Raw genomic sequence first — 56,794 nt, forward strand, 5'->3', positions numbered from 1 at the left:
GCCGCGTGGTCAACTCCCGCGGATCCCGCCGCCCCGACGACGACAGACAATGCACACACGACAAATTGCACGCATACGTCAACTCCCACGTCAGACAGATCGGCGCGTCGAGACCACGCTCGAACTGGTCGACGAGCCGCGGTACGGGTTGAGCCAGGGTCATCGGTCCTCCTCGCGAACCAGCATGTGGGACTGCACCAGGACGCCCAGGGCGTGCGCGTAGGGACCCTGTTCGGCATCGTCGACACCCGCCGCGCGCATGGCCGAACGGGCATCGGGATGGTCGGCCAGTGCATCGAGCACGTCGACGATGGTGCGGTTCTTCAGAAACGAGAGTTTGCGCGTACCAAAGTGATACAGCAGCGCGCCGAAGGGTTCCGGACGCACCGCCACCTGGTGGTGCAGCCGCCACCGGCACCCGGGGTCGAACTGCTCCACCAGGCCAGCGGGCGCCGTCACGTCAGTAGACCCCGCACATGCCGTCGATCGAGACCTCTTCGACGAGGCTCTCGGTGACCAACTGCTCGGGGGCCTGGGTCTGCTGCTGGTCGGTGCTGGAGGTGTCCATCACTTTCACCCTTCGTCGTTACCTCGTACCGTCGGTCTCGACAGATGTGACCGACGTCGCAACAATATGGCATCGGGTGCCTAAACGAAAGGGGGTGCGGTGGCCGAATCCACCGGACGCGTGGGCAGACGGCGCTCCACGACCCAGGACCACATCACCAACGTCGCCCTCGACCTGTTCGCCGAACGCGGCTTCGAGGCCGTGAGCGTCGACGACGTGGCCCGCGCCGCGGGCATCTCGCGGCGCACGCTGTTCCGCTACTACCCGTCGAAGAACGCCATCCCCTGGGGAGACTTCGACGCACACCTCGACCACATGCGCGACCTGCTGGTCACCGTGCCGCACGACGTGTCCATCGACGTCGCACTGCGGTCGGCGCTGTTGGCGTTCAACAGCTTCGACGCGTCCGAGACCGACCGGCACCGGCAGCGCATGCGCGTCATCCTGCAGACCGACGCCCTGCAGGCGCACTCGATGACGATGTACGCCGGATGGCGCGACGTGGTCGCCGACTACGTCGGCCGTCGGCTCGGGAGGGACGCCACCCACCTCGTCGCCCAGACCGCCGCGTGGACCCTGCTCGGCGTGGCGCTGTCGGCGTACGGCCACTGGCTGGCCGACGAGCGGGCGTCACTGGAGCAGGCGCTGCGCGACGCGTTCGACATCGCCAGCGACGGACTGGCCCGCCTGCACCCCTGACGGCGCTAGAGCACGTCCCCGATCGGCGCGCCCGCGGCGATCTTCGCGCGGGTCTTCATGACCTTGCCAGGCATGCCCCCACCGACGACGCCGACGACGACGCCGGCCCGCTCGTAGTAGGCCAGGAACTTGCGGCCGTCGTCTTCCACCACGTGCACCACGTCGTCGGCCTCGGGTTCGCCGAGACATTGGATCTTCACGTCGTACTGGTCGCTCCAGAAGTACGGCACCACCACGACGTCGGGGGTCTCGCCGCCGAGCATGGCAGGCACGATGGCACGCGCCTGATCGGCGACGTTGCTCCAATGTTCCACGCGCACTTGATGTCCCGAACGGTCCTGCCACGACGCGACGTCGCCGATGGCCCACACGTTGGGCACCGACGTGCGGCCCTGCGCATCGCACACCACGCCGTTGTCCACGGCGACTCCGCTGCCCTCCAGCCAATCCGTGGCGGGCCGCGACCCGATGCCCACCACCACCACGTCGGCCTCGACCTCGGTGCCGTCGCCGAGGGTCACCCTCTCGACGTGACCGTCGCCGCTGATGCCCACCACCCCCACGCCGCAGCGCACGTCGACGCCCTCGCTGCGGTGCAGCCGCGCCACCAGCTCACCGATCCGGGGTCCGAGCACCGAGGTCAGCGGTGCGGGTTGCGGCTCGACGAGCGTGACCGCCGCACCCAGTGCGCGCAGGCTGGCCGCCACCTCGCATCCGATGAAACCCGCCCCGATCACCACGGCGTTGCGCACCGAACCCGCGTGTTCCCGCAGGGCCAGGCTCTCCTCGAGCGTCCGCAGCACCCGCACGCCCTCGAGATCGGGCAGCGTCGGGATCCGCTTGGGCACCAGACCCGTGGCGATCACCAGTTCGTCGTAGGCGATCACGTCGCCGTCGGCGAGCGTCACCGTCTGCGCCGCGGTGTCGAGCGCCGTCGCCGCCGCGCCCAGGCGCAGCGTGATGTCGTTGTCGGCGTAGAACTCCGCGGGCTTGAGCGTCGTGTCGTCCGCCTCCGAGCGCAGCACCTCCTTGGACAGCGGTGGCCGGTCGTACGGCAGATGCCGTTCGTCGCTGACCAGCGTGATGGGCCCTGCGTAGTCGGCGCGCCGAAGCTGTTCGGCCGTGCGAGCGGCCGCCAATCCCCCGCCCACGATGACGATGCCTGCGCTGTTGGTCACGTGGGTGTTCTTACACGATCGCACCGGCATGTCGTGCGCCACCCTGGGACCTGGGCTTGCGCTGGGCGGCACGTGGTGCTCTCGTTGACACACCCACGGTCGCACAGGGAGGCAGCATGACCTCACCGCCGGTGAGCCTCGCCCAACAGATGCTGCGCCGTAGGCCGGTGCTCGGCGCGCCGGTCGCACACGGAGCCTCCGTCCACCTCAAGCGCACCATCGGGGTGTTCCAGCTGACCATGTTCGGCGTCGGCTCGACCGTCGGCACCGGCATCTTCTTCGTGCTGTCCGAAGCGGTCCCCGAAGCCGGCCCCGCGGTCATCGTGTCGTTCGTCATCGCAGGCATCGCGGCCGGCTTGGCCGCCGTCTGCTACGCCGAGATGGCCTCTGCGGTACCGGTTTCGGGCTCCACCTACTCCTACGCGTACACCACCCTCGGCGAGTTCGTGGCGATGGGCGTGGCGGCCTGCCTGCTCCTGGAGTACGGCGTCTCGACCGCGGCCGTCGCCGTCGGGTGGAGCCAGTACCTGAACAAGTTGTTGGAGAACGTGTTCGGGGTGCGCCTGCCCCAAGCCATCACCGCCGCCCCGTGGGACGCCGACCCGGGGATCGTCAACCTGCCCGCCATCGTGCTGGTCTGCATGTGCATGGTGCTGCTGATCCGCGGGGCGTCGGAATCCGCCCGCGCCAACACGATCATGGTGATCATCAAGCTCACCGTGCTCGGCATGTTCGCCGTCATCGCGCTGACCGCCTTCCAGGCCGACCGCTTCGCCGAGTTCGCGCCCATGGGCACGGCCGCGGTCGGGTTGGCGGCGGGCACCATCTTCTTCTCCTACATCGGCCTCGACGCGGTGTCCACGGCCGGCGACGAGGTCAAGGATCCCCAGCGCACCATGCCGCGGGCGCTCATCGCGGCGCTGCTCGTCGTCACCGCCATCTACGTCCTGGTGGCCTTCGCCGCCCTCGGCAGCCAACCGTGGCAGGAGTTCGAGGGGCAGAGCGCGGGCCTGGCGGTGATCCTCGACCAGATCACCGGCAACATCGGGGCCAGCACCGTGCTGGCGGCCGGCGCGGTCATCTCGATCTTCTCGGTGACCTTGGTGACCATGTACGGCCAGACGCGCATCCTGTTCGCGATGGGCCGCGACGGACTGCTGCCGTCGCTGTTCGCCAAGGTGGATCCGCGATCGATGACACCGGTCAACAACACCGTGATCGTGGCCATCGTGGTGAGCCTGCTCGCCGGGTTCGTGCCGCTGGACAAGCTGGCCGACATGGTCTCGATCGGCACGCTGACGGCCTTCATCGTGGTCTCGCTCGGCGTCATCATCCTGCGCAGGCGCGAACCCGATCTCCCCCGCGGGTTCCGGGTGCCCTTCTACCCCGTGACGCCGGTGCTTTCGATCGCCGCGTGCGGCTACATCCTCTACAGCCTGCACTGGTACACGTGGATCGCGTTCGGCGCGTGGGTCGCCGTCGTACTGGCCTTCTACCTCGTCTGGGGCCGCCACCACAGCGCGCTCAACGACGGCGGCGACGGCGCGATCGCCACGGCCGCCGCGGGCGCCGCCGACGTCGAGATCGTCACCCCGCCGGGGGACGAACCATGACCGTCCTCGTCGGCTACCTGGCGGGCAAGGGTGGGCGGTCGGCACTGCACCTGGCGGCCGAGGCCGCCCGCACGCTGCAGACGCCGCTGGCGGTGGTCACCGTGGTACCCAAGCCGTGGACCACGCCGTCGCCCGCCCGCATCGACGCCGAATTCGCGCAGTATGCCGAGTCGTTGGCCGCCGACTCCGCGCGCCAGGCGCGGGAGTGCCTCGCCTCGCTCGACGGCGCCCTCGAGGTCACGTTCCACCGGTTCGCGCACCGCTCGACGGCGGGCGGCCTGCTGGACGCGGTGGCCGAACTCGACGCCGACGTGCTGGTGCTGGGCTCGGCATCGGACGGCCACCTGGGCCAGGTGGTGATCGGATCGACCGCCGACCGACTGCTGCACTCGGCGCCGGTGCCGCTGGCCATCAGCCCGCGCGGCTACCGCGGGTCGGCGACGCACGGGTTGACCCGCATCACGTGCGCCTACCCCGGCACCCCCGAGGCCGTCGACGTGGTGCGCCGCGTCGGCGAGTGGGCCGCGCGGCTGCGGATCCCGTTGCGCGTCATCACGTTCGCGGTACGCGGGCGCACCATGTATCCGCCCGAGGTGGGCCTGGACGCGGAGTCCTCGATCCTGCAGGCCTGGGCATCACACGCACGGAACCTGTTGGCGCAGCTGAAGAACGACGGCGTGGTCGACGACGATGCCCTGTTGCAGGTGGTCACCGGCAACGGGTGGGCCGAAGCGCTCGACGCCGCCGAGTGGCTCGACGGCGAGCTGTTGGCCCTCGGCACGTCGCCCCAAGGCGCCATTGCTCGCGTGTTCCTCGGTTCCAAGGGCGCGAAGATCCTGCGGCACAGCCCCGTTCCGGTGCTGGTGCTGCCGAACTGACCGGTGGCGTCAGTACTTCATGGTGCCGCGATCCACGGCGATCTGCGAACCCGAGATGGTGGCCGAGCCGTCACCGGCGAGCCACGCCACGACGTCCGAGACCTCTTCCGGCGTCATGAATTCCTGCAGCCCGGGCTTGCCGTCGTGATCGCGTGGCTTCAGCGGCATCGGCGCGAAACTGTGCAGGTACGTGGGGTACTTCTTGAACACCTCCATCATGGCCTCGGGTTCGACCATGGGGGTGTCGATGGAGTAGGGGTGGATCGAGTTCACCCGGATGCCGTACTCGCCCGCCTCCAACGCCAGCGCGTTGGTCATGGCGGTCAGGCCGAACTTCGATGCCGCGTAGTGCGAGTTGCCCGGGGTGGCCTTCAAGCCCGCCGACGAGCTGACGATGATGACGGACCCGCCGTTGTCCGCCTCGATCATCGCGGGCACGACGGCCCGGATGGTGCGCCACGTGCCGTTGAGGTTGACGTCGATCACGGTGTCCCACTGCTCGGGTGACATCTCGAACATGCGGCCCCAGCTGAGCACGCCCGCGTTGGCCACCAGCACGTCGAGCCGGCCGAACTGTTCCATGCCGTCGGCGACCACCTGCTGCTGGGCCGCCAGATCGCGGATGTCGACCTCGCGAGCCAGCACCTTGCGGCCGGTGGCTTCCACCGCGGCGACGGTCTCCGCCAGGTCCGCCGGCGTCGCGGGCGGGTAGGTGATGGTGTCCGACACCGGGGCGCACACGTCGATGGCGATGATGTCGGCACCCTCGGCCGCCAGCCGGACGGCGTGCGCACGCCCCTGGCCGCGGGCCGCTCCGGTGATGAACGCGACGCGCCCTTCGAGACTGCCCATTGCCCGTCCTTTCGTGGTGCCCGCGCTCAGGCTAGCAGCCGAATTGGAACGTGTTCTAGTAACGCCTGGTGGGCTACAGGTCGGCGATGATCTGGGCGCGCTTGGCGGTGTACTCGGCCTCGGTGACGGCTCCGGTGGCCCGCAGCGTCTCCAGCTCCTGCAGCCGCTGCGACGTGCTCACCGACGGCGGGGCCAGGTATCCGGGAGCCGCGGCCGGCGGCGACCCCGGCGCAGCCGACGGCGACACGGTCGCAGCCGGCGGTGAGACCGGCGCGGTCGGCGGCGCCTGCTCGGCGACCGCGCGACGCACCACGGCACGCACCTGATCGCGGACCACCGGGTTCGACCGGACGTCGATGGTGCCGTCTGCGGGAACCTGGTGGGCCTTGAGGATGCCGAAGATCTGCATCAGCGGCTCGACCCGCCCCGACAGATCGTAGGTACGGCCATCCTCGGCCAGCGTGAACCGTGCGGGCGCCAATCCCGCGATCATGGCGCTACGGTTCCAGTCGATCTGGTGGTCATTGGTCGCCGGATCGACCAGCACCACCAGCGTGCGCCCCGTGATCATCGGCAACCGACCCATCGAGGCGAGCACCGAGTCCTGCACCTCGAACGGCGCGATCCCCGGCCCCTCGACGTGCATCGTCAACGTCACCAGCGGCTGCTCGTTGATCCGCGTCCCGGTCTCGCGGATGCCCGTCACCCGCGCCACCGCCAACACCCCGTGGGCCTCGAGGTGCGCCGTCGCCGCCGCCTTCCTGGCACCGTAGGTCGCGAGCGCCAAAGCCGCCAGCACGTCGACGACGGTGACCAGCAGCCCGACCCAGAACATCCAGGCCAGCATCTCGTCGCGACCGAAGGCGAAGTACACCGCCAGGAAGATCGGACCCACCAGGCCGCCGCACAGCAGCACCATCAGCTGGGCCTTCAGGTAACGCCCCACCATCGCCGGTCCTCCTCGTCGGTCGATCTAGTGCGCGGTACTGCCGGCCCGCACGTCGACCAGCAGGAAGGTGAGGTTGTCGTGCGCTCCGTTCGCGCGCACCGCGGCCACGATCCGCTCACTGCACACCGCCGGATCGGCGTCGGCCAACGCCTCGCCCAGTTCGTCGTCGGACGTCATGCCGCTGACGCCGTCCGAGCACACCAGGAAGCGAGCCGGCCGCAACGGCACGCGCACCAGGTGCGGTCGCACCGGGATCGGCTGCCCCATCGATTGCGTGATGACGTTGGTGGGGCGGCCGAAGGTGTCGAACACCGAATCGTCGACCGACAGCTGCACCGGCCCCTCCGATGTCACCTCGTAGATGCGGCTGTCTCCGACGTTGAACGCGATCACCTGGTCGGACAGGAAGCACAAGCCGGCCACCGTGGTGCCCAACCCCTGCAGCTCCGCCTCGACGCCGACGGCCCGCACCTGCTGGTTGACGCTGAGCAGGTCGTCGATCACGTCCTCCTCGGTCTGCCAATCCGGATACGAGCCCGCGATCACGCTGAGCGCGGTGCGGCTGGCAAGGTCGCCGCCGGCATGTCCTCCCATGCCGTCGGCCACCGCGCACGCGAACGGCGGGGTCGGCGCGAAGTCCATGGACACCAACGTGCCCCGGTGGGTCTGGCACAGCCATCCGCCCACCATGACGGCGTCCTCGTTGCGACGGCGCCGTAACCCGACGTCGGTGTAGGCGTGCACGGTGATCCGCGCGGCGACCGATCCGTCCCGCCCGCCCGGACGGACCGATTCGGCGGTGTCGACGTCCGAGGACCCGTCGGTCGGTGCGTTCACCCTGGTCCCTTCGATCCTCGTGAGGCCGCGCACAGCGGTGTGCGCAGCGTATCCCGTCGCCGCACCGTGCGTCGGCACGACGAGATGCGAAAGTCCCCCACCTCCACGAGGGAGATGGGGGACCTTCTCGGTTCGACGAGCGAACTTACTTGATGATCTTGGTCACGCGGCCGGCGCCGACGGTGCGACCACCCTCACGGATGGCGAACCGCAGGCCCTCGTCCATGGCGACGGGCTGGATCAGCTTGACGGAGATGTCGGTGTTGTCACCGGGCATCACCATCTCGGTGCCCTCGGGGAGGGTCACGACGCCGGTCACGTCCGTGGTGCGGAAGTAGAACTGCGGACGGTAGTTGTTGAAGAACGGCGTGTGGCGGCCACCCTCGTCCTTGGACAGGATGTAGACGCTGCCCTCGAACTCGGTGTGCGGCGTGGTGGTGCCGGGCTTCACGACGACCTGGCCGCGCTCGACGTCCTCGCGCTTGATGCCACGCACCAGCAGACCGACGTTGTCACCGGCCTGGCCCTGGTCGAGCAGCTTGCGGAACATCTCCACACCGGTGACCGTGGTCTTGGTGGTGGTGGGGCGGATGCCGACGATCTCGACTTCCTCGTTCACGTTGATCACGCCACGCTCGACGCGACCGGTGACCACGGTGCCGCGGCCGGTGATCGTGAAGACGTCCTCGACGGGCATCAGGAACGGCTTGTCGGTCTCGCGGACCGGGTCCGGGATGGACTCGTCGACGGCCTCCATGAGTTCCTCGACCGACTTGACCCACTTCTCGTCGCCCTCGAGCGCCTTCAGCGCCGAGACCTTGACGACCGGGGCGTCCTCGTCGAAGTCCTGGGCGGCCAGCAGTTCGCGGACCTCCATCTCGACGAGTTCCAGCAGCTCCTCGTCGTCGACCATGTCCGACTTGTTCAGCGCGACCAGGATGTAGGGCACGCCGACCTGGCGGGCGAGCAGCACGTGCTCGCGGGTCTGCGGCATCGGGCCGTCGGTGGCGGCGACCACCAGGATCGCGCCGTCCATCTGGGCGGCACCGGTGATCATGTTCTTGATGTAGTCAGCGTGACCGGGGGCGTCCACGTGGGCGTAGTGCCGCTTGTCGGTCTGGTACTCCACGTGGGAGATGTTGATCGTGATGCCGCGCTGACGCTCCTCGGGCGCATTGTCGATCTGGTCGAATGCGCGCGACTCGTTCAAATCGGGGTACTTGTCGTGCAGAACCTTGGTGATTGCTGCAGTCAGCGTGGTCTTGCCGTGGTCAACGTGACCGATGGTCCCGATGTTGACGTGCGGCTTCGTCCGCTCGAACTTCGCCTTCGCCACTGTGGTGTCCTCCTGGACTGTGTTGGTGCTCTTACTTAAGCAGGGTTGATCTTTGCAGTTGTGGTTCCCCGCGGGGAGACCGGGCTACTGTCCGGTCGCCTTCGCGCCAGTCATGGCTCGGCTCCGCGTCAGCTCCGCGCCTCGGCCCTGGCGGGCCTCGACGCTCACTGACCCGTCGCCTTCGCGATGATCTCCTTCGACACGTTCGCGGGAACCTCCGCGTACGAGTCGAACACCATGGAGTAGTTGGCCCGGCCCTGGGTCTTCGACCGGAGGTCGCCGACGTAGCCGAACATCTCCGACAGCGGCACCTGCGCCTTGACGACGCGCGCGCCGCTGCGCTCCTCCATGGCCTGGATCTGACCACGGCGGGAGTTCAGGTCGCCGATCACGTCACCCATGTAGTCCTCGGGCGTCGTGACCTCGACGGCCATGATGGGCTCCAGGATGACCGGCTGCGCGGACTGCGCGGCCTTCTTCAGCACCTGCGAGCCGGCCACCTTGAACGCCATTTCCGACGAGTCCACGTCGTGGTAGGCGCCGTCGAGCAGCGTGACCTTCACGTTCACCAGCGGGTAGCCGGCGAGCACGCCGTACTGCATGGCGTCCTGCGCGCCCGCATCCACCGAGGGGATGTACTCACGCGGGATGCGGCCACCGGTGACCTTGTTCTCGAACTCGTAGGTCGCACCGTCCTCGCCGACGAACGGCTCCAGGTTGATGATGACCTTCGCGAACTGACCCGATCCACCCGTCTGCTTCTTGTGGGTGAACTCGACGTTCTGGACGGCCTTGCGGATCGTCTCGCGGTAGGCGACCTGCGGCTTGCCGACGTTGGCCTCGACCTTGAACTCACGACGCATCCGGTCGACCAGGATGTCCAGGTGCAACTCGCCCATGCCACCGATGACGGTCTGGCCGGTGTCCTGGTCGAGGTGCACCTTGAAGGTGGGATCCTCTTCGGCCAGCTTCTGGATCGCGGTGCCCAGCTTCTCCTGGTCGCTCTTGGTCTTGGGCTCGATGGCCACCTCGATCACGGGATCGGGGAATGTCATCGACTCCAGCACGATCTGGTGGTTCGGGTCGCTCAGGGTGTCACCGGTGGTGGTGTCCTTGAGGCCGATCACGGCGTAGATGTGACCCGCCGACGCGGTCTCCACCGGGTTCTCCTTGTTGGAGTGCATCTGGAACAGCTTGCCCAGCCGCTCCTTCTTGCCCTTCGTGGAGTTGACCACCTGCGAACCGGAGTCGACCTTGCCCGAGTACACGCGGACGTAGGTCAGCTTGCCGAAGAACGGGTGCGTGGCAACCTTGAACGCCAGACCCGAGAACGGCTCGTCGGTCGACGGCTTGCGCGAGATGATCTCGTCTTCCTTGCCCGGGACGTGACCCTCGGCAGCCGGGACGTCGAGCGGGTTCGGCAGGTAGTCGATGACCGCGTCGAGCATGGGCTGCACGCCCTTGTTCTTGAACGCCGAGCCGCACAGCACCAGGTAGGCCTGCGAGCTGATGGTCAGCTTGCGCAGCGCGCCCTTGATCTCGTCGATCGACAGCTCTTCGCCACCGAAGTACTTCTCCATGAGCGCGTCGTCGGTCTCGGCGACGGCCTCCAGCAGGCTGGTGCGGTACTCGTCGGCCTTCTCCTGCAAATCTGCAGGGATGTCGACGACGTCGTACTTCTCGCCGAGCTTGGTCTCGCCGCGCCAGACCTTGGCCTTCATCTCGACCAGGTCGACGACGCCCTCGAAGTCGCTCTCCGAGCCGATCGGCAGCTGGATCGGGATCACGTTCGCGCCGAGGCGGTCCTTCATGGTCTGCACCGAGAAGTAGAAGTCGGCGCCCAGCTTGTCCATCTTGTTGACGAAGCAGATCCGGGGCACGTCGTACTTGTCGGCCTGCCGCCACACCTGCTCGGACTGCGGCTCGACGCCTTCCTTGCCGTCGAACACGGCGACGGCGCCGTCGAGGACGCGCAGCGACCGCTCCACCTCGACGGTGAAGTCGACGTGACCGGGCGTGTCGATGATGTTGATCTGGTTGTCGTTCCAGAAGCACGTGGTGGCGGCGGAGGTGATGGTGATACCCCGCTCCTGCTCCTGTTCCATCCAGTCCATCGTCGCGGCACCGTCGTGCACTTCGCCGATCTTGTAGCTGATCCCCGTGTAGAAGAGGATGCGCTCGGTCGTCGTCGTCTTACCGGCGTCGATGTGCGCCATGATGCCGATGTTGCGGACCTTCGTGAGGTCGGTCAGCACGTCCTGTGCCACGGCTAGATTCCCACTCTTTCGCTTGCTCGGTTGGTTTGTCCGGTCGCCACGCTCGGCGTCTTCGCCGGCCGCGGCGCAGAAATCACCAGCGGTAGTGCGCGAAGGCGCGGTTGGCCTCAGCCATCTTGTGCGTGTCCTCGCGGCGCTTGACTGCAGCGCCCAGGCCGTTGCTGGCGTCGAGGATCTCGTTGGCGAGACGCTCGATCATGGTCTTCTCACGACGCTGCTTGGAGAAGCTCACCAGCCAGCGCAGGGCCAGCGTCACCGAGCGGTCCGGACGAACCTCGACCGGAACCTGGTAGGTGGCGCCACCCACGCGGCGGCTGCGAACCTCGAGAGCCGGCTTGACGTTGTCCATCGCACGCTTGAGCGTCACGACCGGATCGGTGCCGGTCTTCTCGCGGGCCTGTTCGAGCGCACCGTAGACGATGCGCTCGGCCAGCGACTTCTTCCCGTCCAGCAGCACCTTGTTGACCAGCTGGGTGACCAGCTGCGACCCGTAGACGGGGTCGTTGACCAACGGACGCTTGGGCGCCGGTCCCTTGCGCGGCATCAGCTCTTCTCCTTCTTGGCGCCGTAACGGCTGCGGGCCTGCTTGCGGTTCTTCACACCCTGGGTGTCGAGCGAACCGCGGATGATCTTGTAGCGCACGCCGGGGAGGTCCTTCACACGACCGCCGCGCACCAGCACCATCGAGTGCTCCTGCAGGTTGTGGCCCTCACCCGGAATGTAGGCGGTGACCTCGACCGCGCTGGTCAGACGCACGCGGGCGACCTTGCGAAGCGCCGAGTTCGGCTTCTTCGGGGTGGTGGTGTACACGCGTGTGCACACACCACGACGCTGCGGGCTGCCCTTGAGGGCCGCGGTCTTGACCTTGGCGATCTTGTCGCGGCGGCCCTTGCGGACCAGCTGCTGAATGGTTGGCATGTACCGGCTTTCTTCTTTGCGCTTCGCTACTTCAGGTGAATCTTTCGGTGCAACAAGTCTGTGTCCTGCGGTTATCGCCCCGCCGTGCACCCCGCGGCCGGGCGTGTCGCACGCACTCACGCACCGATGTCGATCGTTACGCAGTAGACATGCGAATTGGCCCGGCGTGCAGGCATGCTTGCAACGGATTCACGCACAAGCGCCTTGGCCAGGCACGAGCGACCACGATACCCGCCGCCGAGGGTTCGGGTCAAAGCGCGCCGAAGCGCCCGCCCCGACCGCGGTTCGATGCGCCATCATCGCAGATGAGCGACCCCGGTGCCGCCAGGCGCTCATCGGGCCCCATGCTCTTCGCGCAAGCGCTCATCGGGCCCATGCTCTTCGCGCAAGCGCTCATCGGGCCCATGCTCTTCGCGCAAGCGCTCATCGGCGCGTCATGCCCGCCGCCAACCGCATCACCATGTCGGTGAACACCGCATCGGTGTCGACGCCGTTCATCACCCCGGTCATCTCCAGCAGGACGAAACCGTGCATGGCCGACCAGAACTCCAGCGCCGCGTAGAAGGCGTCCTCCCCCTCCAGCCCGTAGGACGCCAGCACGTCGATGACCGGACCCGCCGCGGCCCGCGTCGCCTCCGTGTACTCCGGGTCGTCGCCACCCAGCGGCATCCGCGTGAACGCCGAATAGCGGCCCGGGTGGTGGTGCGCGTAGCTGCGGTATGCGCTGGCCATGCTGATCACGGCGTCGTCGCGCGTGCGGCCCTGGGCCACCGTGTTGAGCATGCCGATGATGTCGTCGACGACGCGCATGCGCACCGTGCGGCGCAGATCGTCGAGGCTCTGCACGTGGTTGTAGAGCGACGGACCCTTGGTCCCCAGCTGCATGGCCAGGGCGTTGATGGTCAGCGCGTCCCAGCCCTCCCGATCCAGGAACGTCAGCGCGGCGTTGACGACGGTCTCGCGGCTGAGCTTGGTGGTGCGCCCCGAGGTCTTGCCCCGGCCGCCCGCGGAGTCCGACTCCAACCGAGTTGCCATGGGGATGTCCTTCGATCGAGAGCGCTCGCGGCGTGCGTTGACGAATGACTCTAACCTTTGCGGCCGCCGGCGACGTAGGCTGCGATGATCGACGGGTGACCGGCGTCACGAACGACGAGGGGGCAGCATGGCAGGCAAGGCACTCGGCGGGTTGCTGATCGCCACCACCGTCACCGGCGCGGTGGTCCTCGCCCCCGGCGCCCCGACGGCGGTGGCCAAGAACGGTGACACCCACATCACCGGTGCCGGCATCACCCAGACCATCGACTGCAACGACGCCACGCTGATCGTCAACGGCAGCTGGAACAACATCGTCGCCAAGGGCTCGTGCTGGGCCGTCACCGTGCAGGGCTCCACCAACACCGTGGTGGCCGACAACGTCGTCAACGACATCACCGTCTACGGATCCGACCAGACGGTCTACTACAAGACCGGTGACCCCTTCGTCTGGGATCGCGGTCGCGAACTCGGCATGGTCAACCGGATCGACCGCGTTCCCGCGTAGGCTCTGAAGCCGTGCCAGTAGCCGGAAACGCCATGCTCGCGACGGGCCTCGTCATGACCGCGGTCGCGCTGGCCGGGTGCGGCGGCTCGGGCGGCGGGGGTACCCCGTCGATGACGGCAGGCGAGTCGGGTGCCCAGGTCGAGATCGGCAGCACCATCAACTACGGCTCGTTCGGCACCACGGCCGACATCGACTGCGCCGACGGCAAATCGCTCAACGTCGGCGGGTCCAACAACACGCTGACGGTGAAGGGCACGTGCGCCAGCGTCAACATCGGCGGCGCCGACAACAAGATCACCATCGAGACCGTCAACGACAGCCTCAGCGTGGTCGGATTGAACAACACCATCAGCTACGCCGGCGGCGATCCCAAGGTGGAAGACCGCGGTTCGGGCAACACCGTCTCCAAGGGCTGAGCGCCCGGGTTCGGCGCCGCCCTACGCGCGCTGCCCGTGCCGTCCCGCGCCATCGGCGAATCGCCTTGCACCGGACAGGGATTCGGCCGACACCCGCGACAGGCTGGCAAACTCCGCGTCCATGGCGTCGGCCTCTGCCAGACCCCACTGCCCCATGGCCGACGCCCGGTCGGCGCGCAGGCAACCCTGAGGCAGGGCGGCGAGTTCGGCGGCCAGGTCCTCCGCGGCGCGCCGCGCCTGACCCGGGGCGACGACGCGGTTCACCAGACCGATCGCCAACGCCTCCCCCGCATCCACCGCCCGGCCGGTGAGGATCATGTCCATCGCCCGACCGTGACCGACGATCCGTGGCAGCCGAACGGTGCCACCGTCGATCAGCGGCACCCCCCAGCGCCGACAGAACACCCCGAACGTCGCATCCTCCTCGGCGATGCGCAGGTCGCACCACAGCGCCAGTTCCAAGCCGCCCGCCACCGCGTAACCGGACACGGCCGCGATCACCGGCTTGGACAGCACCATGCGCGTCGGCCCCATCGGACCGGGCCCGCTGCGGTGCGCCTGGTTCATCTCGGGCGTGCCGAACGCCTTCAGATCCGCTCCCGCACAGAAGGTTCCACCGTCACCCCACAGCACCGCCACCGCCGCGGAGTCGTCGGCGTCGAATTCTTGGAAGGCCGCGAACAACTCGGCCGCGGCGGGTCCGTTGACGGCGTTGCGCGCGGCGGGACGGTTCATGATCACGGTCGTCACGGGCCCGGTGCGCTCGACGCGCACTCCGCCGGGGGTGGTACTCATCGCGTCTCCATCGTCGGTGTCGGCTCCAGGGTTCGGGTGGCGTCTCGTCGTGCCGCCAGCTCGGCGGCGAAGTCGTGATAGGCGGCGCGCAGCCGCGCACCCGGCCACGGATCGGGCAGCAGTTCCTCGGGCAGCATCGGATCGGTGAGCAGCTGGCGCACGATGGCCGCCGCGGCCACGAAGCGCGCGGGAACGTCGGGCGCCGAATCGATCTCGTCGATCAGCCGATCCCCGGCGACCACCCACCCCGGCAGGTCCCACAGCGTGCGGGCCAGGCCCGCCGGATCGGCGTCCCGCGCGCACAGCATCCGGACGCGCTCGCGCACGGCGTCGGGCAGCTCGACCTCGAGGTTGGCCGGGCGCATCCACACGCCTTCCCGCAGTTCGGCGAAACGGTTGTCGTACAACGTGTTCCGCACGCCGGCGCGGGTGCGGGCGGCGGTGCCGACGCTCGTCACCACCAGCGTGGTCCACGTGCCGTCCCAGGGCCGGGGCCGGGCCTGCAGCGCGGCGTCCTGGCGGCGCTGCCGGGCCAGCAACCGCTCGGAGAGCCGGTAGCCGTCGGCCGACCGCACGAGGTCCCCCGCACCCACCATGCGGGTCAACGCCACCCGCAGCGTCGACTCGCGGATGCCGAAGTCCTCGGTCAGCGTGATCAACTCCGCCGCCGACGCCCACGCCGGGTGGGCGCCCAGCAGCACGCTGAGCACCACCGACCGTGCGGTCATCCGGGTCAGCGACTTGGCCACGCCGTCACACGCCCGACGTCGCCCGGCCCGCGTCGCCGAACGGCTCGTCGCGCCGCGCCACCGCCGCGCGGAACCCGTGCTCGCGCGCCTGGGCCACGAACTCGTGCCCCTCGGGGGTGTGCCGCGCGACGCCGTCGAACACCGTGCTCACCATGCGGCTCGTCGCGACACCCTGTTGCAGCAGCGCGGTGTTCAGTGCCAGCTTGGCCATGATGAGCTGGTTGACGGGCATGGCGGCGATCCGTGCCACCAGCCGCTCGGTGCGGTCGTCCAGATCGCCGGGCTGCGGCGCCTCCACGGCCAGGCCCCACTCGGCAGCCTGAGCGCCGGTGATGCAATCGCCGGTGAACAGTAGGCGCTTGGCGCGCTGATCGCCGAGCCGGTGGGCCCACAGCCCGGCCGCCGGGACGCCCCACACCCGCATGGGCGGGTAGCCGATCTTGGCGTCGGCGGCCGCGATCACCTGGTCGGCGTGCAACGCGATGTCGGTGCCGCCCGCCACGCAGTACCCGTGGATCTTCACCACGGTGGGCTTGTCGCAGTGCATCAGGCTGGCGAAGCCGCGCACGAAGCGGCTCATCATCTGATAGTCGATCATCGGATCCCATGGCCGGTCGGGCAGATGGTTGACGCCCTGGGTCCGCCCGGACAGCACCGTGTCGCGGTACGGGCTGCCGCCGCCCGCCGACGACGACCCCTCGGCGTACGCCCCGAGATCGAAGCCCGCACAGAACCCCTCGCCGCGCCCCGACACCAGGATCACGTGCACGTTCGGATCCAGGTCTGCCCGCTCGACGAGCGCGGAGAGTTCCAGCGGGGTGTCGGCGACGATCGCGTTGCCCTTCTCGGGCCGATTGAAGGTGATGCGGGCGACGCGGTCGGTGACCTCGTAGGTCATGGTCTTCAGGTCGTCGAAGTCGACGGGCCGGATCGCATGCGTCACGGCCGGCTCAGCCCTTCACCAGCGCGCGCTCGATGATCGGGCTGAGATCCAGGCCGGAGGGCAGGGTGCCGAACGCGCCGCCCCACTGACCGCCCAGCCTGCTCGCCAGGAACGCCTCGGCCACGGCGGGGTGGCCGTGCCGCACCAGCAGCGCGCCCTGTAGCGCCATGGCGATGTCCTCGGCCGTCTGGCGCGCGCGGTACTGCACGGTCGCCGGGTCGGCCATGTCGCCGAGCGACCGTCGCAGTCGATCCACGTGCGCGTCGAGGCGGACGTCCTGACCCGCGGAGGCGGAGAGTTCGTCGAACAGCACCTCGACGCACTCCGGTCGAGTCACCATGGCGCGCAACGTGTCCAGTGCGCTGACGTTGCCGGAACCCTCCCAGATGCCCATCAGCGGCGCCTCCCGGTACAGCCGCGGCATGCCCGAATCCTCCACGTACCCGTTGCCGCCGAGGCACTCCATGGCCTCCGCGGCGTGCGGGGTGGCCCGCTTGCACACCCAGTACTTCGCGGCCGCCAGCCCGATGCGGCGCAGCAGCGCCTCGCGCTCGTCGCCGCGGACCGCACGATCGGTGGCGCCCGCCATCCGCATCGCGAGCATCGTGGCGGCCTCGGCCTCCACCGCCAGGTCGGCGAGCACGTTGCGCATCAGCGGCTGGTCGACCAGGTAGTCACCGAACGCCTTGCGGTGCTGCGCGTGATGCGCGGCCCGCGCCAACCCGGTGCGCATGCTGGTGGCGCTGCCGAGCGTGCAGTCCAGCCGCGTCAGGTTGACCATCTCGATGATGGTCGGCACACCGCGCCCCTCCTCGCCGACGAGCCACGCGACGGCCCCGTCGTACTCCACCTCGCTGGAGGCGTTGGCGTGGTTGCCCAGCTTGTCCTTCAGGCGCATCAGGTTCATCCGATTGCGGGTGCCGTCGGGCAGAACCCGCGGTAGGAAGAAACAGCTCAGCCCGCCCGACGTCCCCCCGTCGCTGCGCTCGCCCCCGCGCGTTTGCGCCAACACCAGGAACACGTCGCTCATCGGTGCCGACGTGAACCACTTGTGCCCCCGCAGCGAGTAGGTGCCGTCACCGTTGGGCGTGGCCTCGGTGGTGCCCGCGCGGACGTCGGAGCCGCCCTGCTTCTCGGTCATCGACATCCCGGCGGTAATGCCTGCCTTGGTGGCGGGCACCCGGAGTTCGGGGTCGTAGACCCGGCTGGTGAGCAGCGGCTCGTACTGTGCTGCCAGCTCGGGGTTGCACCGCAGGGCAGGCACCGCGGCGTAGGTCATCGAGATGGGGCAGACGTGACCCGGTTCGGGGGTCCACACCGACGTCTTCGCCGCACGCACGACGTGCGTGCCCGCGCGGTCGTCGGCCCACGGCGCGGCATGCAGGCCGTGCCCGACGGCGACCGTCATCAGCTCGTGGTAAGCGGGGTCGTACTCCACCTCGTCGACGCGGTGGCCGTAGCGGTCGTGGGTGTGCAGCACCGGTCGATTGCGGTCGGCGAGTTCGCCCCAGCGCTGCGCGCGGTCCGACCCGGACAGTGCCCCCAGCTCGGTGACCTCGTCCAGACCCCACTCGCCACCCTCGCGGACGAGGGCCTCGACGAGCACCGCCGACGTGGCGGGGTTGTAGTCCCGCAGCGGGGGGACCTGGTTGGTGACGACGTGCGTATCGGCCATGCCCCACTGTTACACCTTTACGACAGTCGCACAAGATGTGTAATACGGCGGCGGCTGACGATCGCGTCGAGCGCGGCGACGACCACCGCGGCGAAGGCCCACCCCAGCAGCACGTCGATGACGTAGTGCTCCGCGGTGTACACCAGCGTGAACGCCATCGCCAGCACGTAGGCCACCAGCACGGGGCGCCACCCCACCCGCACCCGGTGCCACAGGAACGCGGCCACCGCCGCCGACATCCCGGCGTGCAACGACGGGATGGCCGCAACCAGGTTGACACTCGCCTGCCCCTGGTCGATGAGCGCCGTGGCGCTCTGCAGGTGCAGGTTGCCCCACCCCCTGGTGACGATGCGCTCCACCCAGTCGTTGGCTCCGTCGCGCGCGGTCTGCATGGCGCCGAGGATGCCGCCGTCGGGCACGCCACGCGCCGAGGAGAACATGCACCCCGGGCTCGCCGGGCCGCCCGCGACGTCGACCGAGGTGCACCGGGCCGCCGCCCACGGCGGCGCCGCGGGCAGCAGCGCGTAGACCACCAGCGCCCCGAACGACAACACCACGAACAACCGCGCGAACGCCTTCCACTCGTCGCGATCGCGGAGCCACAGCACCGCCGCCACCACGTAGGGCACCACGAAGAACGACATGTAGACGGTGCTGATGACCACCTCCCACCACGGCGGGGTCGGCATCTTCAGCCGCTCCTGCAGCCACACCGTCGGCATGGTCCCGAAGAACATGGCGCGGTCGACGTCCGCCTGCCACTGCCACAGCGTGGGCCTGCCCACCAGCGTGGCGGCACCGCGACTCAGGTCGTAGGCCACCAGCACCAACGCGAACGGCAGCCAGTCGCGGATCACGTGGAGCATGCGGCGGCCCTGACCGATGCTCGCCGCCAACAGGCCCGTCGCGACGTAGACGAGCAACAGCTCGCGATTGAACGCGACACCGTCGGTGACGGTGCGATAGCCGATCACCACCGCCCACGCGGCCACCGCCGTCCAGCGCAGGATGCGCGGCCAGCGGGAGCCCGCCACCCGACCGTCGCAGGGTGGCCGAGGCGAGCCGCCGGCGGACACCCCGCCGAGGCTAGTTCACGACCTCAGCCGACGTGGTCGCGCAGGAACGCGATGTCGTCCCGACGTCCCTCGTCCGAGGTCTCGCAGATCACCGGCGCGCCCGCCGCGGTCACCACCGCCACCAGCAGCTGCGGATCGATCTGTCCGCTGCCGAAGTTGGCGTGCCGGTCGGCCCCCGAGCCCGCGGCGTCGCGCGAGTCGTTGCAGTGCACCAGGTCGATGCGGCCGGTGATGGCCTTGATGCGCTCCACCGCGTCGACGAGCGCCTCCCCCGCCGCCCACGCGTGGCACGTGTCCAGGCAGAACCCGATGCCCTTGTCGCCGATGCGATCCCACAGCCGCGCGATGGTGTCGAAGTGACGCGCCATCGCGTGATCACCACCCGCGGTGTTCTCCAGGTACACCGGCATGTCGGTCTGCAACGCGTCGAGCGCCTTCACCCAGCGCTCGAAGCCGGCGTCGAGATCCTTGTCGTCGGCGTGCCCGCCGTGCACGATGACCGCGGTCGCACCGACCTCGGTGGCCGCGTCGCAGGTGTCCTGCAGGATCTTGCGCGACGGGATCCGCACGCGGTTGTTCGCCGACGCCACGTTGATCAGGTACGGCGCGTGCACGTACAGCGGGAGCGGCGCGGCCTTGAGCGCCGCCGCATCCTCGCGCGGCTTGGGTTTCTTCCAGCTCTGCGGGTCGCCGAGGAAGAACTGCGCGACGTCGGCACCGTCGTCCGCCGCGGCCTTCAGGGGATCGTCTCCGTGGACGTGCGAGCCAATCAACACGCGCCCCAGTCTAGGACCGGCCCCGCGGTGAACGAATCGGCGACCACCGTCGTGACCAGTGTGAAGGAGGGATCAGATGAGCGTCATCGCAAGCGTCCGCGGCGAGTTGCCCCGCCACCGCCACACCCAGGACGAGGTCACCGAAGCATTGCTGGCACTCCCCGGTTACGCCGAGCACGCCGAGGCCATCCGCCGGTTCCATCGCAGCGCCAAGGTCGAGAGCAGGCACACCGTCCTGCCCCTGGCCGACTACGCCGCACTCACCGACTTCGGCGCCGCCAACGACGTCTTCATCGAGCACGCCGTCGACCTCGGCTGCGCCGCCGTCCTCGGCGCCCTCGACGACGCCGGCCTCACCCCCGCCGACGTCGACGTCGTCTACACCACCACGGTCACCGGGCTCGCCGTGCCCACCCTCGACGCCCGCATCGCCACCCTCATCGGCATGCGGCCCGACGTCCGGCGCGTCCCCATGTTCGGCCTCGGCTGCGTCGCCGGTGCGGCGGGCATCGCCCGCGTCCACGACCACCTGCGGGGCGCCCCCGACGCCGTCGCCGTGCTCCTGGCCGTCGAACTCTGCTCGCTGATCCCCAAGACCGAACCGTCGGTCGCCACCGTCGTCGGCTCCTCGCTGTTCGGCGACGGCGCCGCCGCGGTCGTCCTCGTCGGCGACGCGCGCGCCCACCGCCTCGCCGCCACCGGGCCCGAGGTGCTCGACTCCCGCAGCCACCTCTACCCCGACTCCCAACGCACCATGGGCTGGGACGTCGACTCCAGCGGCTTCCGGCTGGTGCTGTCCCCCGACGTGCCCGACGTGGTGCGCCGCTACCTCGGCGCCGACGTCACCGAGTTCCTCGGCGCCCACGGCCTCGACGTCGCCGACGTGGGCGCGTGGGTCAGCCATCCCGGCGGCCCCAAGGTCATCGAGGCCATCACCGAGACCCTCGGGTTGCCCGACGACGCCCTCGAACTCACGTGGCGCTCGCTGGCCGAGGTGGGCAACCTGTCGTCGGCGTCGGTACTGCACGTGCTTCGCGACACCATGGCCAAGCACCCACCCGTCGGCAGCCCGGGCCTGCTGCTGGCGATGGGTCCGGGCTTCTGCTCCGAACTGGTCCTGCTGCGGTGGCGGTGATCCGGTGACGGGGTACGCGGCATGGATCGCCCTGATCGCCGTCGTCGCCGTCGAACGCCTCGCCGAACTCGTCGTCTCCAAGCGCAACCTCGCGTGGTCGACGGCGCGCGGCGGCGTCGAGGTCGGCTTCGGCCACTACCCCGCCATGGTCGTACTGCACGTCGGGCTGTTGGTCGCGTGCGTCGTGGAGCCCGTGGTGGCGCACCGCCCGTTCCTGCCGTGGCTGGGATGGCCCATGCTCGCCGTCGTCGGGCTCGCCCAGGTGCTGCGCTGGTGGTGCATCACCACACTCGGCCCGCAATGGAACACGCGAGTGGTCGTGGTACCCGGCGCGGCGCGCATCACCGGCGGACCGTACCGGTGGCTCCGGCACCCCAACTACGTCGCCGTGATCGTGGAGGGCATCGCGCTGCCCCTGGTGCACACCGCCTGGGTCACCGCCGTCGGGTTCACCGTGCTCAACCTCGCGCTGCTGCGCGTCCGGCTGCGCGTCGAGAACGCCGCCCTGGCGCGTCTGGTCACAGCCCGATGATCGACCTGCTCGTCGTGGGAGGCGGCCCCGCCGGGCTGGCGACGGCCCTGTACGCCGCGCGCGCGGGACTGGACGCCACGGTGGTCGAACGCCGGCACGGCGTACTGGACAAGGCGTGCGGCGAGGGCCTGATGCCCCACACGCTGACCCACCTCGACCGCCTCGGCGTCGAGGCGGCAGGCCATCCGCTGCGCGGCATCGTCTACTGCGACGGTGAGCGGCGGGTCGACGCGGCATTCCGCGGCAGGGCCGGCCGCGGCGTCCGCCGCACCACGCTGCACGCGGCGATGCGGGAGGCGGCCGCCGATGCGGGGGTGACCTTCGTCGACGGTGCCGCCGGCGAGATCGTCCAGGACGCCACCGGCGTGCGCGCGCAGGGCATCCGCGCGCGCTACCTGGCGGCCGCCGACGGCCTGCACTCCCCCATCCGGCGCCGCCTCGGTCTGGACGTCGCGACGCCGGGCCCCCGCCGCTGGGGCATCCGGCGACACGTGCGGACCGCGCCGTGGACCGATCGCGTCGAAGTGCACTGGGCCGCCGACGCGGAGGCCTACGTGACCCCGGTCGCCGACGACTGCGTGGGCATCGCCGTCCTCTCGGCCGGCCGCGGCGACCTCGACACCAAGCTGGCCGCTTTCCCCGAACTGCGGCAACGGCTTTCGGGCCACGTCCACGGCCCCGACCGGGCGGCGGGCCCGCTGCGTCAGCACGCCTCGCGCCGCGTCGCCGGGCGCGTGCTGCTGGTCGGCGACGCCGCCGGGTACGTCGACGCCCTCACCGGCGAGGGTCTCGGGCTCGCCTTCGGTGCCGCGGAGGCGTTGGTGGCGTGCGTGGTCGCCGATCGGGTGGCCGACTACGACCGGCGGTGGGACGCGCTGACCCGTCGCTACCGCCTGCTCACCGAGGCACTGGTGCGCGCGACCGCCCGCCCGGCCGTCCGCTCGCGGCTGGTGCCCGCCGCCGCCACGATGCCACGGGTATTCGGCGCCGCGGTCAACCAGCTCGCCTACTAACCCCCGCGAGCAGACGCAAACGTCCGCCGAAACCTGCGGTTTCGCGGACGTTTGCGTCTGCTCGCGGGGTTGTCCACAGGCTCCGGGCGCACCTCTGGCGCCGACCCGGCCCGCCTGACACCGTCGACGTCATGGCGGGGGTCTTCGACGACGTGCACGGCTTGGCGACGGCGGCCCAGTTGGCGAAGCGCCTGTCGCGCAGGGAGATCACGCGCAAGCTGCGCACGGGCGAGCTGGTGCGGGTGTGTCACGGCGTCTACGCGCTGTCACCGCCGGACGTCCTCGGACGGTTGGCGGCGCTGGACCTCGTGATGGGGCAGCCCGCGGTGGCATGCCTGGCAACGGCGGCCTGGCTGCACGGCTTCGACACCGAACGCGACCCGCGCCTGCACGTGTTCGATCCCGGCGTGCGGATGCGTCCGACGGCGGACGTCATGGTGCATCAGCGTCTGGGTGCGCCGTTGCAGAGGGTTCAGGGGCGGCTCGCGACGACGCCGGGATGGACCGCGGTGGAGGTGGCCCGTGCCCTGCGGCGCCCCAGAGCACTCGCGGCGCTCGACGCCGCGGTGCGCGCCGGCGTTCCCATCGCCGACCTGGCGGCCGCGGCCGACGAGCAGAAGGGCCGCCGCGGCATCGTCGCCGTGCGGAACCTGCTCCCGCACGTCGACGGCCGCTCCGAGTCGCCCATGGAGAGCGAGGCACGGCTGGTGTTCCTGGACCACGGGATCACCCCGCCCGTCCTGCAACTGGAGATCCGCGACCTCTGCGGCAGCGTGTGGCGCCTCGACTTCGCCTGGCCCTCGGCCCAGGTCTACGCCGAGTACGACAGCATGGAATGGCACGCCAACCCGCAGGCGTGGAAACACGACCGGCTCAAGGTATCTCGACTCGGCGAGATGGGCTGGACGGGAGTGCCCATGGTGGTCGACGACATCCGGCGCACCCCCGTCGAGCTGGCGCTGCGCATCGACACCCTGCTGCGCACCCGCTGAGCAGACGCAAATGTCCGTCAAACACCTGTTCGTTGCGGACATTTGCGTCTGCTCGCGGAAGGGGAGGGGCCAGGTCGCGGGATGCGAAAGGGCCCCCGTGACGACGTCACGGGGGCCCTTCCATCACCAGCTATCCGCGGTAGTCGCTGAAGCCGTAGTCATCCAGCGGCACTGCGGCACCCGAGGCCTGGCCGAAGTCCGGGCTGTAGTACTGATCCTCGTAGGACGGGATCGTGTACGCCGCGGCACGCGCCTCCTCGGTGGGCTGAACCTGGATGTTGCGGTACCGGTCGATGCCGGTACCCGCCGGGATCAGCTTGCCGATGATCACGTTCTCCTTCAGACCCTGCAGCTTGTCGCTGCGGCAGTTGATCGCCGCATCGGTCAGCACGCGCGTGGTCTCCTGGAACGACGCCGCCGACAGCCACGAATCCGTGGCCAGCGACGCCTTCGTGATGCCCATCAGCACCGGGCGACCGGCGGCGGGCTCGCCACCCTCGGCCACCACGCGACGGTTCTCCGACTCGAACTCGGCACGCTCGGTCAGCGAACCGGGCAGGAACTCCGTCGCACCCGAGTCGATGATCGTGACGCGACGCAGCATCTGCCGGACGATGACCTCGATGTGCTTGTCGTGGATCGACACGCCCTGGGCCCGGTAGACCTCCTGCACCTCGTTGACGAGGTGCTGCTGGACGCTGCGCTGACCCTGGACGCGGAGCACCTCGTGCGGGTTGGCCGAGCCCTCCATGAGCTGCTGGCCCACCTCGACGTGGTCACCATCGGTGAGCAGTCGCTCGGTGCCGTCGTCGTGCTTGAACACCTTCAGGCGCTGGCGACGCGAGATCTTGTCGTACACGACCTCTTCGCTGCCGTCGTCGGGAACGATCGTGATCTTGTAGAACCGATCGCTCTCCTCCAGGCGCACGCGACCCGACAGGTCCGCGATGGGAGCGGTGTTGCGGGGCACGCGGGCCTCGAACAGCTCCTGCACGCGGGGCAGACCACCGACGATGTCGGCGCCACCGGTCACACCGCCCTGGTGGAAGGTACGCATCGTCAGCTGCGTGCCCGGCTCACCGATGGACTGCGCGGCCACGATGCCGACGGCCTCGCCGATGTCGACGAGCTTGCCCGTCGCCATCGAACGGCCGTAGCACATGGCGCACACGCCGGCGGCGCTGGCGCACGTCAGCACCGAACGCACCCGCACCGAGGTGATACCGGCGGCGAGCAACGCGTCGATCGCCGGATCGCCCAGGTCGTGACCACGCTCGACGACCACGTTGCCGTTCTCGTCGACCGCGTCGCTGGCCAGGGTGCGGGCGAACGCCGCCGTCTCGACGTGGGCGTCGCGGATCAGGGCGCCGGAGGCGTCCTTCTCGGCGAGCGTCACGGCGATGCCGCGCTCGGTGTCGCAGTCGTGCTCGCGCACGATCACGTCCTGCGACACGTCCACCAGACGACGAGTCAGGTAACCCGAGTCGGCGGTACGCAGCGCGGTGTCGGCCAGACCCTTGCGGGCACCGTGCGTGTTGATGAAGTACTCCAGCACCGTCAGGCCCTCGCGGAACGACGACTTGATGGGGCGCGGGATGAACTCACCCTTCGGGTTGGTCACCAGACCCTTCATGCCCGCGAGCGTGCGGGTCTGGGTCAGGTTGCCCGTGGCGCCGGACTTCACGATCGTGATGATCGGGTTGTCCGCCGGGTAGTACTCCTCCAGCGCCTTGCCGACCTCTTCGGTGGCCTGCTGCCAGATCTTCACCAGCTCGCCGTTGCGCTCCTCGTGGTTCAGGGCGCCACGCTGGTACTGCTTCTCGATGCGGTCGGCCTCGCGCTCGTGACGCTCGAGGATCTCCTGCTTCTCCGGCGGCACCAGCACGTCGGCCATCGACACCGTGACACCCGAACGGGTGGCCCAGTAGAAGCCGGCGTCCTTGAGCTTGTCGACGGTCTGCGCCACGACGATCATCGGGTAGCGCTCGGCCAGGTCGTTGATGATCCTGGCCTGGACCTTCTTGTGCATCTGCTCGTCGACGAACGGGTAGCCCTTGGGCAGCAGCTCGTTGAACAGCACGCGACCCAGCGTGGTGTGCGCCGTCCAGGCGTCGCCCGGCTTCCAACCCTCGGGGAACAGCTCCGCCTCGATCGCGGCCGGCGGACGCAGGTGCGTCAACCGGACCTTGATCTTCGCGCGCACCGACAGCGCCCGCAGGTCGACGGCCATCTGCGCCTCGGCGGCCGAGCTGTAGACGCCCTGCTCCGGCTGGTCGGTGGTGGCCGGCTGGTACTCGCCCAGATCGCCCTCGATGAGGGTGGTCAGGAAGTACAGGCCCGTCACCATGTCCAGACGCGGCATGGCGAGCGGCTTGCCCGACGCCGGCGACAGGATGTTGTTCGACGACAGCATCAGGATGCGGGCCTCGGCCTGCGCCTCCGCGGACAGCGGGAGGTGCACGGCCATCTGGTCACCGTCGAAGTCGGCGTTGAACGCCTCACACACCAGCGGGTGCAGCTGGATGGCCTTGCCCTCCACCAGCTGCGGCTCGAACGCCTGGATGCCCAGGCGGTGCAGCGTGGGTGCACGGTTCAGCAGCACCGGGTGCTCGGCGATGACCTCTTCGAGGACGTCCCACACCTGGGGGCGCTGACGCTCCACCATGCGCTTGGCGCTCTTGATGTTCTGCGCGTGGTTCAGGTCCACCAGACGCTTCATCACGAACGGCTTGAACAGCTCGAGGGCCATCAGCTTCGGCAGACCGCACTGGTGCAGCTTGAGCTGCGGGCCGACCACGATGACCGAACGGCCCGAGTAGTCGACGCGCTTGCCGAGCAGGTTCTGACGGAAGCGGCCCTGCTTGCCCTTGAGCAGATCGGACAGCGACTTCAGCGGACGGTTGCCCGGCCCGGTGACCGGACGGCCACGACGGCCGTTGTCGAACAGCGCGTCCACCGACTCCTGAAGCATGCGCTTCTCGTTGTTGACGATGATCTCGGGGGCGCCGAGGTCGATCAGTCGCTTGAGCCGGTTGTTGCGGTTGATGACGCGGCGGTACAGGTCGTTCAGGTCGGAGGTGGCGAAGCGGCCACCGTCGAGCTGGACCATCGGGCGCAGCTCCGGCGGGATCACCGGAACGGCGTCGAGCACCATGCCCATGGGCGAGTTGCCGGACTGCTGGAACGCCGCGACGACCTTGAGCCGCTTGAGCGCACGCAGCTTCTTCTGACCCTTGCCGTTCTTGATCGTGTCGCGCAGCGACTCGGCCTCGGCGGCGATGTCGAAGTTCTCCATGAGCTTCTTGATCGACTCCGCGCCCATCGCGCCGGTGAAGTACTCGCCGTAACGGTCCTGCAGCTCGCGGTAGAGCACCTCGTCGACGATCAGCTGCTTGGGAGCCAGCTTGGTGAACGTCGTCCAGATCTCGTCGAGCCGGTCCAGCTCACGCTGGGCCCGGTCGCGCAGCTGACGCATCTCGCGCTCGCCGCCGTCGCGCACCTTGCGGCGCACGTCGCTCTTGGCGCCCTCGCGCTCCAGCTCGGCCAGGTCGGCCTCGAGCTTCTGGCTGCGCTCGGCCAGGTCGAGGTCACGCTGATCCTCGACGGCCTTCTTCTCGACGACCATCTCGGCCTCGAGCGTCGACAGCTCGTTGTGCCGCATCTCGGTGTCCACGTCGGTGATGACGTAGGCCGCGAAGTAGATGATCTTCTCGAGATCCTTGGGCGCCAGGTCCAGCAGGTAGCCCAGACGCGACGGCACACCCTTGAAGTACCAGATGTGCGTGACCGGGGCGGCCAGCTCGATGTGGCCCATGCGCTCGCGACGCACCTTGGCGCGGGTCACCTCGACGCCGCAGCGCTCGCAGACGATGCCCTTGAAGCGCACGCGCTTGTACTTGCCGCAGTAGCACTCCCAGTCGCGAGTCGGTCCGAAGATCTTCTCGCAGAACAGGCCGTCCTTCTCCGGCTTCAGCGTGCGGTAGTTGATGGTCTCCGGCTTCTTGACCTCACCGTAGGACCAGTTGCGGATGTCGTCCGCGGTCGCGAGACCGATGCGGAGTTCATCGAAGAAGTTGACGTCTAGCACGTAACTTCCTTTCCCCTTGCGGGCTTTCGAGAAAAAATGGCTAGCGGACTATCGGGTTCAGGCGAGGTCTTCGACCGACGGAGACTCGTTGCGAGACAGGTTGATTCCCAGGTTCGCCGCAGCGCGCTCCAGGTCCTCGTCGTCGCTGTCGCGCATCTCGATCGCGGTGCCCTCACTGGAGAGCACCTCGACGTTGAGGCACAGCGACTGGAGTTCCTTGAGCAGCACCTTGAACGACTCGGGGATGCCCGGCTCGGGGATGTTCTCGCCCTTGACGATCGCCTCGTAGACCTTCACGCGGCCGACGGTGTCGTCCGACTTGATGGTCAACAGCTCCTGCAGCGTGTACGCCGCACCGTAGGCCTGCATGGCCCAGCACTCCATCTCACCGAAGCGCTGACCACCGAACTGCGCCTTACCACCGAGAGGCTGCTGCGTGATCATCGAGTACGGACCCGTCGAACGCGCGTGGATCTTGTCGTCCACCAGGTGGTGCAGCTTCAGGATGTACATGTAGCCGACCGTCACCGGGTACGGGAACGGTTCACCACTGCGGCCGTCGAACAGCTGCGACTTGCCGTCGGCGTTGACCATCACGTCACCGTCGCGGTTGGGCAGCGTGGACCCCAGCAGACCCTGCAGCTCGTTCTCGCGCGCACCGTCGAACACCGGCGTCGAGACGATGCTGTCGGCGGGCGCCGACAACATGTGCTCGGGCAGGGTCTCGGCCCACTCGGGGCGGCCGTCGGCGACGTCGATGTTCCAGCCGGCCTTCGCGACCCACCCCAGGTGGGTCTCGAGGATCTGGCCGATGTTCATACGACGCGGCACACCGTGCGTGTTGAGGATGATGTCGACCGGCGTGCCGTCGGGCATGAACGGCATGTCCTCGACCGGCAGGATCTTGCCGATGACGCCCTTGTTGCCGTGGCGTCCGGCGAGCTTGTCGCCGTCGGAGATCTTGCGCTTCTGGGCCACGTAGACGCGGACCAGCTCGTTGACGCCGGCGGGCAGCTCGTCGTCGTCCTCGCGGCTGAACATGCGGACGCCGATGACCTTGCCGGACTCGCCGTGCGGCACCTTGAGCGACGTGTCGCGGACCTCGCGGGCCTTCTCGCCGAAGATGGCACGCAGCAGGCGCTCCTCCGGGGTCAGCTCGGTCTCGCCCTTCGGGGTGACCTTGCCGACCAGGATGTCGCCGTCGCGGACCTCGGCACCGATGCGGACGATGCCGCGCTCGTCGAGATCGGCCAGCACCTCGTCGGAGACGTTCGGGATGTCCCGCGTGATCTCCTCGGCGCCCAGCTTGGTGTCGCGGGCATCGATCTCGTGCTCCTCGATGTGGATGGACGTCAGCACGTCCTCCTCCACCAGGCGCTGCGAGAGGATGATCGCGTCCTCGTAGTTGTGGCCCTCCCACGGCATGACGGCGACCAGCAGGTTCTTGCCGAGCGCCATCTCACCGTTCTCGGTGCACGGACCGTCGGCGATGACCTGACCGGCCTCGACGCGCTGCCCGGAGTCCACGATCGGGCGCTGGTTGGCGCACGTGCCGTGATTGGAGCGGGCGAACTTGCGCATCCGGTAGGTGTGCCGGGTGCCGTCGTCGGCCATCACGGTGACGTAGTCGGCCGAGACCTCCTCGACCACGCCCGCCTTGGCGGACACCACGACGTCACCGGCATCGATCGCGGCACGCAGCTCCATGCCGGTGCCGACGAGCGGGGCCTCGCTGCGCACCAGCGGAACCGCCTGACGCTGCATGTTGGCACCCATGAGCGCGCGGTTGGCGTCGTCGTGCTCCAGGAACGGGATCATCGCCGTCGCGACCGACACCATCTGGCGCGGCGAGACGTCCATGTAGTCCACGTCCATCGGCGAGACGTTCTCCACCTCGCCGCCCTTGCGGCGGACCAGGATCTTGTCCTCGGTGAAGCGACCGTCGGCGTCCAGCGGCGAGTTGGCCTGCGCCACGACGTGGCGGTCCTCCTCGTCGGCGGTGAGGTGCACGATCTCGTCGGTGACGACACCGTCGACGACCTTGCGGTACGGCGTCTCGATGAAGCCGAACGGGTTGACCCGCGCGTACACCGAGAGCGAGCCGATGAGGCCGATGTTCGGGCCTTCCGGGGTCTCGATGGGGCACATCCGGCCGTAGTGGCTGGCGTGCACGTCGCGGACCTCGAGGCCGGCGCGCTCACGGGACAGACCGCCGGGGCCCAGCGCCGACAGGCGGCGCTTGTGGGTCAGACCCGACAGCGGGTTGTTCTGGTCCATGAACTGCGACAGCTGGCTGGTGCCGAAGAACTCCTTGATCGCCGCCACGACGGGACGGATGTTGATCAGGGTCTGCGGCGTGATCGCCTCGACGTCCTGGGTCGTCATGCGCTCGCGCACGACGCGCTCCATGCGGGACAGGCCCACGCGGATCTGGTTCTGGATCAGCTCGCCCACGGTGCGCAGCCGGCGGTTGCCGAAGTGGTCGATGTCGTCGACGTCGACGGGCACCTCGATGCCGCCGGGCGCCGTCATGAACGTGGTCTGATCCGGCGGGGCCTCGTGCAGGCGCACCAGGTACTCGATGGTGGCCGCGATGTCCTCGGGCGTCAGCGTGGAGCTGGTGATCGGGACACCGGGGTTCAGCCCCAGCTTCTTGTTGACCTTGTAGCGGCCGACGCGGGCCAGGTCGTACCGCTTCTCCTTGAAGAACAGGTTCTCCAGCAGGGTCTGCGCCGACTCCTTGGTGGGCGGCTCGCCCGGGCGCAGCTTGCGGTAGATGTCGAGCAGCGCCTCGTCGGGACCGGCGGTGCTGTCCTTCTCGAGCGTGCTCATCATGATCTCGGAGAAGCCGAAGCGCTCCACGATCTGCTCGTTGGTCCAGCCGAGCGCCTTCAGCAGCACCGTGACGGGCTGGCGGCGCTTGCGGTCGATGCGCACGCCGACGGTGGCGCGCTTGTCGACGTCGAACTCGAGCCAGGCGCCACGGCCGGGGATGACCTTGACGCTGGTGAGGTCGTTGTCGGTGGCCTTGTCCTTCGTCTTGTCGAAGTACACGCCGGGCGAACGGACCAGCTGGGACACCACGACACGCTCGGTGCCGTTGATGATGAAGGTGCCCTTCTCGGTCATCATCGGGAAGTCGCCCATGAAGACCGTCTGGCTCTTGATCTCGCCGCTCTCGGCGTTCATGAACTCCGCGGTGACGAACAGCGGCGCCGCGTAGGTCTGGTCCTTTTCCTTGCAGTCGTCGACGGAGGCCTTGACCTCGTCGAAACGCGGATCGGAGAAGGTCAGCGACAGGTTGCCCGCGAAGTCCTCGATCGGCGACAACTCCTCGAGCACCTCTTCGAGACCACCCTTGGGGTTGGGCTCGCCACGCTCGATGGCCTTGGCACGCCACGCCTCCGAGCCGACCAGCCACTCGAACGAGTCGGTCTGAACGTCGAGAAGCCCCGGAACCACGAGGGGTTCGCGGAGCTTTGCGAAGGAGACTCGGTTGGGTGCACCCGGAACGGAGTTGATGGGATCTACTGACTTGCTCTGGCTAGAGACTGCCAAGATGCGTCCTTCCAGCACCTCATGCGACTATTCGGAGGCCCGGAAACCGGAGTCCGCGTTGCCGCTGTATCTGCGTCGGTTCGGCTGGCGTTCTCTCGGTCCGAACCTCGGATCCACACGGCACGCGCCTAGAGGGCTGAGCAGGGCTCAGGCTAGGTGGTGTGTCAGATGCGGGTGAGGGTGGGCAGGATGCAGCCAGCGCAACGTCCAACACTAGCGCAGTGCGGCGCATTCCTCAACCTACGCATGCGGCGGCCCGGGTGATGCTGGCTGGCGTCTGAAGACCAATCACACATGCTGCCCAACAGACTGGCCCCTCGAGGCCCTTCCGTCAAGGGTTGCCACGCGGTTTTGCGTGCGGTTCTTGCAGCCAGACGGGTCTGTACCCACTCCGGTCGCGTCTCATGCTCACCGATGCCCGGATCTGCCGTCGGGAGCCGGGGTGGACCGGCCCCAGCCCGAGTCCCGCGTCAGTGCCTGCAGCAGGGGCTCGATGCGGTACGGCAGCGGCGTGGTGAGCGCCAGCGTCGTGCTGGAGTGCACCACGCCGGGCAGCGCGACGATGTCCTCGACGAGGCGCTGCAACTCGGCCTGGCTGGAGGTGGCGACGCGCACCAGCAGGTCCTCGCGTCCGGTGGTCGCGTGCACCTCCAGCACCTCCGGGATGGCCGCCATCGAGCGCGCGATGGCGGTCAGCTCGCTCTGGCGCACCTCCAGTGCCACGAACGCCTGCACCCCGGCCCCCACCGCCTCCAGGTCGACGTCGGGGCGGAACCCGCGGAGCACCTTGGCCTCGGTGAGCCGGCGCAGCCGCGCCTGCACGGTGTTGCGGGCGACGCCGAGCGCCGCGGCCAGTTCACCCACCCCTTGGCGGGCGTCGCGCGAGAGCACGGCAAGCAGTCGCGCGTCGAGTCGGTCGATGTTGAGCAATGCGGTCACCTCGCAACGTGATGGCAATCACCATCTGACCACCTCGCTCAGTTGTGGCGCAAATAGTTGAACCGATCGGACCGCGAGTCGATGGTTGAGTCATCGAAATGGACAGCTGACCGCGCCTTGGAGGTCCACGTGAGCACCCTCGACGACATCACGCACGGGGTCGCGCACGCCCCCGCCGTGGTGGCCCACCCCGCCGATCGGTACCGCACCGATTCCGGCCCCGTCCTCCTCACCGGCGTCCAGGCCATCGCCCGTCTGCTCGTCGAAGCCCACGCCCGCGATCGCCGCCGGGGACGACACACCGCGACGTTCGTCTCCGGTTATCAGGGCAGCCCGCTCGCCGGCCTGGACACGTTGCTGGCAGGCATCCCGGCACTGCGCGCCGAGCACGACGTCCACCTGGTCCCCGGCCTCAACGAAGAACTCGCGGCTACGTCGGTGTGGGGCAGCCAGGTGGAGCTGCCCGCCGGTGCCCGCACGCACGACGGCGTCGTCGGCGTCTGGTACGGCAAGGGCCCCGGCCTCGACCGCGCCGGCGACGCCATCCGGCACATGACGACCTACGGCACCCACCCGCGCGGCGGCGTGCTGGCCATCGTCGGCGACGACCCGGCCGCCAAGTCGTCGACCGTCCCGGCCGCCAGCGAGCGGTCGCTGGCCGCGCTCAACCTGCCGATCGTGTTCCCCCGCAACGCCGAGGAGGTCGTCACGTTCGGCCTGCACGCCATCGAGCTGTCCCGCGCGTCCGGCTGCCCGGTGGCGATGAAGCTCGTCGCCGACGTCGCCGACGGGTCCTGGTCGGTCGACGGCGACTTCGGCGCGCTGTCGACCGCCGTGCCCGCCATCACGTGGCAGGGCACCCCGTGGACCTACCGGCAGCGCGTGATGGCCGCTCCCCCGGACAGCGTGCTGGCCGAGGCCGACCTCTACGGGCCGCGCTGGCAGATGGTGCGCGCGTTCGTCGCGGCGAACTCCGGCTCGGGGCCGGGGGCGCTCAACGCGATCGACGTCGATCCGCCGCGGGCGCGCCTCGGCATCGTCGGCGTCGGCACCGCCTACGACGCGCTGCGCGGGGCGCTGGCCGACCTGGGCCTGGACGCCGACGCGCTGGGCGGCGCGGGCATCCGGCTCGCGCGGGTGGGTGTGCCCTACCCGCTGGACGCCGACGTCGTGCGCCGGCTCGCCCGCGGCGTCGACGCCGTGCTGGTGGTCGAGGACAAGCTCGGCCTCGTCGAATCGCAGGTCCGCGACGTCCTGTACGGCACGGCCGACGCTCCGCGGGTGCTCGGCAAGCACGGCGCCGACGGCCCGGCGGGCACCGTCCTCGTCCCGGCCGACGGCGAGTTGACCGCGGCCCGGCTGGTCGCGCCGCTGCGCCGCGTGCTGCGCCACGTCCTGCCCGACGTGCTGCCCGACGCCGCGCTGCGCGCCCCCGCCCGCACGCCCCTACGACTCGACCTGCTGCCGGTCACCCGCAAGCCGTACTTCTGCTCGGGTTGCCCGCACAACCGCTCCACGGCCGTCCCCGCCGGCTCGCTGACAGGAGGCGGCATCGGCTGCCACACGTTGGTGACGATGTCCAGCCGCACCGACTCCCAGGTCACCGGTCTGACGCAGATGGGCGGCGAGGGCGCGCAGTGGATCGGCCAGGCCCCGTTCACCGACGTCGGACACGTCTTCCAGAACGTCGGTGACGGCACGTTCTTCCACTCGGGGCAACTCGCCGTGCAGGCGTGCATCGCGGCGGGCGTCAACGTCACCTACAAGCTGCTCTACAACGGTGCGGTGGCCATGACGGGCGCCCAGCACGCGGAGGGCAACCTCGCGATCCCGGCACTGACCCACAAGCTGGCCGCCGAGGGCGTCGCCCGCATCATCGTGTGCTCCGACGAGCCCGCACGCCTGGCCGGCGCCCGGCTGGCCGCGGGCGCGGCGGTGTGGCACCGCGACCGGCTCGACGAGGCACAGCGCGTGCTGCGCGACGTGCCCGGCGTCACCGTGTTGATCTACGACCAGCCGTGTGCGGCCGACGCACGCCGCAAGCGCAAGCGTGGCACGCTGCCCACCCGGTCGACCCGCGTCGTGATCAACGAGGCGGTGTGCGAGGGCTGCGGCGACTGCGGCGTCAAGTCCAACTGCCTGTCGGTGCAACCCGTCGACACCGAGTTCGGCCGCAAGACGCGCATCGACCAGACCGGCTGCAACACCGATTACTCCTGCCTGGACGGCGACTGCCCGTCGTTCGTCACCGTCGAGGTCGACGCGGACGCCGCGCCGGCCCGGCGCGAACCCCCGACGCCGCCGCGGACGCCCGAACCGGCGCTGCCCCACGTCGACGAGGTCTTCAACGTGTTCCTGGCCGGGGTCGGCGGCACCGGCATCGTCACCGTCAACCAGGTGCTGGCCACCGCGGCCCTGCGGGCCGGGTTCGCCGTGCAGGGCCTCGACCAGACCGGGCTGAGTCAGAAGGCCGGCCCCGTGACGTCGCACCTGCGGGTGCATCGCGAAGCGACGCCGACGTCGAACCGGATCGGCCCGGGCGCCGCGGACTGCGTCCTGGCCTTCGACCTGCTGACCGCCGCCGACGACACCCGGGCGGCGGTGGCCTCCGCCGAGCGCACCCTCACCGTCGCCTCGACGAGCCCGACCCCCACCGGCGACATGGTCTACGACGCATCGGTCTCCCACCCGGCCGCCGAGGACCTGCTGCAGCGGCTGCGCAGCCGGTCGCGCGACGTCGTCGCCCTGGACGCGCTGGCTGCCTCCGAGAGGCTGTTCGGCACCACGCTGGTGGCGAACTTCCTGCTCGTCGGCGCGGCGTATCAGGCCGGTGCCCTGCCGATTCCCGAACGCCACGTCCTGGACGCCATCGAGTTCAACGGCGTCGACGTGGCCGCCAACCGGGCCGCCTTCGCGTGGGGCCGGGTGGCCGTCGCCGACCCCGCGGCGTTCGCCGCGGCGGTGACGCGGCCGACGGTGCCGCCCCCGGTGCTGGCCGCCGACCATCCGCTGCTGCGGTCGACGTCGCTGGGCGGCGAGACGCTGGCGCTGGTGGCCAGGCGTGCCGCCGAACTCGTCGACTACCAGGGTGAGGCGACTGCCGCCGAGTACGTGCGGTGCGTGGAGGAGGCGTGGGCGGCCGAGCGGGCCGTCGGCGAGGAGACGGCGTTCAGCGCCGCCGTGGCCAGGGGATTGTTCACGCTGACCGCCTACAAGGACGAGTACGAGGTGGCGCGGCTGCTCACGGATCCGGGCTTCCTGGCGAGCGTCGCCGCCGAGGTCCCCGGCGCGCGGGACGTGGTGTTCCGGTTGCACCCCCCGGTGCTCAAGGCGCTCGGCCGCAGCCGCAAGGTCGGGTTCGGGCCGCGCACGCAGCCGGCGCTGCGCCTGCTGGCCCGGGGTCGCCGATTGCGCGGCACGCCGCTCGACCCGTTCGGCCACACCCGGATCCGCCGCCTCGAACGCGCGCTGCTGGCGCACTATCGGGCGACGATCGCCACGCTGTCGGCCGGTCTCGACGCCGACGGCTACGCGACGGCGACGGCCGTCGCCGAGGCCGCCGACCTGGTCCGCGGATACGAGGACGTCAAGCTGCGCAGCGTCGACCGCTATCGGGCGCGGCTGCACGAACTCGGCGTGACCACCGACGCGTTCTGACGGCTCAGACGGCGACCATTCCCACGGCCGCCGGCACCTGGCTTCCCAGGGCGACGCCCGTCGCCGGGCCCGCGGCCGTGGGAATGGTCAGCGTCTGGCCGGGGGTGCCGTAGACGCCGTTGCTGGTGCCGTCGATCGCGTCGTTGATCCACCCCGTGGCGATGTCCTGCACGGCCGCGACGTTCTGCGGCAGGGAGAAACCGCACGCAAGTTGGGCCAGGAAGTCGCTGCTGGCCCCCTCGGCGTCGACGTGGGAGCCGCCGTCGAGGCGGACGCCGACGAACTCGCCAGGCCGTGCGGCCTCCAGCTGGGTGACGCCGATGCCGTTGGCGTTCCAGGCGTAGGGGCGCGCCGCGATCTGGTACACCTTGCGGTAATCGGCCCCGTCGAGCTTGGCCAACGCCGCGGTGAGCGCGTCACCGGACGGGACGCCGTCGAGCATGACGACCATCAGCAGGTCGGACACCGCGCCGTTGTCGACGGTGTACCCGGCGGCGGCCGCGGCCAGCCCGCCGCCCGCCGAGTGCCCCGACAGCACGAACTTGGTGGGCAGCGCGCCGCCGGTCCAGCCCGCCGCCGCGGCGCTCGCGGTCAACGCCTCGCGGTCCCCGACGAACAGGTTCGCCACCGCCTGCTGCATGGGCTGCCCGCTGATCCAGCAGCCGCCGGTGGCGAACGGGTTGGACGTCAGCGTGGGCGTGACGACGACGCTGTTGGTCTGCTGCGCCATCTGCACGGCCATCGCCGACATCGCGCTGTTGGAGCGCAGGAACCCGTGTGACAGGAACACGACGCTGCGGGGCGGGTCGGCCTGGTTGGGGAAGTACCAGCGCGCGTCGACGGACTGCCCGCACCCGCAGCCGATGTCGAGCGTCGACCGGCCGACGGTGACGGTGCTGCCCGGCGGGATGACGGGGGCCTTCTCGAGCAGCTTGAGCGGCGCGGTGACGAGGTTGAACAGGATGGTGCCGACGATGTTCAGCAGCGTGGGCTGCGGCGGCGCGGTGGCCGTCGTGACCGGCTTGACCACGGGCTTGGCCCCGAGCTTGGTGACGGGCTCGGCGGCGACCGGGTCGAGGGCGGCGGCCTGTGCGGCGGCGGGCTCGGTCGCGGCGGGTTCCGTCGCGGCGGGTTCGGTCGCGGTCTCGGGGGTGGGCGTGGCCTGGTGTGCGGGCGACGCGGTCGGCTCGCGCGACGTGACCGGCGCGGTGTCGGCCACCGGCGATGCGGCGGTGTTGGTCTGCGGCGTCACGGTCGGCTTGGCGACCGGCTTGGACGTCGGCTTGGCGACCGGCTTGGACGTCGGCTGGGCGACCGGATTCGCCGCTGGCTCGGCAGCGGGCTCGGAGTTCGGATCGGGCTCCGACGGGGTGGCGGCAGGCTCGGTATCGGGCTCGGTATCGGGCGCGGTATTGGGAGCGGTGGCAGGCTTGGTGCGGGGCTTGAGATCCGGTGTGGCGGCCGGCTTGCCCCTGGTCGTGCCCTTGGCGGCGCCCGTGGCGCCCGCGGCGCCGGGGGCGCTGGTGGCCTGCGGTGAGGCGCCGGGGGACGTCGAGGTCCCCGAGGCCGCCGAACCGGTGGACGCCGAGTCACTTCTGCTGCCGGCAGTGCTGCTGCTACTGCTACTGGCGCCACTGCTGGTACTGCCCTCGCCACCGGCGGTCTCCGCGGTCGCGACGCCCTGGCCGACGAACAACGTCAGGCACAGCAGCGTGCCCAGCACGAACAGCCATCGCCCGATCCTCATCGCCCGAATGGTAGTCCGCGTTCGCGGCTCATCCAGCGGGTTTGCGACCACCGACGGTCTGCGATGCCGCGGTCACCTGCCGGGTGACGTGCTCCAGGCCGGCGGCGCGCAACGCCATGGTGACCTCATGGACGTCGAACACCCGCAGCGGCGCCAGCCCCGATGCGGCGACGGTGAGTCGCCGCAGGTGTGCGGGCCCCCGCGCGCACGTCGTCAACACCGCGATGCGGCCGCCCGGCTTGAGCACCCGCACCATCTCCTCGAGGGCGCCGAACGGATCGTCCATGAGGTACAGCGCGCCATAGCAGCTGACGGCGTCGAAGGTGCCGGACGCGAACGGCAGGTCGACGGCGTCGGCGCGGACGTAGGCCAGCGGGCGGTGCGCCGGGGTGTCCCGGACGGCCTGCTCCAGCATGGTGGCCGAGCTGTCCGCGCCCACCACCAGGCCGTCATCACCGACGTCCTCGACGATCGACCGGCTGGTGTTGCCCGGGCCGCACGCCAGGTCGAGCACCACGTCGCCGGGACCGACGTCGAGCAGCCGTCGCTTGAGACGGTCCTCCTCGGCGGCGTTGCGCATCGTGAACGCGAAGAACGCCAGCGGCCGCCACAGGCTCTCGTAGACGGCAGGCAGCAGCCGCGAGCCCATCAGCCGTTGCGCGGTGGTCTGCGGAACGCGTTCGGCGCCCAGCACGTCGAGGTAGCCGTCGACGGTCGTCGCCGGGCGGTCGAGCATTTCGCGCACGCGGGCGTACGCCGCCGAGTCGATGACGTCGGCCACGACCGTGCGCGTCAGCTCTCGCGCTGCACCGGGATGGACGCGGTGGGCGCCTCGTCCTCGGTGTGGTGCGCCACGGTCGACTCACCGTCGTATTCGCGCGCGGGGTACTTGTTGGTGCCCTCGAGGTCGTCGCGGATGGCTTCTTGAGCGGCCGGCGGCAGCGTGTGCATGATCTCGCGCACCCGTGCCTGCCGACGCGCGACGGCCTTGCGCTCGGGCATGCCCGGGGTGGCCGACACCTGCGGCGGCACGCCCTCGATCTCCTCCACGCCGCCGTCGTGGTGACCGGCGTCGATGAGCGCCTGCTCCTCGGCCATCGTCGACTCGTCCTTCTCCTCGGACATGCCGATGGGCCCGATGCGGCGACCGTTGAGGAACTGCTTGACCACGGGCTCGTCCGAGGTGAGCAGCACCTCGCGCGGGCCGAACATCACCAGGTGCTTGCGGAACAGCATGCCCATGTTGTCGGGCACGGTGCGCGCGATGTTGATGTTGTGCGTGACGATCAGGATGGTGCAGTCGATCTGGGCGTTGATGTCGATCAACAACTGCGACAGGTAGGCCGTACGCACCGGATCCAGACCGGAGTCGGGCTCGTCGCAGAGGATGATCTGCGGGTCCAGCACCAGCGAGCGGGCCAGCCCGGCGCGCTTGCGCATACCGCCGGAGATCTCACCGGGGAACTTCGTCTCGTCGCCGGCCAGACCCACCAGGTCCAGCTTCTCCATCACGATCTGACGGATCTCGGATTCCTTCTTCTTCGTGTGCTCACGAAGCGGGAACGCCGTGTTGTCGTAGAGGTTCATCGACCCGAACAGGGCGCCGTCCTGGAACATCACGCCGAACAGCGTGCGGATCTCGTAGAGCTCCTTGGCCGAGCACTCGATGATGTTCGTGCCGTCGACGATGATCTTGCCGCGCTCCGGACGCAACAACCCGATCAGCGACTTCAGGAACACCGACTTACCGGTACCCGAGGGGCCCAGCAGCACGCTGACCTCGCCTGCGGGCAAATCGAAGGTGACGTCCTCCCAGATTCGCTGAGATCCGAACGACTTCGTCAAACCCTCGACCTGAATGCCGATGCCCACGCCTGATCCTTCCGGTCCGAACACCCCGCCCACCAGCCAACACGCCTGTGGTTTGAGTCACTGTAGCGCACCGCACGAGAGCCCACGCCCAATGTCCGGGCACCCCTTCGGACGCTTGCGGCGACCTCGCCGCGGTCGGCCGCCGTCAGACGGGGGCGCTCACGATCGATTTCGCGGGTGCGACGAGTGGGCCTTGCGGGCGTACATCAGGGCGTCCACCCGGGACATCACGTCGGCGACGGAGCCGTCGCCCGGGGTCGCCGCGGTGACGCCCATGCTGATGGTGATCGGCGCGGGCTGGGCCCACGGCGACAGCGCGTCGCCAATGCGGCCGCGGATGCGTTCGGCGATGGCCGCCGAGTCGGCGTCGTCGGTGTCCACCAGGCCGACGCAGAACTCGTCGCCGCCGAGGCGCGCGGCGAAGTCGTCCACCTGGATCTCCTGGCGCAGCACGGCGGCGACGGCCACCAAAACATCGTCGCCGACGGCGTGCCCGAAGCGGTCGTTGACGGCCTTGAACCGGTCGACGTCGAACAGCAGGACGCACAGTCGACCGGCACCGGTCCGCACCCGTTGCAGTTCGGTTGCCATCCGGGCATCGAAGCTGCGCCGGTTCAGCAGCGCGGTCAGCGGATCCGACTGGGCGAGGGCCTCCAGTTGCCGCTGCAGCCCCCGCAACTCGCTGACGTCGCGTGCCGAGTCCAACACGGTGCGCACCGCCCCGTCGGCACCGAATTCCGGCAGTGCCCGCACCAGGTAGTGGCGGCGGCCGTCGGCGGCGGGGAATTCGAACTCCTGCTCGACCTGTTCGCCGGTCTCGAAGACGGTGCGGTACATGGTCTGCCACGTTCGGCACAGGTCGGCGGGCATGCCCAGCTCGACGTGGTCCTTGCCGATCAGATCGGACGCCAGCATCGGTGCCGTGGCCAGCTCCACCGCGGGGTTGACGTAGAGGTGTCGGTATCGGCGGTCGTGCCGGGACACGACGTCGGGAAGTTTCTGCACCACCTCGTAGAACACGTCGTCGCGCAGCTGCTCGGCGGTGGGGACGCGCACCAGCACCAGATGCGTTCCGACGTCGGCGGGCACGGGGACGGCCACGCAGTTCCACCGGTCGTCGGGTTCGCGGGCACACACCACGGCACCGCCGGCGGATTCGGTCAGAGCCGCGTTCAGCAGCGCGCGCAGCTGCGACTCATCAACGGCCGCATCGGGTTTCGCCACCACGGACGCGAACGCCGGTGTGCGGCGCGTGATCACGACACCGGCGTCGGTGCGCTGACAGAGGAAGGCGGCCACTCCGGCCAGTCGCAGGCCGTCCAGCCACTGCTCCCCCAGCGCCATGCGCGCACTCTACCGAGCGCGCCGCTTGGCCTCGTACATCAGTGCGTCGACGCGGGCCAGCAGCGTCGCCACGTCGTCGGTGGCCTCGGCGTGCGCGACGCCGACGCTGACCACCACCGACAACCGCGAGTCGCTTTCGGCATCGCCGAAGTCGATGGCACCGATGCGCCGCCGCAGGCGTGCTTCGACGGTACGGACGGCGGGTGGGTCGGCATCTACCAGCGCGACGCAGAACTCGTCCCCGCCGAGGCGCGCGGCGACGTCGTGGGGTCCCGTCTCGTCCAGCAGCACGTCCGCGATGCCCGCAAGCACCCGATCACCCACCACGTGGCCCAAGCCGTCGTTGATCTCCTTGAACGCGTCGACGTCGAGCAGCAGCACGGTCAGCGTCGCCGCACCCGACCGCACCCGCTGCAGTCGCCCGTCGAGGAAATCGAGGAGGCTGCGGCGATTCGCCAGGCCCGTTAGGGGATCGGTGTGGGCGAGGTGTTCGAGTTGCCGCTGCAGCCGCTTGATCTCGGTGATGTCCCGCACGATGGACAGCACGGTCGCCACCTGCCCGTCGTGGTCGAACTCAGGCACCGCCTCGCCGACGTAGTGCCGCGCGCCGAGCGCCCCGGAGTACGAGAATTCCCTGACCACGCGCTTCCCGGTGGCGAACACCTGCTCGTAGACGTCCTCGAAGACGTCAGCGAGTTCTCGGGGCGCCCCGGCCTCCGTGTGCGTCTTGCCCACGCGGAACTCCGGCGACTTTCCGGTGCTGGTCTCGATCGCCGGGTTGACGTAGACGAAGCGATACTCGCGATCGTGGCGGGTGACGACGTCGGGCAGGTTCTCCACGATCGAGAAGAACGTGTCGTGGTGCTCGTCGAAGCTCTCGGGGACGCGCAGCATCGCGATGCACGCGTCGACGTCGCCTGCGGGTTGCAGCACGCACTTCCACCGCGACGCGAGTGAGATCAGCACCGGTTCGGCGCAGACGGGCCAGGCGGAGCCGACGCGCCACAGCAGCGTGGGCTCGTCGAAGTGGTCGGTGACGCCATACATGACGCGCAGGAACTCAGGCGTTCGGGTGACCGCGTGGGCACCCGCGGACGTGCGCCGGCAGAGCACTGCGGGCACGCCGGCAAGCGCCAGCGCGTCGAGCATCCGCTCCGGGGTCACCATGGCGGTGAAGTGTAGGGCGCGAGCCGGTGCGGGGCGAACGTCCCCGGCAACGGCGAAACCGCCCGGAATCAGACGATTCCGGGCGGTTCCGTCGACGACGTGGCGTCGGAATTACTTGACGGTCACCGAAGCGCCGGCGGCCTCGAGCTTGGCCTTGGCGTCGTCGGCGGCCTCCTTGTTGACCTTCTCGAGCAGCGGCTTGGGGGCGCTGTCGACGAGGTCCTTGGCCTCCTTGAGGCCCAGGCCGGAGACGATCTCGCGGACGACCTTGATGACGCCGATCTTCTTGTCGCCGGCACCCTCGAGGATGACGTCGAACTCCGACTGCTCCTCGGCGGCCTCGGCGGGGGCACCACCGGCGGGGCCGGCGGCCGCGACGGCGACCGGGGCGGCGGCGGTGACGTCGAAGGTCTCCTCGAACTGCTTCACGAACTCCGAGAGCTCGAGCAGGGTCATTTCCTTGAACGCGTCGAGCAATTCGTCGGTGGACAGCTTGGCCATGTGAATGGTCCTTTCTTACGGTGTGGAGCTAGGGGTGGGTGTTCAGGCAGCGGGCTCGGAGGAACCCTCTGCGGCCTTCTTGTCTTGCAGAGCTGCGGCAAGGCGCGCGACCTGGGACGCGGGAGCTGCGAACAGCGCAGCGGCCTGGGACTGCTTTGCCTTGAGGGCGCCGGCCAGCTTGGACAGCAGCACCTCACGCGATTCGAGGTCGGCGATGCGCTCGACCTCGGCGACGGTCAGCGCGCGACCGTCCATGTAGCCGCCCTTGACGATCAGCGCCTTGTTGTCCTTGGCGAACTTCTTGATCGCCTTGGCGGCGTCGACCGGCTCGCCCTCGATGAACGCGATGGCGGTGGGGCCGGCGAAGAGCTCGTCGAGCCCCTCGATGCCGGCTTCTTCCGCGGCACGCTTCACCAGGGTGTTCTTGGCGACGGTGTAGGTCGTCGACGAACCCAGCGACCTACGCAGCTCGGCAAGGTTGGCCACCGACAGACCGCGGTACTCGGTGACGACGGTGGCCGTCGCCTCCTTGAACTTCTCGGCGATGTCGGCGACCGCGGTGGCCTTGTCAGCCTTGGCCATGCTTGCCTCCTCGTGATGGTTGGACGTCCACCAACCGACGGGAGTGAAGGGACCGACATACGACGAACGCCCCGACGCAGACAGGTCGGGGCGCATGGGTGCCGCTCGAACGGCGGCTGCTACCTCGTCCTCCTGCGTGGGCCGCCCGGCAGTGCCGGGACCTTCGACCGATCCGCGCGAGCGTGAACCGGTGACCGACGGTCTTCGGTGGAACCGGGCAAGGATAGCCCGGCACGGGCCCGCGCTCCAAACCGGCGCCTGGCGGTGACGTCGCTGCGGTCAGCAGATTCGCGGCAGCTGCTCCCCGAGTTCGCGGTCGATCACGCGGGCCGTGCCGAACGCGGTTCGCCCCACCACCATCCCGGGATGCCCGTCGACGACCCGCCCGATGCGGGCGGCGCGGGCGCCGTCGGGCCGCGCCCGCATCACGGCGAGCAGGGCGTCGGCGTGCGTGGGGTCGACGAACGCGATGAGCTTGCCCTCGTTGGCGACCTGCAGCGGGTCGAGGCCCAGGAACGAGCACGCCGACGCGACCGCGTCGGGTACCGGGATCGCGGCGTCCTCGACGTCGATGCCGACGCCCGCGGTCGTGGCGATCTCGACGAGTGACGCCGCCACGCCACCGCGCGTCGGGTCGCGCAGCGCGCGCACCGCCGGTGCCGCGACGGCCAGCATGGCGGCCACCAGGTGATGCAGCGGTGCGGTGTCGGACACGACGGGGGTGCCGAAGTCGATGCCCTCGCGCACGCTGGTGATGGCGACGCCGTGTTCGCCGACGTTGCCGGAGATCAGCACCGCGTCGCCGGGACGCACCCGCTCGGGGCCGATGTCCACGCCCGCGGGGACGACGCCCACGCCCGCGGTGGTGACGAACAGCCGGTCGGCACCGCCGCGCTGCACCACCTTCGTGTCGCCGGCGACGATGCGCACTCCGGCGGCGGCGGCAGCGGCGCCCATGGCCTGGGCGACGGCATCGAGCACGTCGAGTTCGAGGCCCTCCTCGAGGATGAACCCTGCCGTGAGCGCCACCGGTACGGCGCCGCTGCACGCCAGGTCGTTGATGGTGCCGTTGACCGCGAGGTCCCCGATCGTGCCGCCGGGGAAGAACAGCGGCTGGACCACGTAGGAGTCGGTGGTGACCGCGATGCGACCGCCGGGAACCGGCAGGACGGCCGAGTCGCGCGCCGAACTGCAGCCGAATGCGGGGACGAAGAGGTTGTCGATCAGTTCCGCCGAGAGCACGCCGCCACCGCCGTGGCCCAGCACGATGCGCGCGGTGTCGCGCAGCGGTGCCGGGCACACCCACGCGGTGGGGTCGGGGGCGGCGGGATCGAGGACGGGTTCGACGGCGGCGGGGTCGTCACCCATGGGCGGGCGCTCCCAGCCTGCGGAACTGGTAGTACGCGGCGCACGCGCCCTCGGTCGACACCATGGTGGCGCCCAGCGGCGTGCGCGGCGTGCAGGCGGTGCCGAACGCGGCGCACTCGTGCGGTTTCAGCAGACCCTGCAGCACCTCACCGGACCGGCACCGCGTGGACTCCTGCACCCGCAGCCGGTCGACGCCGAAGGTGACCTCCGCGTCGAAGCGGGCGTATCGCGGGGCCAGTGCCCAGCCGGAGTCGGGGATCGTCCCGATGCCGCGCCACTGCCGATCGGTCACCGTGAACACCTCGCGCAGCGTCTGCCGTGCGACGACGTTGCCCTCCGCGTTCACCGCCCGCGGGTAGGCGTTGCGCAGCGCTGCCTCGCCGGCTTCCAGCAGCCCGACGAGTTGGCGGACGCCTTCGAGGAGGTCGAGCGGTTCGAACCCGGTCACCACGATCGGGACGCCGAATTGGTCGACCAGCCGCCGGTATTGGCCGGTGCCCATCACCGAGCAGACGTGTCCTGCGGCCAGGAATCCTCGTACCCGGTTGCCCGGTGCCCGCCGGATGGCGGTCATGGCGGGCGGTACCAGCACGTGCGACGCCAGTAGGGAGAAGTTGGTGAGCCCGAGTCGCTGCGCATGCAGCACCGCCATGGCATTGGCGGGCGCGGTGGTCTCGAACCCGACGCCGAAGAACACCACCGACCGGTCGGGGTTGTCGGCCGCGACCCGGGTGGCGTCCAGGGGCGAGTAGACGATGCGCACGTCACCGCCGCGGGCCCGCACGCCGTACAGGTCGGTGCTGCTGCCGGGGACGCGCAGCATGTCCCCGAACGAGCAGAAGACGACGTCGTCGCGTGCCGCGATCTGCAGCGCCCGGTCGATCATCTCCAACGGTGTCACGCAGACCGGGCAGCCGGGGCCGTGGATGAATTCGACGACGTCGGCCAGCAGTTGGTCGATGCCGTTGCGGATGATCGAATGTGTCTGTCCCCCACAGACTTCCATGATCGTCCAACGCCGCGTCGCGGTGCGCCTGATCTCCTCGACGAGGGCGCGGGCGGCCGTCGGTTCGCGGAACTCGTCGAGGTATCTCATGGCGTCGGCACCCCGCCCTGGTCCGCGTCCCCGAGTTCGGCCTCGAGCATGCCGAGGTCGGCGAACATCCGCAGCGTCTCGTGGGCCGACGTCTCGTCGAGCCGGGTGATCGCGAAACCCGCGTGCACGATCGTCCACTCCCCCACCCGGACGTCGGGAAGGTAGGCGAGGCAGACCGTCTTCGTGGTGCCGCCGAAGTCGACGGTGCACATCCGCGTGCCCACGTCGTCCCACGTCTGCGTCACCCTGCCGGGGATGCCGAGACACATCGGCGGCTCCCTTCGCCCTCGGCCGCCAGGCGAGCGGCGGCGATCACCGCCTGGCCCACCGCCAGGCCGCCGTCGTTGCACGGCAGGACGCGGTGGGTCAGCACGTCGAAACCGTTCTGCTGCAATCCGTTCCGCACACCGGCGGTCAGCAGTTCGTTGGCGAACACGCCACCGGTGAGACCGATGGTCGACATGCGCGTCGCACGCGCGGCGGCGGTCGCCGCCGTCACCGTCGCCTCGATCACGGCGTGGTGGAACGTGGCGGCGAGGTCGGCCACCGGCGTGCCTGACCGCAGTCCGTCGACGAGGCCGGACAGCAGCGGCCCGGGATGGAGTACACCTGCGCGCACCGGGAGGGTCGCGGTTGCCGGCGTGCCGGTGCGTGCCACGTGCTCGAGTTCGATCGCGGCCTGCCCCTCGTAGGTGACCTCCTGGCAGACGTCGAGGAGGCTGGCGACGGCGTCGAACAGCCTGCCCATGCTGGTGGTCGGCACGCAGCGCAGTCCACGCGGGATCTGCTGGGCCAGGACGCGCAACCCGTGGCGGCCCACCGCGGCGACGGGGGCGGGCGCGAGATCCCACGCGATGCCGGTCCGGTAGAGCAGGTCGAGCGCGATCCGGGCAGGCCGCCGCGTCGCATGGTCACCGCCGGGCAGCGCGAACGGGGCGAGGTGACCCACCCGGATGCACCGGTCGGTGTCGGGCACGGCCAACAGCTCACCGCCCCAGATGGTCGCGTCGGCGCCGTATCCCGCGCCGTCGTAGGCGACGGCCAGCAGCGGCGTGCCGATCCGGCCGTGGTCGGCGAGCAACGTCACGGCATGGGCGTGGTGGTGCTGCACGGGCACCGACCGCAGCCCGCGACGCCGGGCCCAGGCGGTGGTCGCGTAGCCGGGGTGGGCGTCGCACGCGATCACCTCGGCGCGACGGTCGGTCAGGTGCGCCAGGTGTTCCAGCGCGTGGTCGAAGGCGGCCTGGGTCCGCGGATCGGCCATGTCGCCGAGGTGGGCCGACAGGTGGGCGTGGCCGTCGGAGCTCAACAGGGCGAGCGTCGTTTTGACGTCGCCGCCGGTCGCGAGGATCACGGGCCCGTCGGCACGGGGCACCGCGACGGGCAGCGGCGCGTAGCCGCGTGAGCGTCGCACCGGCCGGATGCCGGCCGGGGTGACGCTGCACACCGAGTCCTCGCACGGCACGTGGATGGGGCGGTCGTGGCTCAGCACGCCGTCGACGACGTCGTCGATCCACGACAGGTCGTCGTCGCGGTGGACGATGGGCGACCCCCCGGCGTTGGCCGACGTGAGCACCAGCGGCATTCGGCCCAGCCGGTCGAACAGCAGGTGGTGCACCGGCGAGTAGGCCAGCAGCACGCCCAGGTCGAGCAGCCGCGGCGCGACGCCGGCGGCCACCCCCCGCCCGGTCCGTGGCGCCAGCACGATCGGCGCGGCGGGCGAGGTCAGTGCCGCCGCCGCGGCGTCGGTCACCTCGACCACGGCTCGCGCGGCGTCGAGGTCGGCGACCATCACGGCAAAGGGCTTGGCGGGCCGGCCTTTTCGCCGACGGAGCCGGTCGACCGCGACGGCGTCGTCGGCGCGGCAGGCCAGGTGGTAACCGCCGATGCCCTTCACGGCCACCACGCCTCCGGCTCGTAGGGCACCGACGGCGCACGCCATGGGGTCGCGGGTGTCCCCCGGCCCGCGCCAGCTCAGCCGGGGGCCGCAGTCGGGGCACGCGATGGTCTGGGCGTGCCAGCGCCGGTTCGTGGGATCGGTGTACTCGGCGGTGCACGCCGCGCACATCGGGAAGCCGGCCATGGTGGTCCCGGGCCGGTCGTAGGGCAGCGCCGTGATCACGGTGAAGCGCGGTCCGCAGTTGGTGCACGTGATGAACGGGTGCCCGAACCGGCGGTCGGCGGGGTCGCGGAGCTCGCGCAGGCAGTCCGCGCAGGTCGCCACGTCCGGGGGGACGAGGGTGCGCGCCGTCGTCACCGACCGGCTCTCGCCGATGCGGAAGCCGCCGACATCGCCGGGTATCGGTTCCACGACGGCGATCTGGACGTCGTCGACGCGGGCCAACGGCGGTCCGTCGTCGCGGATCGCGGCGACGGCGGCGGCCACCGCCGCCTCGGCGCCCTGCATCTCACACCGGACGGCGCCGGCGTCGTTGTACACGAAGCCGGTCACGCCGTGGCGGGCCGCGATGCGCGCGACGGTGGGCCGGAAGCCGACGCCCTGGACGACCCCGGTGATGTCGAGCCGGATCCGCACCGCCTCGACGGCGTCTCGATCGCCCGTCATGGACCCCCCGAGCAGCAACGGCCCACCGTGTCCTCGGAGCTGCCGGCACGGTCGGGTGGGATCAGGGTAGTGCGGTCGTCGCGCCGCGACAACGACTGTTGCACAGGGAAATTCCGGTCGGTCCCGCCGTGCGATCCCGATACCCGCGCCGCGCCCGTGCGGCAGCATGGATGCGTGCACGAGCTGTCGTTGTGCCGGGCGATCGCGAGGGCGGTGCGGCCCCACGCGGCCGGGCGTCGCGTCGAGGTGGTGCGCGTCCGGGTGGGGGCACTGCGCCAGGTGGTCCCGGAATCCCTGCAGTTCTGCTGGTCGGTCGTCCGCGAGTACGAGGGTCTCCCCGACGCGGCACTCGAGACGGAGCTGGTGCCGGCCGAGGTGCGCTGCGCCGCGTGCGGGCGCCGCGGCGAGATCGCGTCCCGGTGGGCGGTGCGCTGCCCGCACTGCGCCGGCGCCGACGTCGAGGTGCTGCGCGGCGACGAGTTCCTGGTGACGACACTGGATCTCGCCTGATGGGCACCGTCCACCGCCACGACGACGGACACGACGGCGGGCACGACGGCGGGCACGGTTTCGACGGTTACGCGACGGGCTCCGTCCGGCTCGAGATCCTGCAGTCGGTCTTCGCCGAGAACGACGCGCGGGCGAGCGCCAACCGGGCGGCGTTCGCCGCGCACGGGGTACGCGCACTGAACCTGATGGGATCACCGGGGTCGGGCAAGACCGCGGTCTTGGCGGCCACCCTCGACGCGCTCGCCGGCGAGCGGGCCATCGGCATCGTCGAAGGGGACATCGCCACGGACCTGGATGCGGCCGCGCTGTCCGGTCGTGGCGCCGCGGTCTCGCTGATCAACACCGGCGACGGGTTCGGCGGCGAATGCCACCTGGACGCGCCGATGGTCGCTCGCGCGCTGCGGGGCCTGCGGCTGTCGACGCTCGATCTGGTGATCGTGGAGAACGTGGGAAACCTGGTGTGCCCGGCCGAGTTCGACGTCGGCGAGCACGCCAAGGCCATGGTGTACTCGGTGACCGAGGGCGAGGACAAGCCGTTCAAGTACCCGGTGATGTTCCGCGCCGTCGACCTGGTGTTGCTCAACAAGGTCGACCTGGCGCCGCATCTCGACGCCGACGTCGACCGCTACGTCGCCCACGTGCGCGCGGTGAACCCCACCGCGACCATCCTGCCGGTGAGCGCGCGCACCGGTGCGGGCATGGCCGCCTGGTTCGCCTGGCTGCGTGACTTCTGCCCCGCCGGTTGGGGCGCGGGGAATCGCTAGCCGCCCGCGGGGAACCCAGCGGGCCCGGGCTGGGGCCGCCGCAGCGGCGCCACGAACCGCGCCTCGATGACGTCGACGACCCGCTCCATCGCCGCCCGCACCGGCGCGGACAGCTCGGCGCCGAGGTCGACACCGGCGATCTCGACGAGGAAGACGATGACGTCGGTCGGACAGTCGTCACCGAGCGCCCAGCGCGCGAACGCCAGGGCGTGGTCCCACCGCATCGAGTGTGAGTGCAGGCCCCGCAGCGGCGTGCGCTCGGCGAGTTCGGCACCGGTCATCTCGACGACGGTGCCGGGCGCGGCGCCCGTCGCCGCGGCGTCGACGATCACGACGCGACCGGCCCCCTCGAGGTGGAACGCGACGTCCATCCCCGCGGTCGCACCGTCGACCAATCGCACGCCCTCGGGTACGTCTGTTTCCGAGAGGTGCCGCACCACGAGCGATCCCACGCCGTCGTCGCCGCGCAGCACGTTGCCGTACCCGACGATCAGCACCTCGGGGTGCGCGGCGCCCGCCTCACCGGTCACGGGTCGGTCCGGGCGGTCGGCGTCGGACGTGTCGGGCCCGCGCCGACGACGAGGGCGGCCGCCCCCACCAGGCCCGCGTCGCCACCGAGTGCGGCAGGGACCACGCGCAGGTCGTGCAGGAACGTCAGTCCGGCGTGGCGGCGCAGCGCCTCCCGGACGGGACCGAACAGCAACTCGCCGGCCTGGGCCACGCCCCCGCCGACGACCACGAGGTCCAGGTCGCACGTCGCAGCGACCCCCGCGATCATGGAGGCCACCGCGGCGGCGCCCCGGTGGTAGGCGCGGACGGCGACGGCGACGCCGCGGCGGGCGTCGTTGGCCAGGACCTTGGCGTCGGCGTCCGGTGGCGCCGACCAGCCGTGCTCGCGCGCCCAGCGCACCAGGTGCGGCCCTGCGGCGACGGTCTCGACGCAGCCGCGGCCACCGCAGGTGCACGGGTGGCCGTCGGGTTCGACGACGACGTGGCCGACGTGCCCGGCGTTGCCGGTGCGCCCGTGGAACGGCGCGCCGTCGAGTACGAGGCCGCCGCCGATGCCGGTGGACACGACCATGCCGAGCAGGAAGTCGGCGCCGCGGCCGGCGCCCCGCCAGTGTTCCCCCAGCGCCATGCAGAGCCCGTCACCGCCGAGCCGGACGGGGCGGTCGACGATGCCGCCGACCCGTTCCACGAGGGGAAAACGCTGCCACTGGGGGATGTTGATGGGGCTGACGGTGCCCGAGGGGAGGTCGATGGGTCCCGCCGAGGAGATGCCGGTCCCCGTCACGGCCGCGCCTGTGTGGCTCAGGGCGTCGCGGAGCAGGGCGTCGGCGACCGTCCACACGGCCTCGGCGGTGCCCGTAGGCGTGGGCCGCTGGTCGCGGTGGACCAGCGTGCCGTCGTCGGCGACCAGGCCGACGGCGATCTTGGTCCCGCCGACGTCGAGGGCGAGCGTCAGGGTCATCGGGCGTGTCCACCTCCGTGGGAGTGCGAGACCACGAGCGTCGCACACCGTCGCCGCGACGGTTGGCTGCCGTTGGGCGACAATTCATTCGGCCGACAGTGTGCGCACCCCCGCGCCCGCGTGCCGGACGCCGCGAAATCTGTCACAGTGGAATCACCGTGAACACCGCCCACGCCGCATCTCGCCCCGCGCCCAAGCGCCGCGACGCCCTGTCGCTGGGCTTCGAGGCGCACCGTGGTCTGTTGCTGCTGCGCCTGCGATGGCACGACGCCGCGGCGAACCGCCGCAAGTCGCGGCGCTGACGTCAGCCCGCCGCACGGCGCAGCCGGTCTGCGACGGCCGCGACGGCGGCGATCACCTCGGGCGGTTCCAGGACCTCGAAGTCGACGCCGGGCATGGCGAGCCACGGCACCATGCGTTCGGGGTCGCCGGCGCCCGCGGTGACGATGCACGCGTCGGGTCCGTCGGGATGCACCTCGACGGAGGCGGCGCTGAACACCCGCTCGATGGCCTCGGCGCTGGCGTGGTAGCGCACGCGGGCCACGTGCGGGTAGGGCGACGAGGTGATGGACCGGCGCACGTAGGCCGCGGCGTCGGGGGCCTCGCGGGGCGCGAAGGTGGTGCCCACCGCGGTCACGTCCGACATCCGGTCCAGGCGCAGGCTGCGCCAGTCGGCGCGGTCGCGGTCGTAGGCCAGCAGGTACCACCGCCGTCCGGTCGTCACCAGCTGGTGCGGTTCGAGGCGGCGGGTGGTGCGGTTGCCGCGCATGTCGACGTAACCGCACGTGACGTGTTCGCGGTCGCGACCGGCGCGCGCCAGCGTCATCAACACGTCGGGTTCGACGAGTTCACCGGGTGTTCCCGAGGTCAGGGTGACGGTGGCGTCGTGTAGCGCCGAGACCTGGGATCGCAGCCGTGCCGGCAGCACCTGGTCGAGCTTGGACAGGGCGCGCACGGCCGATTCGGCGATGCCCGCGACGCTGCCGCCCGCGGCGACGCGCAGGCACACGGCCATGGCGACGGCCTCGTCGGGGTCGAGCAGCAGGGGCGGCAGCGCGGCCCCGGCGCCCAGTTGGTAGCCGCCGCCGTGGCCTCTGCTCGCCAGCACGGGGTAGCCGAGGTCGCGGAGGCGGTCGACGTCGCGGCGGACGCAGCGGCCGGTGACGCCGAGGCGTTCGGCGAGTTCCTCTCCCGACCAGACGCGGCGGGACTGCAGCAGCCCGAGCAACTGCAGGACGCGGGCGGTGGTCTCGGCCATGCGTCCAGTGTCGCGCATTCTTAGGACCGAAACAGTCCTAAACCGGTGCGAGGCTGACGACATGCGAAACGACACGGCACTGCGATTGGCGGATCAACTCGAGTTCCACTGGCACGGTCAGCTGCGACCGCGGTTGGAGGGGCTGACCGACGCCGAGTACTTCTGGGAACCCGTCCCGGGGTGCTGGACGGTGCACCCGCCCACCGGGGCCGCGGGCACGGCGACCGTCGACTTCACGCACCCGACTCCTGATCCGGCGCCGCTGACCACCATCGCGTGGCGGTTGGCGCACGTCATCGTGGGCGTGCTGGCGGTGCGTGCGCACTCGCACTTCGGCGGACCGCCTGCGGACTACGCATCGTGGCCCTACGCCGCCGACGCCACGACCGCGCTGCGCCAGCTCGACGACGCCTACCGGTCGTGGTGCGACGGCGTGCGCACCCTCGACGACGCCGCGCTGTGGCGTCCCGTCGGCCCCGCGGAGGGACCGTGGGCCGAGCACCCGATGGCCGACCTGGTGCTGCACGTCAACCGCGAGGTGATCCACCACGGCGCCGAGATCGCGCTGCTGCGCGACCTGTACCTGCACACGCGCCCCGATTCCCACCCCACCAGCCACCCCGATTCCCACCCCACCACCCACCCCGATTCCCACCCCACCACCCACGAGGAGCACTGACATGCCCGCCATGCCCCCACCCGTCGCCGACGAGCGCGCCGGCCTCAAGGCCTACCTCGCCGCCCAGCAGTACGCGTTCCACGCCATCGTCTTCGGGCTCACCGACGAGCAGGCGCGCGCGACGCCGTCGGTCAGCGCGCTGTCGCTCGGCGGACTGATCAAGCACGTGACGGTCTGCCAGCGCGGCTGGATGCAGCGCGTGGCCGCCGCTCCCGAACTCACCGCGAGCGACCGGCGCCCCATGGCCGAGCAGAGCGCCGACTACGGCGACGAGTTCGTCCTGCGCGACGACGAGACGCTCGCCGACGTGCTCGCCGCATTCGACGCCCAGAACGCCGAGACCATGCGCCTCATCGACGAGGCCGATCTCGGGGCGCCGGTGCCGGTGCCTCCCGGCGTCCCGTGGTTCCCGAAGGACGTGTCGGCGTGGTCGGTGCGCTGGGTGATCCTGCACCTGATCGAGGAACTGGCGCGGCACGCGGGCCAGGGCGACGTGATCCGCGAGAGCATCGACGGCGCCACGCTCTACGAGTTGCTCGCCGGCCTCGAGGACTGGGAACCCACCCCGTGGTTGACGCCGTGGGGCAAGCAGCCCGTCTAGTCGCGGTCCCCCGCGATCCGGTGCATGGCGCGGTCGACGACCACCTCCAGGTCGTCGCCGAGCCGTCCGGACAGCCACTGGCGGACCAGCTCGGTCATGGCGCCCGTGTACATGGCCGCGCCGACGCGGGTGGCCACGGGGTCGGCGTCGGGATGCCGCCGCTCGTCCTCGTCGACGACCAGTTGGAACAGCACCTCCTGGGTGGCGTGCCTGCGGTCGGCCAGGATGGGGTTGCCGGGTGCGCCGGTGAACAGCAGCCGCCCTCGGCGCGGGTCGGCCGAGCTGTACCCGAGCACCGCCGCCATGCCGGCCCGGGTCTTGGCGCGCCGGCTGCCGTCGGTGGCGGCGACGGCAGCCGCCACGGCCTCGCCGAGCCCGACGACGGTGCGGTCGTAGGCCGCGCCGAGCAGTTCGTCGACGTCGCGAAAGCTCTCGTAGAAGTACCGCGTGTTCAACCCGCAGGCGCGGCACACCGAGCGTACCGAGACCGTGCCCTCGCCGCCCTCGCCGAAGAGGGTGAACGCGGCGTCGACCAGCAACGCGCGCCGTTCCGTGCGGCGATCGCACAGCGGCACGCCCGCCCACCTCGTCGGCGTCGTCATGGGCTCAGCGTACGGGCTCGCGCAAATTCTGGATACGGCCGTGTCCAGATTGGGGTAGCGTGGCGGTCACCGTCGCCGACACGAGGGGTCCGCCATGTTCCCAGCCGTCTGGAAGTTGCCGCTGCAGTTCGTCGGGCAGCCCGTCCAGCGCGTCTTCGACGAGAACGTGCGCCAGCACTACTTCCGTGGCATGCAGTTCGCCGAACCCGAAGGCGATCCGGGGTGGTTCGGACCGGGCAGCGCCGTGTGGCACGTGCACTCCCACCTGCCCGCGCTGATCTTCGGGCTGCAGTGCGCGGCGTACCTGGAGCGCCTCGACCCGTCGATCTACTGGATGGGCGTGCACCACTCCCGGCTCGTCCAGCGCTCCGAGGAATCTGCGCCAGACCCTGCGATGCCGCCGCGGATCGACCCGGAGGGCCTGCTGGTGCGCCTCGGACACTCGATCGCGTTCTTCATCGGCACCGCCTACGGCTCGACGGCCACCGCCGAGCGGCTCGCCACCACCGTGCGCGCCATGCACCACACGATCAAGGGCGTCCGCCCCGACGGCGCGGTCTACGACGCCGAGGATCCGGCGTGGTTGCGCTGGAACTACGCCACGGTCGTGTGGGGGCTGGCGACGGCGCACGAGATGTATCACCCGAATCCGTTGCGCGGCAAGAAACTCGACCGCTACTACGGCGAGTTCGTGCGCGTCGGCCATGCGCTGGGCGGCACCGACCTGCCCCACACCAAGGCCGAGACGCACGACTGCCTCAAGTCCTACCTGCCCAAGCTGGCGCTGACGCACGGCGCCGCGATGGCCACCGGCAGCCATCTCCCGCTGCCGCAGAACGCCGTCGACTGGGCCATCCGCGACACGCTGCCCACGTGGGCCATGCAACTGGTGGGCCACCGCAGCCCCAACGTCGTGGAACGCACGACGCGGCGCGCGGCGGTGTGGACCACCATCAACGGGCTGCGGCTGGCCGCGGGCCCGGTGCCCGAGTTCGAGCAGGCGCAGGCCCGGGTCGCGGGAGGGGTCGACCCGGACCTGGCGCCGCACACCGTGCCCGGGGCGCTGACCGGCGCGGATCGCGCGGCAGCCGGGGTCCCGTTCGCGTGAGGCGACCGCCCGCGAGTTTTGGCCCCGACCGACGTTTTGAGACACTGCACACATGAGTACTACGCGGAAGCCGCAGCACCGCGCGGTCAATCGGCTCGAGCGCGTGCCCCTGCCCATCGAGGCTGCCAGGGTCGGAGCCACCGGATGGCAACTCACCAGGACCGGCGCGCGCGTCGTCGCCTCCCTCACCGGACGCGGTTCGCTGCAACAGAAGGTCGTCAAGCAGATCCCCCAGGCGTTCTCCGACCTGGGCCCCACGTACGTCAAGCTGGGCCAGATCATCGCCTCCAGTCCGGGAGCCTTCGGCGAACCGTTGAGCCGCGAGTTCCGCGGCCTGCTGGACCGGGTGCCCCCGGCCAAGCGCGACGACGTCCACGCGCTGCTGCGCGCCGAACTCGGCGACGATCCGGCCAATCTGTTCAAATACTTCGACGAGGAACCGTTCGCGTCGGCCTCCATCGCGCAGGTGCACTACGCCACGCTGCACACCGGCGAGGAGGTCGTGGTCAAGATCCAGCGCCCCGGCATCCGCCGCCGCGTGGCCGCCGACCTGCAGATCCTCAAGCGCGGCGCGCGCCTGGTGGAGTACGCCAAGCTGGGCCAGCGGCTGTCCGCCCGGGACGTCGTGGCCGACTTCGCCGACAACCTGGCAGAAGAACTGGACTTCCGCCTCGAAGCGCAGTCGATGGACGCGTGGGTGGCGCACATGCACGCCTCCCCGCTCGGGGAGAACATCCGGGTCGCGCAGGTCTTCTGGGACCTGACCAGCGAGCGCGTGCTGACCATGGAGCGCATCCAGGGCACCCGCATCGACGACGTGGCCACCATCCGCAGGAAGGGCTTCGACGGTGAGGCGCTGGTGAAGGCGCTGCTGTTCAGCGTCTTCGAGGGCGGCCTGCGCCACGGGCTGTTCCACGGCGACCTGCACGCCGGCAACCTCTACGTCGACGACGACGGCAAGATCGTGTTCTTCGACTTCGGCATCATGGGCCGCATCGATCCGCGGACCCGTTGGCTGCTGCGCGAACTGGTCTACGCGCTGCTGGTCAAGAAGGACCACGCCGCCGCGGGCAAGATCGTCGTGCTCATGGGGGCGGTGGGCACCGTCAAGCCCGAGGCGCAGGCGGCCAAGGACCTCGAGAAGTTCGCCACACCGCTGACCATGAAGTCGCTCGGCGACCTCAGTTACGCCGAGATCGGCAAGCAACTCTCGGCACTGGCCGACGCCTACGACGTGAAGCTGCCGCGCGAACTGGTGCTGATCGGCAAGCAGTTCCTCTACGTCGAGCGCTACATGAAGCTGCTGGCACCCTCGTGGCAGATGATGAGCGATCCGCAGCTCACCGGCTACTTCGCCAACTTCATGGTCGAGGTGTCGCGCGAACACGATCAAGGCGATCTCGACCAGGCCGCCGAGCAGGCGACCTAGGTCCCGACCCGAGGTGCCGCCCCCCACCGACGTCGTCGCCGAGCTGCGCCGCGCCGGGCTCACCGACGTCGACGACACCACGTTGACGCGTGCGCTCTACAGCACCGACGCGTCGCTGTACCGGGTGGTGCCGCAGGTCGTG

At 70.3% G+C, this 56,794-nt stretch carries 53 protein-coding genes and 1 pseudogene (1 of these 54 cut by a window edge); 18 read left to right on the plus strand and 36 right to left on the minus strand.

Translation table 11 applies throughout. From position 1 onward, the window contains the following. The 3 genes and pseudogenes from AC30CM_RS00005 to mftA all read right to left on the minus strand — a co-directional run. A pseudogene (locus tag AC30CM_RS00005) lies at positions 1–157 on the minus strand (mycofactocin radical SAM maturase); the annotation flags it as partial. 2 nt (positions 158–159) lie between these two features. Continuing rightward, entirely contained in the window at positions 160–459 is a 300-nt protein-coding gene (gene mftB / locus AC30CM_RS00010; protein ID WP_490114767.1) for a mycofactocin biosynthesis chaperone MftB, read from the minus strand. A gap of 1 nt (position 460) precedes the next feature. Continuing rightward, positions 461–568 carry a mycofactocin precursor MftA gene (mftA, locus tag AC30CM_RS00015; RefSeq protein ID WP_490114768.1) on the minus strand — a complete coding sequence of 36 codons (108 nt, stop codon included), beginning with the start codon at positions 566–568 and terminating at the stop codon, positions 461–463. Between the two features lie 99 nt (positions 569–667). Here mftA and mftR point away from each other — a divergent pair, with 99 nt between their 5' ends. Next, the gene (mftR, locus tag AC30CM_RS00020; protein WP_490114769.1) at positions 668–1,267 is read left to right on the plus strand and encodes a mycofactocin system transcriptional regulator MftR; all 600 of its coding nucleotides are present in this window, start codon (positions 668–670) and stop codon (positions 1,265–1,267) included. A 5-nt stretch (positions 1,268–1,272) separates the two neighbouring features. On the opposite strand, the gene AC30CM_RS00025 is transcribed toward mftR, so the two are convergent. Beyond that, positions 1,273–2,475, minus strand: a complete 1,203-nt coding sequence (locus AC30CM_RS00025; protein WP_490114770.1) for an FAD-dependent oxidoreductase — start codon at positions 2,473–2,475, stop codon at positions 1,273–1,275. A gap of 86 nt (positions 2,476–2,561) precedes the next feature. On the opposite strand from AC30CM_RS00025, the gene AC30CM_RS00030 reads away from it, so the two are divergent. Together AC30CM_RS00030 and AC30CM_RS00035 are read left to right on the plus strand one after the other, a co-directional pair. Then, positions 2,562–4,058 carry an amino acid permease gene (locus tag AC30CM_RS00030; protein WP_490114771.1) on the plus strand — a complete coding sequence of 499 codons (1,497 nt, stop codon included), beginning with the start codon at positions 2,562–2,564 and terminating at the stop codon, positions 4,056–4,058. Further along, complete coding sequence (locus AC30CM_RS00035; protein WP_490114772.1) at positions 4,055–4,936, plus strand: universal stress protein; 882 nt, start codon at positions 4,055–4,057, stop codon at positions 4,934–4,936. The genes AC30CM_RS00030 and AC30CM_RS00035 overlap by 4 nt, the downstream gene beginning before the upstream one ends. Before the next feature lie 9 nt (positions 4,937–4,945). On the opposite strand, the gene AC30CM_RS00040 is transcribed toward AC30CM_RS00035, so the two are convergent. From AC30CM_RS00040 to AC30CM_RS00075, 8 genes are all read right to left on the minus strand, one after another. Then, complete coding sequence (locus AC30CM_RS00040; RefSeq protein WP_490114773.1) at positions 4,946–5,788, minus strand: mycofactocin-coupled SDR family oxidoreductase; 843 nt, start codon at positions 5,786–5,788, stop codon at positions 4,946–4,948. Between the two features lie 73 nt (positions 5,789–5,861). Further along, positions 5,862–6,737, minus strand: coding sequence for a DUF3592 domain-containing protein (locus tag AC30CM_RS00045; RefSeq protein WP_490114774.1), 876 nt, complete (start codon positions 6,735–6,737; stop codon positions 5,862–5,864). A 24-nt stretch (positions 6,738–6,761) separates the two neighbouring features. Continuing rightward, a complete protein-coding gene (locus AC30CM_RS00050) occupies positions 6,762–7,574 on the minus strand; it encodes a PP2C family protein-serine/threonine phosphatase (protein WP_490114775.1) in 813 nt (270 codons plus the stop codon). 145 nt (positions 7,575–7,719) lie between these two features. After that, the gene (gene tuf, locus AC30CM_RS00055) at positions 7,720–8,910 is read right to left on the minus strand and encodes an elongation factor Tu (protein WP_490114776.1); all 1,191 of its coding nucleotides are present in this window, start codon (positions 8,908–8,910) and stop codon (positions 7,720–7,722) included. A gap of 164 nt (positions 8,911–9,074) precedes the next feature. Further along, complete coding sequence (gene fusA, locus AC30CM_RS00060; RefSeq protein WP_490114777.1) at positions 9,075–11,177, minus strand: elongation factor G; 2,103 nt, start codon at positions 11,175–11,177, stop codon at positions 9,075–9,077. A gap of 82 nt (positions 11,178–11,259) precedes the next feature. Further along, positions 11,260–11,730 (minus strand): 30S ribosomal protein S7, encoded by a 471-nt coding sequence (gene rpsG / locus AC30CM_RS00065; RefSeq protein WP_068145307.1) that lies wholly within the window; start codon positions 11,728–11,730, stop codon positions 11,260–11,262. After that, entirely contained in the window at positions 11,730–12,104 is a 375-nt protein-coding gene (gene rpsL, locus AC30CM_RS00070) for a 30S ribosomal protein S12 (protein ID WP_068915583.1), read from the minus strand. The genes rpsG and rpsL overlap by 1 nt, the downstream gene beginning before the upstream one ends. A 423-nt stretch (positions 12,105–12,527) precedes the next feature. Then, positions 12,528–13,139, minus strand: coding sequence for a TetR/AcrR family transcriptional regulator (locus AC30CM_RS00075; protein WP_490114778.1), 612 nt, complete (start codon positions 13,137–13,139; stop codon positions 12,528–12,530). A gap of 127 nt (positions 13,140–13,266) precedes the next feature. On the opposite strand from AC30CM_RS00075, the gene AC30CM_RS00080 reads away from it, so the two are divergent. Both AC30CM_RS00080 and AC30CM_RS00085 read left to right on the plus strand, forming a co-directional pair. After that, entirely contained in the window at positions 13,267–13,644 is a 378-nt protein-coding gene (locus AC30CM_RS00080; RefSeq protein WP_490114779.1) for a DUF3060 domain-containing protein, read from the plus strand. A gap of 53 nt (positions 13,645–13,697) precedes the next feature. Further along, positions 13,698–14,060 carry a DUF3060 domain-containing protein gene (locus AC30CM_RS00085; protein ID WP_490115032.1) on the plus strand — a complete coding sequence of 121 codons (363 nt, stop codon included), beginning with the start codon at positions 13,698–13,700 and terminating at the stop codon, positions 14,058–14,060. A gap of 21 nt (positions 14,061–14,081) precedes the next feature. Here AC30CM_RS00085 and AC30CM_RS00090 read toward each other — a convergent pair whose 3' ends face one another. The 6 genes from AC30CM_RS00090 to AC30CM_RS00115 form a co-directional block, all read right to left on the minus strand. Then, positions 14,082–14,855: a crotonase/enoyl-CoA hydratase family protein gene (locus AC30CM_RS00090; protein ID WP_490114780.1), complete on the minus strand. Its 774-nt coding sequence runs from the start codon at positions 14,853–14,855 to the stop codon at positions 14,082–14,084. Beyond that, positions 14,852–15,592: a PaaX family transcriptional regulator C-terminal domain-containing protein gene (locus AC30CM_RS00095; protein WP_490115033.1), complete on the minus strand. Its 741-nt coding sequence runs from the start codon at positions 15,590–15,592 to the stop codon at positions 14,852–14,854. Before AC30CM_RS00095 ends, AC30CM_RS00090 begins: the two co-directional genes overlap by 4 nt. 16 nt (positions 15,593–15,608) lie before the next feature. After that, the gene (locus AC30CM_RS00100; protein ID WP_490114781.1) at positions 15,609–16,547 is read right to left on the minus strand and encodes a crotonase/enoyl-CoA hydratase family protein; all 939 of its coding nucleotides are present in this window, start codon (positions 16,545–16,547) and stop codon (positions 15,609–15,611) included. Between the two features lie 7 nt (positions 16,548–16,554). Next, a complete protein-coding gene (locus tag AC30CM_RS00105; protein ID WP_490114782.1) occupies positions 16,555–18,222 on the minus strand; it encodes an acyl-CoA dehydrogenase family protein in 1,668 nt (555 codons plus the stop codon). A 17-nt stretch (positions 18,223–18,239) separates the two neighbouring features. Further along, positions 18,240–19,256, minus strand: a complete 1,017-nt coding sequence (locus AC30CM_RS00110) for a phosphatase PAP2 family protein (protein ID WP_490115034.1) — start codon at positions 19,254–19,256, stop codon at positions 18,240–18,242. A 65-nt stretch (positions 19,257–19,321) separates the two neighbouring features. Next, positions 19,322–20,074, minus strand: coding sequence for a deoxyribonuclease IV (locus AC30CM_RS00115; protein WP_490114783.1), 753 nt, complete (start codon positions 20,072–20,074; stop codon positions 19,322–19,324). A 76-nt stretch (positions 20,075–20,150) separates the two neighbouring features. Here AC30CM_RS00115 and AC30CM_RS00120 point away from each other — a divergent pair, with 76 nt between their 5' ends. The 4 genes from AC30CM_RS00120 to AC30CM_RS00135 all read left to right on the plus strand — a co-directional run bounded on the left by AC30CM_RS00120 (position 20,151) and on the right by AC30CM_RS00135 (position 23,746). Further along, positions 20,151–21,209 (plus strand): type III polyketide synthase, encoded by a 1,059-nt coding sequence (locus tag AC30CM_RS00120; protein ID WP_490114784.1) that lies wholly within the window; start codon positions 20,151–20,153, stop codon positions 21,207–21,209. 4 nt (positions 21,210–21,213) lie between these two features. Next, positions 21,214–21,741, plus strand: a complete 528-nt coding sequence (locus AC30CM_RS00125; protein WP_490114785.1) for an isoprenylcysteine carboxyl methyltransferase family protein — start codon at positions 21,214–21,216, stop codon at positions 21,739–21,741. Beyond that, positions 21,738–22,754 (plus strand): NAD(P)/FAD-dependent oxidoreductase, encoded by a 1,017-nt coding sequence (locus tag AC30CM_RS00130; RefSeq protein WP_490114786.1) that lies wholly within the window; start codon positions 21,738–21,740, stop codon positions 22,752–22,754. The genes AC30CM_RS00125 and AC30CM_RS00130 overlap by 4 nt, the downstream gene beginning before the upstream one ends. Positions 22,755–22,885: 131 nt before the next feature. After that, positions 22,886–23,746, plus strand: a complete 861-nt coding sequence (locus AC30CM_RS00135; protein ID WP_490114787.1) for a type IV toxin-antitoxin system AbiEi family antitoxin — start codon at positions 22,886–22,888, stop codon at positions 23,744–23,746. Between the two features lie 130 nt (positions 23,747–23,876). Here the strand turns inward: AC30CM_RS00135 and AC30CM_RS00140 are convergent, their stop codons facing one another. The 3 genes from AC30CM_RS00140 to AC30CM_RS00150 all read right to left on the minus strand — a co-directional run bounded on the left by AC30CM_RS00140 (position 23,877) and on the right by AC30CM_RS00150 (position 32,321). Further along, the gene (locus AC30CM_RS00140; protein WP_490114788.1) at positions 23,877–27,833 is read right to left on the minus strand and encodes a DNA-directed RNA polymerase subunit beta'; all 3,957 of its coding nucleotides are present in this window, start codon (positions 27,831–27,833) and stop codon (positions 23,877–23,879) included. 57 nt (positions 27,834–27,890) lie between these two features. Then, on the minus strand, positions 27,891–31,409 hold the full coding sequence (gene rpoB, locus AC30CM_RS00145; protein ID WP_490114789.1) for a DNA-directed RNA polymerase subunit beta: 3,519 nt from the start codon (positions 31,407–31,409) through the stop codon (positions 27,891–27,893). Between the two features lie 390 nt (positions 31,410–31,799). Continuing rightward, positions 31,800–32,321, minus strand: coding sequence for an Lrp/AsnC family transcriptional regulator (locus tag AC30CM_RS00150; protein WP_490115035.1), 522 nt, complete (start codon positions 32,319–32,321; stop codon positions 31,800–31,802). A 156-nt stretch (positions 32,322–32,477) separates the two neighbouring features. Between AC30CM_RS00150 and AC30CM_RS00155 the strand changes: the two genes are divergently transcribed. Further along, positions 32,478–35,987 (plus strand): indolepyruvate ferredoxin oxidoreductase family protein, encoded by a 3,510-nt coding sequence (locus tag AC30CM_RS00155; protein WP_490115036.1) that lies wholly within the window; start codon positions 32,478–32,480, stop codon positions 35,985–35,987. 4 nt (positions 35,988–35,991) lie between these two features. Here AC30CM_RS00155 and AC30CM_RS00160 read toward each other — a convergent pair whose 3' ends face one another. The 11 genes from AC30CM_RS00160 to hypF form a co-directional block, all read right to left on the minus strand. After that, complete coding sequence (locus AC30CM_RS00160; protein WP_490114790.1) at positions 35,992–37,734, minus strand: hypothetical protein; 1,743 nt, start codon at positions 37,732–37,734, stop codon at positions 35,992–35,994. A gap of 28 nt (positions 37,735–37,762) precedes the next feature. Further along, positions 37,763–38,515, minus strand: coding sequence for a methyltransferase domain-containing protein (locus AC30CM_RS00165; RefSeq protein WP_490114791.1), 753 nt, complete (start codon positions 38,513–38,515; stop codon positions 37,763–37,765). Positions 38,516–38,526: 11 nt separating this feature from the next. Further along, entirely contained in the window at positions 38,527–39,606 is a 1,080-nt protein-coding gene (locus AC30CM_RS00170) for an ABC transporter ATP-binding protein (protein ID WP_490114792.1), read from the minus strand. Between the two features lie 159 nt (positions 39,607–39,765). Next, positions 39,766–40,950 carry a GGDEF domain-containing protein gene (locus tag AC30CM_RS00175; protein WP_490114793.1) on the minus strand — a complete coding sequence of 395 codons (1,185 nt, stop codon included), beginning with the start codon at positions 40,948–40,950 and terminating at the stop codon, positions 39,766–39,768. Positions 40,951–40,959: 9 nt separating this feature from the next. Then, the gene (locus tag AC30CM_RS00180; RefSeq protein WP_490114794.1) at positions 40,960–42,117 is read right to left on the minus strand and encodes a GGDEF domain-containing protein; all 1,158 of its coding nucleotides are present in this window, start codon (positions 42,115–42,117) and stop codon (positions 40,960–40,962) included. 111 nt (positions 42,118–42,228) lie between these two features. Beyond that, positions 42,229–42,618 carry a 50S ribosomal protein L7/L12 gene (gene rplL, locus AC30CM_RS00185; protein ID WP_163733537.1) on the minus strand — a complete coding sequence of 130 codons (390 nt, stop codon included), beginning with the start codon at positions 42,616–42,618 and terminating at the stop codon, positions 42,229–42,231. A gap of 42 nt (positions 42,619–42,660) precedes the next feature. Next, the gene (gene rplJ / locus AC30CM_RS00190) at positions 42,661–43,200 is read right to left on the minus strand and encodes a 50S ribosomal protein L10 (protein ID WP_490114795.1); all 540 of its coding nucleotides are present in this window, start codon (positions 43,198–43,200) and stop codon (positions 42,661–42,663) included. Positions 43,201–43,479: 279 nt separating this feature from the next. Further along, positions 43,480–44,568, minus strand: coding sequence for a hydrogenase expression/formation protein HypE (gene hypE, locus AC30CM_RS00195; protein WP_490114796.1), 1,089 nt, complete (start codon positions 44,566–44,568; stop codon positions 43,480–43,482). After that, positions 44,561–45,664 carry a hydrogenase formation protein HypD gene (gene hypD / locus AC30CM_RS00200; protein ID WP_490114797.1) on the minus strand — a complete coding sequence of 368 codons (1,104 nt, stop codon included), beginning with the start codon at positions 45,662–45,664 and terminating at the stop codon, positions 44,561–44,563. Before hypD ends, hypE begins: the two co-directional genes overlap by 8 nt. Further along, positions 45,661–45,933, minus strand: coding sequence for a HypC/HybG/HupF family hydrogenase formation chaperone (locus AC30CM_RS00205; protein WP_490114798.1), 273 nt, complete (start codon positions 45,931–45,933; stop codon positions 45,661–45,663). The genes hypD and AC30CM_RS00205 overlap by 4 nt, the downstream gene beginning before the upstream one ends. Further along, complete coding sequence (gene hypF / locus AC30CM_RS00210) at positions 45,906–48,230, minus strand: carbamoyltransferase HypF (protein ID WP_490114799.1); 2,325 nt, start codon at positions 48,228–48,230, stop codon at positions 45,906–45,908. The genes AC30CM_RS00205 and hypF overlap by 28 nt, the downstream gene beginning before the upstream one ends. Positions 48,231–48,404: 174 nt before the next feature. Between hypF and AC30CM_RS00215 the strand changes: the two genes are divergently transcribed. Together AC30CM_RS00215 and hypB are read left to right on the plus strand one after the other, a co-directional pair. Beyond that, entirely contained in the window at positions 48,405–48,740 is a 336-nt protein-coding gene (locus tag AC30CM_RS00215; protein ID WP_490114800.1) for a hydrogenase maturation nickel metallochaperone HypA, read from the plus strand. After that, positions 48,740–49,504 (plus strand): hydrogenase nickel incorporation protein HypB, encoded by a 765-nt coding sequence (gene hypB / locus AC30CM_RS00220; protein WP_490114801.1) that lies wholly within the window; start codon positions 48,740–48,742, stop codon positions 49,502–49,504. The genes AC30CM_RS00215 and hypB overlap by 1 nt, the downstream gene beginning before the upstream one ends. Here hypB and AC30CM_RS00225 read toward each other — a convergent pair. Further along, the gene (locus tag AC30CM_RS00225) at positions 49,501–50,034 is read right to left on the minus strand and encodes a hydrogenase maturation protease (RefSeq protein ID WP_490114802.1); all 534 of its coding nucleotides are present in this window, start codon (positions 50,032–50,034) and stop codon (positions 49,501–49,503) included. The genes hypB and AC30CM_RS00225 overlap by 4 nt on opposite strands. Then, positions 50,031–50,975, minus strand: a complete 945-nt coding sequence (locus tag AC30CM_RS00230) for an ROK family protein (RefSeq protein WP_490114803.1) — start codon at positions 50,973–50,975, stop codon at positions 50,031–50,033. The genes AC30CM_RS00225 and AC30CM_RS00230 overlap by 4 nt, the downstream gene beginning before the upstream one ends. 158 nt (positions 50,976–51,133) lie before the next feature. Between AC30CM_RS00230 and AC30CM_RS00235 the strand changes: the two genes are divergently transcribed. After that, positions 51,134–51,277, plus strand: coding sequence for a hypothetical protein (locus AC30CM_RS00235; RefSeq protein WP_490114804.1), 144 nt, complete (start codon positions 51,134–51,136; stop codon positions 51,275–51,277). Between the two features lie 2 nt (positions 51,278–51,279). Here AC30CM_RS00235 and AC30CM_RS00240 read toward each other — a convergent pair whose 3' ends face one another. Continuing rightward, positions 51,280–52,233 (minus strand): helix-turn-helix transcriptional regulator, encoded by a 954-nt coding sequence (locus tag AC30CM_RS00240; protein WP_490114805.1) that lies wholly within the window; start codon positions 52,231–52,233, stop codon positions 51,280–51,282. A gap of 61 nt (positions 52,234–52,294) precedes the next feature. On the opposite strand from AC30CM_RS00240, the gene AC30CM_RS00245 reads away from it, so the two are divergent. Beyond that, positions 52,295–52,912, plus strand: a complete 618-nt coding sequence (locus AC30CM_RS00245; RefSeq protein ID WP_490114806.1) for a DinB family protein — start codon at positions 52,295–52,297, stop codon at positions 52,910–52,912. A 1-nt stretch (position 52,913) separates the two neighbouring features. Beyond that, on the plus strand, positions 52,914–53,513 hold the full coding sequence (locus tag AC30CM_RS00250) for a DinB family protein (protein WP_490114807.1): 600 nt from the start codon (positions 52,914–52,916) through the stop codon (positions 53,511–53,513). On the opposite strand, the gene AC30CM_RS00255 is transcribed toward AC30CM_RS00250, so the two are convergent. Further along, positions 53,510–54,115 (minus strand): TetR/AcrR family transcriptional regulator, encoded by a 606-nt coding sequence (locus AC30CM_RS00255; protein ID WP_490114808.1) that lies wholly within the window; start codon positions 54,113–54,115, stop codon positions 53,510–53,512. The two genes, AC30CM_RS00250 and AC30CM_RS00255, sit on opposite strands and share 4 nt — an antisense overlap. A 94-nt stretch (positions 54,116–54,209) precedes the next feature. Here AC30CM_RS00255 and AC30CM_RS00260 point away from each other — a divergent pair, with 94 nt between their 5' ends. The 3 genes in view from AC30CM_RS00260 to AC30CM_RS00270 are tightly spaced (at most 52 nt apart) and all read left to right on the plus strand, a layout consistent with a single transcriptional unit that may run on beyond the window. After that, positions 54,210–55,223 carry an oxygenase MpaB family protein gene (locus AC30CM_RS00260; protein WP_490114809.1) on the plus strand — a complete coding sequence of 338 codons (1,014 nt, stop codon included), beginning with the start codon at positions 54,210–54,212 and terminating at the stop codon, positions 55,221–55,223. Between the two features lie 52 nt (positions 55,224–55,275). Continuing rightward, positions 55,276–56,652, plus strand: coding sequence for an ABC1 kinase family protein (locus tag AC30CM_RS00265; protein ID WP_490114810.1), 1,377 nt, complete (start codon positions 55,276–55,278; stop codon positions 56,650–56,652). Between the two features lie 13 nt (positions 56,653–56,665). After that, a protein-coding gene (locus tag AC30CM_RS00270; RefSeq protein WP_490114811.1) for an FAD-binding and (Fe-S)-binding domain-containing protein crosses the window boundary here: on the plus strand, positions 56,666–56,794 show its 5' end (the start). Its footprint extends 2,691 nt past the window's final position; the window shows 129 of its 2,820 coding nt (coding positions 1–129); its start codon is at positions 56,666–56,668; its stop codon lies off the right edge, out of view.

It is taken from the genome of Mycobacterium sp. DHQP2018-32-09 (assembly GCF_058148405.1).

Excerpts from the sequence above, each read along its gene's own strand:
- AC30CM_RS00230 (WP_490114803.1), bottom strand. The coding sequence starts at position 50,975 with ATGACCCTGACGCTCGCCCTCGACGTCGGCGGGACCAAGATCGCCGTC.
- hypD (WP_490114797.1), bottom strand. The coding sequence starts at position 45,664 with ATGAGATACCTCGACGAGTTCCGCGAACCGACGGCCGCCCGCGCCCTC.
- rpsL (WP_068915583.1), bottom strand. The coding sequence starts at position 12,104 with ATGCCAACCATTCAGCAGCTGGTCCGCAAGGGCCGCCGCGACAAGATC.
- AC30CM_RS00130 (WP_490114786.1), top strand. The coding sequence starts at position 21,738 with ATGATCGACCTGCTCGTCGTGGGAGGCGGCCCCGCCGGGCTGGCGACG.
- AC30CM_RS00045 (WP_490114774.1), bottom strand. The coding sequence starts at position 6,737 with ATGGTGGGGCGTTACCTGAAGGCCCAGCTGATGGTGCTGCTGTGCGGC.
- hypB (WP_490114801.1), top strand. The coding sequence starts at position 48,740 with ATGGGCACCGTCCACCGCCACGACGACGGACACGACGGCGGGCACGAC.
- AC30CM_RS00205 (WP_490114798.1), bottom strand. The coding sequence starts at position 45,933 with ATGTGTCTCGGCATCCCCGGCAGGGTGACGCAGACGTGGGACGACGTG.
- AC30CM_RS00085 (WP_490115032.1), top strand. The coding sequence starts at position 13,698 with ATGACCGCGGTCGCGCTGGCCGGGTGCGGCGGCTCGGGCGGCGGGGGT.
- rplJ (WP_490114795.1), bottom strand. The coding sequence starts at position 43,200 with ATGGCCAAGGCTGACAAGGCCACCGCGGTCGCCGACATCGCCGAGAAG.
- AC30CM_RS00240 (WP_490114805.1), bottom strand. The coding sequence starts at position 52,233 with ATGGCCGAGACCACCGCCCGCGTCCTGCAGTTGCTCGGGCTGCTGCAG.
- hypF (WP_490114799.1), bottom strand. The coding sequence starts at position 48,230 with ATGACGGGCGATCGAGACGCCGTCGAGGCGGTGCGGATCCGGCTCGAC.
- rplL (WP_163733537.1), bottom strand. The coding sequence starts at position 42,618 with ATGGCCAAGCTGTCCACCGACGAATTGCTCGACGCGTTCAAGGAAATG.
- AC30CM_RS00040 (WP_490114773.1), bottom strand. The coding sequence starts at position 5,788 with ATGGGCAGTCTCGAAGGGCGCGTCGCGTTCATCACCGGAGCGGCCCGC.
- AC30CM_RS00265 (WP_490114810.1), top strand. The coding sequence starts at position 55,276 with ATGAGTACTACGCGGAAGCCGCAGCACCGCGCGGTCAATCGGCTCGAG.
- AC30CM_RS00025 (WP_490114770.1), bottom strand. The coding sequence starts at position 2,475 with ATGCCGGTGCGATCGTGTAAGAACACCCACGTGACCAACAGCGCAGGC.
- hypE (WP_490114796.1), bottom strand. The coding sequence starts at position 44,568 with ATGGGTGACGACCCCGCCGCCGTCGAACCCGTCCTCGATCCCGCCGCC.
- AC30CM_RS00030 (WP_490114771.1), top strand. The coding sequence starts at position 2,562 with ATGACCTCACCGCCGGTGAGCCTCGCCCAACAGATGCTGCGCCGTAGG.
- AC30CM_RS00260 (WP_490114809.1), top strand. The coding sequence starts at position 54,210 with ATGTTCCCAGCCGTCTGGAAGTTGCCGCTGCAGTTCGTCGGGCAGCCC.
- mftA (WP_490114768.1), bottom strand. The coding sequence starts at position 568 with ATGGACACCTCCAGCACCGACCAGCAGCAGACCCAGGCCCCCGAGCAG.
- AC30CM_RS00250 (WP_490114807.1), top strand. The coding sequence starts at position 52,914 with ATGCCCGCCATGCCCCCACCCGTCGCCGACGAGCGCGCCGGCCTCAAG.
- AC30CM_RS00245 (WP_490114806.1), top strand. The coding sequence starts at position 52,295 with ATGCGAAACGACACGGCACTGCGATTGGCGGATCAACTCGAGTTCCAC.
- AC30CM_RS00080 (WP_490114779.1), top strand. The coding sequence starts at position 13,267 with ATGGCAGGCAAGGCACTCGGCGGGTTGCTGATCGCCACCACCGTCACC.
- AC30CM_RS00090 (WP_490114780.1), bottom strand. The coding sequence starts at position 14,855 with ATGAGTACCACCCCCGGCGGAGTGCGCGTCGAGCGCACCGGGCCCGTG.
- AC30CM_RS00105 (WP_490114782.1), bottom strand. The coding sequence starts at position 18,222 with ATGGCCGATACGCACGTCGTCACCAACCAGGTCCCCCCGCTGCGGGAC.
- AC30CM_RS00135 (WP_490114787.1), top strand. The coding sequence starts at position 22,886 with ATGGCGGGGGTCTTCGACGACGTGCACGGCTTGGCGACGGCGGCCCAG.
- AC30CM_RS00175 (WP_490114793.1), bottom strand. The coding sequence starts at position 40,950 with ATGGCGCTGGGGGAGCAGTGGCTGGACGGCCTGCGACTGGCCGGAGTG.
- rpsG (WP_068145307.1), bottom strand. The coding sequence starts at position 11,730 with ATGCCGCGCAAGGGACCGGCGCCCAAGCGTCCGTTGGTCAACGACCCC.
- AC30CM_RS00255 (WP_490114808.1), bottom strand. The coding sequence starts at position 54,115 with ATGACGACGCCGACGAGGTGGGCGGGCGTGCCGCTGTGCGATCGCCGC.
- AC30CM_RS00075 (WP_490114778.1), bottom strand. The coding sequence starts at position 13,139 with ATGGCAACTCGGTTGGAGTCGGACTCCGCGGGCGGCCGGGGCAAGACC.
- AC30CM_RS00180 (WP_490114794.1), bottom strand. The coding sequence starts at position 42,117 with ATGGTGACCCCGGAGCGGATGCTCGACGCGCTGGCGCTTGCCGGCGTG.
- AC30CM_RS00035 (WP_490114772.1), top strand. The coding sequence starts at position 4,055 with ATGACCGTCCTCGTCGGCTACCTGGCGGGCAAGGGTGGGCGGTCGGCA.
- AC30CM_RS00120 (WP_490114784.1), top strand. The coding sequence starts at position 20,151 with ATGAGCGTCATCGCAAGCGTCCGCGGCGAGTTGCCCCGCCACCGCCAC.
- AC30CM_RS00160 (WP_490114790.1), bottom strand. The coding sequence starts at position 37,734 with ATGAGGATCGGGCGATGGCTGTTCGTGCTGGGCACGCTGCTGTGCCTG.